This is a genomic window from Thioalkalivibrio sp., assembly GCF_041685615.1.
Classification (GTDB): Bacteria; Pseudomonadota; Gammaproteobacteria; order Ectothiorhodospirales; family Ectothiorhodospiraceae; genus Thioalkalivibrio.
The window spans coordinates 1-45,905 of the sequence record NZ_JAWLFK010000015.1 but is presented as its reverse complement, the minus strand read 5'-3'; the positions used below and the strand labels follow the sequence as shown (position 1 = coordinate 45,905).

45 protein-coding genes and 2 tRNA genes are annotated in these 45,905 nt (G+C 66.5%); 22 read left to right on the top strand and 25 right to left on the bottom strand.

Annotation, left to right across the window (positions count from 1 at the left end; genetic code table 11):
• Positions 1-611: OmpW/AlkL family protein (locus ACESLR_RS04970; RefSeq protein ID WP_373066755.1), on the top strand; the 611-nt coding region annotated here is incomplete at its 5' end.
• A gap of 27 nt (positions 612-638) precedes the next feature.
• Here ACESLR_RS04970 and ACESLR_RS04965 read toward each other — a convergent pair.
• Genes ACESLR_RS04965 through ACESLR_RS04955 form a run of 3 tightly spaced genes read right to left on the bottom strand, consistent with a single transcriptional unit; the run spans position 639 to position 4,173 of the window.
• Entirely contained in the window at positions 639-1,052 is a 414-nt protein-coding gene (locus ACESLR_RS04965; protein WP_373024421.1) for an HIT domain-containing protein, read from the bottom strand.
• Positions 1,042-3,012: a M1 family metallopeptidase gene (locus ACESLR_RS04960; protein ID WP_373066752.1), complete on the bottom strand. Its 1,971-nt coding sequence runs from the start codon at positions 3,010-3,012 to the stop codon at positions 1,042-1,044. Before ACESLR_RS04960 ends, ACESLR_RS04965 begins: the two co-directional genes overlap by 11 nt.
• Before the next feature lie 3 nt (positions 3,013-3,015).
• On the bottom strand, positions 3,016-4,173 hold the full coding sequence (locus tag ACESLR_RS04955) for a ChaN family lipoprotein (RefSeq protein WP_373066749.1): 1,158 nt from the start codon (positions 4,171-4,173) through the stop codon (positions 3,016-3,018).
• 117 nt (positions 4,174-4,290) lie between these two features.
• On the opposite strand from ACESLR_RS04955, the gene ACESLR_RS04950 reads away from it, so the two are divergent.
• Both ACESLR_RS04950 and ACESLR_RS04945 read left to right on the top strand, forming a co-directional pair.
• The gene (locus ACESLR_RS04950) at positions 4,291-5,070 is read left to right on the top strand and encodes an FkbM family methyltransferase (protein ID WP_373024418.1); all 780 of its coding nucleotides are present in this window, start codon (positions 4,291-4,293) and stop codon (positions 5,068-5,070) included.
• A 31-nt stretch (positions 5,071-5,101) separates the two neighbouring features.
• Entirely contained in the window at positions 5,102-5,905 is an 804-nt protein-coding gene (locus tag ACESLR_RS04945; RefSeq protein ID WP_373066745.1) for a creatininase family protein, read from the top strand.
• A 20-nt stretch (positions 5,906-5,925) separates the two neighbouring features.
• On the opposite strand, the gene ribA is transcribed toward ACESLR_RS04945, so the two are convergent.
• Complete coding sequence (gene ribA / locus ACESLR_RS04940) at positions 5,926-7,071, bottom strand: GTP cyclohydrolase II RibA (protein WP_373024415.1); 1,146 nt, start codon at positions 7,069-7,071, stop codon at positions 5,926-5,928.
• A gap of 140 nt (positions 7,072-7,211) precedes the next feature.
• Here ribA and ACESLR_RS04935 point away from each other — a divergent pair, with 140 nt between their 5' ends.
• Complete coding sequence (locus ACESLR_RS04935; RefSeq protein ID WP_373024414.1) at positions 7,212-7,997, top strand: RibD family protein; 786 nt, start codon at positions 7,212-7,214, stop codon at positions 7,995-7,997.
• A 52-nt stretch (positions 7,998-8,049) separates the two neighbouring features.
• On the opposite strand, the gene thrC is transcribed toward ACESLR_RS04935, so the two are convergent.
• The 3 genes from thrC to alaC all read right to left on the bottom strand — a co-directional run bounded on the left by thrC (position 8,050) and on the right by alaC (position 11,845).
• Positions 8,050-9,192: a threonine synthase gene (gene thrC / locus ACESLR_RS04930; RefSeq protein ID WP_373024413.1), complete on the bottom strand. Its 1,143-nt coding sequence runs from the start codon at positions 9,190-9,192 to the stop codon at positions 8,050-8,052.
• Positions 9,193-9,232: 40 nt separating this feature from the next.
• Entirely contained in the window at positions 9,233-10,549 is a 1,317-nt protein-coding gene (locus ACESLR_RS04925; RefSeq protein ID WP_373024412.1) for a homoserine dehydrogenase, read from the bottom strand.
• 72 nt (positions 10,550-10,621) lie between these two features.
• Positions 10,622-11,845 carry an alanine transaminase gene (gene alaC / locus ACESLR_RS04920; RefSeq protein WP_373024411.1) on the bottom strand — a complete coding sequence of 408 codons (1,224 nt, stop codon included), beginning with the start codon at positions 11,843-11,845 and terminating at the stop codon, positions 10,622-10,624.
• A gap of 237 nt (positions 11,846-12,082) precedes the next feature.
• On the opposite strand from alaC, the gene ACESLR_RS04915 reads away from it, so the two are divergent.
• Entirely contained in the window at positions 12,083-12,457 is a 375-nt protein-coding gene (locus ACESLR_RS04915) for an Mth938-like domain-containing protein (RefSeq protein ID WP_373024410.1), read from the top strand.
• Positions 12,458-12,485: 28 nt separating this feature from the next.
• Here ACESLR_RS04915 and rpoS read toward each other — a convergent pair whose 3' ends face one another.
• The 5 genes from rpoS to surE are packed head-to-tail and all read right to left on the bottom strand — an operon-like array spanning position 12,486 to position 16,424.
• Complete coding sequence (gene rpoS / locus ACESLR_RS04910; protein WP_373024408.1) at positions 12,486-13,565, bottom strand: RNA polymerase sigma factor RpoS; 1,080 nt, start codon at positions 13,563-13,565, stop codon at positions 12,486-12,488.
• A 23-nt stretch (positions 13,566-13,588) separates the two neighbouring features.
• Positions 13,589-14,353 carry a peptidoglycan DD-metalloendopeptidase family protein gene (locus tag ACESLR_RS04905; RefSeq protein WP_373024406.1) on the bottom strand — a complete coding sequence of 255 codons (765 nt, stop codon included), beginning with the start codon at positions 14,351-14,353 and terminating at the stop codon, positions 13,589-13,591.
• 1 nt (position 14,354) lies between these two features.
• Entirely contained in the window at positions 14,355-14,939 is a 585-nt protein-coding gene (locus tag ACESLR_RS04900) for a YqaA family protein (RefSeq protein ID WP_373024405.1), read from the bottom strand.
• A 59-nt stretch (positions 14,940-14,998) separates the two neighbouring features.
• Entirely contained in the window at positions 14,999-15,664 is a 666-nt protein-coding gene (locus ACESLR_RS04895; protein ID WP_373024404.1) for a protein-L-isoaspartate(D-aspartate) O-methyltransferase, read from the bottom strand.
• Positions 15,654-16,424 (bottom strand): 5'/3'-nucleotidase SurE, encoded by a 771-nt coding sequence (surE, locus tag ACESLR_RS04890; RefSeq protein ID WP_373024403.1) that lies wholly within the window; start codon positions 16,422-16,424, stop codon positions 15,654-15,656. The genes ACESLR_RS04895 and surE overlap by 11 nt, the downstream gene beginning before the upstream one ends.
• Before the next feature lie 111 nt (positions 16,425-16,535).
• On the opposite strand from surE, the gene ACESLR_RS04885 reads away from it, so the two are divergent.
• From ACESLR_RS04885 to ACESLR_RS04875, 3 genes are all read left to right on the top strand, one after another.
• On the top strand, positions 16,536-17,093 hold the full coding sequence (locus ACESLR_RS04885) for a Smr/MutS family protein (protein ID WP_373024402.1): 558 nt from the start codon (positions 16,536-16,538) through the stop codon (positions 17,091-17,093).
• 251 nt (positions 17,094-17,344) lie between these two features.
• Positions 17,345-17,953, top strand: a complete 609-nt coding sequence (locus ACESLR_RS04880) for a DUF3365 domain-containing protein (protein WP_373024400.1) — start codon at positions 17,345-17,347, stop codon at positions 17,951-17,953.
• A gap of 219 nt (positions 17,954-18,172) precedes the next feature.
• The gene (locus ACESLR_RS04875) at positions 18,173-18,604 is read left to right on the top strand and encodes a PAS domain-containing protein (RefSeq protein ID WP_373024399.1); all 432 of its coding nucleotides are present in this window, start codon (positions 18,173-18,175) and stop codon (positions 18,602-18,604) included.
• 10 nt (positions 18,605-18,614) lie between these two features.
• On the opposite strand, the gene truD is transcribed toward ACESLR_RS04875, so the two are convergent.
• The 5 genes from truD to mrcB are packed head-to-tail and all read right to left on the bottom strand — an operon-like array spanning position 18,615 to position 25,257.
• On the bottom strand, positions 18,615-19,673 hold the full coding sequence (gene truD, locus ACESLR_RS04870) for a tRNA pseudouridine(13) synthase TruD (RefSeq protein ID WP_373024434.1): 1,059 nt from the start codon (positions 19,671-19,673) through the stop codon (positions 18,615-18,617).
• A 14-nt stretch (positions 19,674-19,687) separates the two neighbouring features.
• On the bottom strand, positions 19,688-20,371 hold the full coding sequence (tsaB, locus tag ACESLR_RS04865) for a tRNA (adenosine(37)-N6)-threonylcarbamoyltransferase complex dimerization subunit type 1 TsaB (protein ID WP_373024398.1): 684 nt from the start codon (positions 20,369-20,371) through the stop codon (positions 19,688-19,690).
• On the bottom strand, positions 20,362-22,350 hold the full coding sequence (locus tag ACESLR_RS04860) for an ATP-dependent DNA helicase (protein ID WP_373024397.1): 1,989 nt from the start codon (positions 22,348-22,350) through the stop codon (positions 20,362-20,364). Before ACESLR_RS04860 ends, tsaB begins: the two co-directional genes overlap by 10 nt.
• The gene (locus ACESLR_RS04855) at positions 22,343-22,864 is read right to left on the bottom strand and encodes a tetratricopeptide repeat protein (protein WP_373024432.1); all 522 of its coding nucleotides are present in this window, start codon (positions 22,862-22,864) and stop codon (positions 22,343-22,345) included. Before ACESLR_RS04855 ends, ACESLR_RS04860 begins: the two co-directional genes overlap by 8 nt.
• A gap of 38 nt (positions 22,865-22,902) precedes the next feature.
• Entirely contained in the window at positions 22,903-25,257 is a 2,355-nt protein-coding gene (gene mrcB / locus ACESLR_RS04850; RefSeq protein ID WP_373024396.1) for a penicillin-binding protein 1B, read from the bottom strand.
• A gap of 139 nt (positions 25,258-25,396) precedes the next feature.
• Between mrcB and ACESLR_RS04845 the strand changes: the two genes are divergently transcribed.
• The 4 genes from ACESLR_RS04845 to ACESLR_RS04830 all read left to right on the top strand — a co-directional run bounded on the left by ACESLR_RS04845 (position 25,397) and on the right by ACESLR_RS04830 (position 29,045).
• Positions 25,397-26,959 (top strand): AAA family ATPase, encoded by a 1,563-nt coding sequence (locus tag ACESLR_RS04845; RefSeq protein WP_373024395.1) that lies wholly within the window; start codon positions 25,397-25,399, stop codon positions 26,957-26,959.
• Positions 26,960-27,100: 141 nt separating this feature from the next.
• Positions 27,101-27,901 carry a hypothetical protein gene (locus ACESLR_RS04840; protein ID WP_373024394.1) on the top strand — a complete coding sequence of 267 codons (801 nt, stop codon included), beginning with the start codon at positions 27,101-27,103 and terminating at the stop codon, positions 27,899-27,901.
• Complete coding sequence (locus tag ACESLR_RS04835; RefSeq protein ID WP_373024393.1) at positions 27,879-28,433, top strand: C40 family peptidase; 555 nt, start codon at positions 27,879-27,881, stop codon at positions 28,431-28,433. Before ACESLR_RS04840 ends, ACESLR_RS04835 begins: the two co-directional genes overlap by 23 nt.
• Positions 28,434-28,526: 93 nt before the next feature.
• Positions 28,527-29,045 (top strand): DUF302 domain-containing protein, encoded by a 519-nt coding sequence (locus ACESLR_RS04830; RefSeq protein ID WP_373024391.1) that lies wholly within the window; start codon positions 28,527-28,529, stop codon positions 29,043-29,045.
• Between the two features lie 109 nt (positions 29,046-29,154).
• Here the strand turns inward: ACESLR_RS04830 and secF are convergent, their stop codons facing one another.
• From secF to queA, 5 genes are all read right to left on the bottom strand, one after another.
• Positions 29,155-30,102: a protein translocase subunit SecF gene (gene secF / locus ACESLR_RS04825; protein ID WP_373024390.1), complete on the bottom strand. Its 948-nt coding sequence runs from the start codon at positions 30,100-30,102 to the stop codon at positions 29,155-29,157.
• Positions 30,103-30,117: 15 nt separating this feature from the next.
• Positions 30,118-31,986, bottom strand: a complete 1,869-nt coding sequence (gene secD / locus ACESLR_RS04820) for a protein translocase subunit SecD (protein WP_373024389.1) — start codon at positions 31,984-31,986, stop codon at positions 30,118-30,120.
• Positions 31,987-32,017: 31 nt separating this feature from the next.
• Positions 32,018-32,347 carry a preprotein translocase subunit YajC gene (yajC, locus tag ACESLR_RS04815; protein WP_373024388.1) on the bottom strand — a complete coding sequence of 110 codons (330 nt, stop codon included), beginning with the start codon at positions 32,345-32,347 and terminating at the stop codon, positions 32,018-32,020.
• A gap of 84 nt (positions 32,348-32,431) precedes the next feature.
• Positions 32,432-33,547, bottom strand: coding sequence for a tRNA guanosine(34) transglycosylase Tgt (gene tgt / locus ACESLR_RS04810; protein WP_373024387.1), 1,116 nt, complete (start codon positions 33,545-33,547; stop codon positions 32,432-32,434).
• Positions 33,537-34,613, bottom strand: a complete 1,077-nt coding sequence (queA, locus tag ACESLR_RS04805; protein WP_373024385.1) for a tRNA preQ1(34) S-adenosylmethionine ribosyltransferase-isomerase QueA — start codon at positions 34,611-34,613, stop codon at positions 33,537-33,539. Before queA ends, tgt begins: the two co-directional genes overlap by 11 nt.
• A 103-nt stretch (positions 34,614-34,716) precedes the next feature.
• Here queA and ACESLR_RS04800 point away from each other — a divergent pair.
• From ACESLR_RS04800 to ACESLR_RS04775, 6 genes are all read left to right on the top strand, one after another.
• A tRNA-Leu gene (locus tag ACESLR_RS04800) sits at positions 34,717-34,803 on the top strand.
• Between the two features lie 61 nt (positions 34,804-34,864).
• Positions 34,865-34,940 (top strand) — tRNA-Thr (locus ACESLR_RS04795).
• A gap of 210 nt (positions 34,941-35,150) precedes the next feature.
• Positions 35,151-35,354 (top strand): DUF2892 domain-containing protein, encoded by a 204-nt coding sequence (locus ACESLR_RS04790; RefSeq protein ID WP_373024383.1) that lies wholly within the window; start codon positions 35,151-35,153, stop codon positions 35,352-35,354.
• 113 nt (positions 35,355-35,467) lie between these two features.
• The gene (locus ACESLR_RS04785; RefSeq protein ID WP_373024382.1) at positions 35,468-35,671 is read left to right on the top strand and encodes a DUF2892 domain-containing protein; all 204 of its coding nucleotides are present in this window, start codon (positions 35,468-35,470) and stop codon (positions 35,669-35,671) included.
• Between the two features lie 124 nt (positions 35,672-35,795).
• On the top strand, positions 35,796-36,449 hold the full coding sequence (locus ACESLR_RS04780; RefSeq protein ID WP_373024381.1) for a phosphoribosyltransferase: 654 nt from the start codon (positions 35,796-35,798) through the stop codon (positions 36,447-36,449).
• Positions 36,436-37,092, top strand: a complete 657-nt coding sequence (locus tag ACESLR_RS04775; protein WP_373024379.1) for a dienelactone hydrolase family protein — start codon at positions 36,436-36,438, stop codon at positions 37,090-37,092. The genes ACESLR_RS04780 and ACESLR_RS04775 overlap by 14 nt, the downstream gene beginning before the upstream one ends.
• Here the strand turns inward: ACESLR_RS04775 and ACESLR_RS04770 are convergent.
• Positions 37,082-38,137 carry an NAD(P)-dependent alcohol dehydrogenase gene (locus ACESLR_RS04770; RefSeq protein ID WP_373054210.1) on the bottom strand — a complete coding sequence of 352 codons (1,056 nt, stop codon included), beginning with the start codon at positions 38,135-38,137 and terminating at the stop codon, positions 37,082-37,084. The two genes, ACESLR_RS04775 and ACESLR_RS04770, sit on opposite strands and share 11 nt — an antisense overlap.
• A 172-nt stretch (positions 38,138-38,309) precedes the next feature.
• On the opposite strand from ACESLR_RS04770, the gene ACESLR_RS04765 reads away from it, so the two are divergent.
• The gene (locus ACESLR_RS04765; RefSeq protein WP_373024376.1) at positions 38,310-39,080 is read left to right on the top strand and encodes a hypothetical protein; all 771 of its coding nucleotides are present in this window, start codon (positions 38,310-38,312) and stop codon (positions 39,078-39,080) included.
• 135 nt (positions 39,081-39,215) lie between these two features.
• Here ACESLR_RS04765 and ACESLR_RS04760 read toward each other — a convergent pair whose 3' ends face one another.
• A complete protein-coding gene (locus ACESLR_RS04760; RefSeq protein ID WP_373024375.1) occupies positions 39,216-39,848 on the bottom strand; it encodes a MarC family protein in 633 nt (210 codons plus the stop codon).
• Between the two features lie 144 nt (positions 39,849-39,992).
• Here ACESLR_RS04760 and ACESLR_RS04755 point away from each other — a divergent pair, with 144 nt between their 5' ends.
• Positions 39,993-42,113 (top strand): TonB-dependent receptor plug domain-containing protein, encoded by a 2,121-nt coding sequence (locus tag ACESLR_RS04755; protein WP_373066741.1) that lies wholly within the window; start codon positions 39,993-39,995, stop codon positions 42,111-42,113.
• A 44-nt stretch (positions 42,114-42,157) separates the two neighbouring features.
• Positions 42,158-43,237 carry a lipoate--protein ligase gene (locus tag ACESLR_RS04750; RefSeq protein ID WP_373024372.1) on the top strand — a complete coding sequence of 360 codons (1,080 nt, stop codon included), beginning with the start codon at positions 42,158-42,160 and terminating at the stop codon, positions 43,235-43,237.
• Positions 43,238-43,311: 74 nt separating this feature from the next.
• On the opposite strand, the gene ACESLR_RS04745 is transcribed toward ACESLR_RS04750, so the two are convergent.
• The gene (locus tag ACESLR_RS04745; RefSeq protein WP_373024371.1) at positions 43,312-43,674 is read right to left on the bottom strand and encodes a metalloregulator ArsR/SmtB family transcription factor; all 363 of its coding nucleotides are present in this window, start codon (positions 43,672-43,674) and stop codon (positions 43,312-43,314) included.
• Between the two features lie 354 nt (positions 43,675-44,028).
• On the opposite strand from ACESLR_RS04745, the gene ACESLR_RS04740 reads away from it, so the two are divergent.
• Positions 44,029-45,905, top strand: a 1,877-nt coding sequence (locus ACESLR_RS04740; RefSeq protein WP_373054720.1) for a DEAD/DEAH box helicase, incomplete at its 3' end; no start/stop codon positions are given.

The following is a 45,905-nucleotide window of genomic DNA, read 5'->3' as shown; positions in this document are numbered from 1 at the left end:
CCGCCCTCATCCCGGCCCACGCCACCGCCGCCAACGCCGATGTCGCCGCCGGCGACTGGCTGCTGCGCGGCGGCCTGACCCATGTGGCCCCCAAGTCCGACAACGGAAATCTGGATGCAAGTGGCCTGGGTCTGAGTTCGCGCGCTTCGGCAGACGTCGACTCCAACACCCGTCCGTCCGGCAACATCACCTACATGATGACTGACAATCTGGGCCTGGAGCTCCTTGTCGCCATCCCGTTCAAGCATGACCTGAACGTGGGTGGTGTCGACATCGGCAGCACGCGCCACCTGCCGCCGACCCTGAGCCTCCAGTACCACTTCAACACCGGAACGGCCGTTCGACCCTACATCGGCGCCGGCATCAACTACACCTATTTCTTCGACGAAGATACGGCTGATGTGACTTTGGGAGAGGACGTCGACCTGGATGATTCCTGGGGCGCCGCTGTGCAGGCCGGCATCGACTTTGCCGTCGACGAAAACTGGTTTGTCAACGCCGAGGTCCGCTGGATCGACATCGAAACCGACGTGTCGCTGGGTGGCGCCGACCTGGGCACGGTCGAAATCGACCCCTGGACCGTGGGTATGAACGTCGGCTATCGCTTCTAACGCAAGCTCCGACCAACCAACGTCGGCCTAGTCATCGACGAGGCCGAGGACCCGCGCAATGCGGTCCTCGGCCTCTTGCGTTTCCAGGCCCCGCGATGTCGACGCGCCCCAAACCGGGCCGGGCCACGCCGGGTCCCCATCGAAGCGGGCCACATGGTGCAGGTGTAACTGCCCCACGATATTGCCCAGCTTGGCCACGTTGAGCACTTCGGGTGCGAAGGCCCGGTCCATCGCCCGCGCGAGCGCCGCCGATTCTCGTCCCAGCTGGATCGCATCCTCGCCGGCCAGCTCGTGCAACTCGCGGATCCCTGCCCGCCGAGGCACCAGGAGGAACCAGGGATAGTCATGGTGATCCATCAGCCGGACACTGGAGAGTGGCCATTCGGCCACCGCCCAGGTATCGGCCGCCAGACGCCTGTCCAGCCGGAACTCATTCGTCATCGGCCAATTCCTGCCAGATGCCCGGCTGTGACCAGAGACCCGTTCGCCACGCGCCGTCCGGCCCCTGCAGCAGATAACTGTAGTGCGACCGGTGCCGCAACGCCGCCACGGCCTCGCGCCGGGCCTGCGGGTCCGCGCCACTGATCACGACCAGGCGCGTGTCCGGAACGACCCAGGCGCGCGCCCCTGTACCTGCCTCTGCATCCTCCTCCACCGCGCCCGGCTCCGCCGGAAGACCCCGTGCCTCCAGCCATTCGGCCACGCCGGAATGCGAGCCCAGCAGGATGCGCGTGCCCCCGGGCTCGTCCGCGGCCTCCGCCGCCCGGCCTAGCCAGGGCTCAACTTCGGTCACCCCCGCATCCCCCGTCGAGATAACGCGCGTATCCGGGTCCAGGGCTGCCTGACGCAGGATGCCGGGTGACTCCTCGGGTGCCAGATGACGAAACAAACGCCAGTCGGGATCGACCGCAATCGCCTGGGGACGGCTGGGAGTCTCGAGCGAGATGGCTACTTCCGCGGCATCCAGCGCCACCCAGTGCGTCTCGCGACCCTCCGCGTCTTCCACCACGATTGGGACGAACAAGCCCCACGGATCCTCATTACCGGACTGCCTCAGAAGCCCTTTGACCGCCCACCCGGCGTCCCGCTCCTCCCGGCGCACATGGGTCAGTTCCAGCGCCGGCGCACCGGCGCGCTGGGTCCACTGGGTAAAGAACGCCCGCAGGTCCTCGTCGACTGCACCGTCAAAGGCCTCTATCACCGCCTGCCAGTCCGCCTCCTGAAAGCGCCACTGGTCATACAGGCGGCGCGCACCCGTCCGAAACGCCTCGGAACCGATGCGGTCCTCCAGCATCTGCCACAGCATGGCGCCACGGTGGTACCCGGCGATGCGCGCCGCCCCGGAGTTGCCCCCGCGAAAACTCGCGTGCGCGCGATCTTCCTCGGAAGGCAGGGCCGCGTAATCACGCAGCCAGCGACCCCGCTCCTCGCGCCCCTCTCCGCGTTCCCGCTTGAACTGGTAGTCCGCCATGTAGGTCGTCAGTCCCTCCGACCAGTTCCCGCCTGCCGTATCCACGTACACGCCGGCGCCCCACCAGGCGTGCAGCACCTCGTGTCCCAGCGAGGTATGCGGGATAAACGGCAGCGGAATCACGTGCTCGCCCAGCAGGGTAAACCCCGAGAAGGCGAGCCCTACCGGGCTTGGGCTGGCGGCGATCGTAAAGGTATCGAACGGATGCGGTCCGATCGCCTCGCTGAAACGCTCCAGGTACTTTACTGCCTGGTCGCGGTAGGTTTCGCCGAACTGATCCTCCAGGCCCTGCGGGAACAGGGTACGGACCGATACCGCCCCGGTCCCGCGCTCGCCGGACACCCACGCGCCGGTGGCCACGGCCAGGGCGCGTCCAGCGGGATGCTCGAAGATCGCGCGGTATTCTTCGCCATCACCGGCCTCTTCCGCGACGCGCGCCCCGGAGGCGACCGCCAGATGCCCCCCCGTCGCCGTCACTTCGATGCGCACGGCGTGGGGCTCGGCATCCGGTCGCCGCGGATACCAGTCCGCCCCGGGTGGGAGGTAGCCGCCTCGCGGGTCCAGGAACCCACTCCCCGGCCGTGCATCCTCCAGCGCAGGAAGGGTCGTGCCATAGCGAATCACCAGGGGCCCGCCGTCGACATCCGCTACGTCTGCCAGATCCAGCCAACCATCCCCCGTGCGCTCGAACTCCACCGGCTTCTCTCCGAGTCTCACCGTATCCACGGCAATGCCCGGGTCCAGCCGGAACCGTTGCAGCGAGGCCGGATCGACCCGTCCAGGATCCACTTCGAGGCGCCCTTCCATACGCGCCTGTTCGGGATCCAGTTCAATCTGCAGCGTCACCCCGTCGAATCCCGCCGTAACGGCGACCAGACCGGTCGCCAGCCACAGGGGCACGGCGCAAACGGCGAGTGCCCATAAACGCATGCATCAGTCCTCGTACGGAAAACGGGCTACAAGATCGAGCCGTTCACCCTCGCGCTCGATCTCCAGCGGCAACCAGGTGCCGGGCGCGACCGCCTGCACCACCTGCTGCAGGTCCGCCACGGCACGGATCGGCCGTTCCCCAGCCTGCAATACATGATCCCCTGCCTGCAGGCCCGCGGCCTCTCCCACCGAGCCCGACTGGACGTTCAGGATGCGAACACCCGGCTCGTCATGGGCTTCCAGGTGCACACCCAGCATGGCCCCGGAGGCCTCGAAGCGCTCATCCCCCGGCACACCGAACAGGGCGTGAGCCAGCTCCGGATCGTTTTCCTCGCACTCGCCCGGCTCGCGCGGCAACAGGACCGCCGTATCGGTCACGCCCAGGTCGTCCAGCTGGTGGGGCACACCGTAGCCATATTCCAGGTGCCCGGACCCAATGATGGCGACCACCAGCGGAGGCCGTTCGCCCCCCGCGTCGATCCGGTCGGCGATTGCGCCGGCCATCATGCGGTCCCACGCTACCTGAGTGGCGATGAAGCGATCCGAATCCGGGCGCATGCCCGCGGGGTGCCGTTCCAGTACCGCCTCCAGATACGCCCGATACCCCTCACTGGGCTCGGCCGGCTCCGAGACGCCGTCCCGGGTTTGCGCATCCACGGCCTCCCAGCCGCCATGTCCGAGACGGCGAATGTGTTCACGCTCGAGGTTCAAGGCCAGCAGCGGGACACCATGGACCCGGGCAAAGTGCAGGATGGGCCAGTACAGATCGGGATCGAAGCCCCAGTGCGTATACCAGTCACTGTCCTCCAGGAAGGTCTCGGGATCGAGTTCACCCGCGACCCAGGCATCCAGTACGGGCTGTTTGGAGCGCGGCAACATCTCCAGACCGATCACCAGGTCCGGGCGCTGGCCATGCAGCGCAGCCAGGGTCCCCAGTTGCCAGCGATGGTCATCCATCCGTTCATGGCGCTCACCCAGCAGAACGGCGTCCCGCGTCGCAAGATCGGCATACAGCCCGGCGGCATCCAGCACTTTGCCCTCTGGTGACATCCACGTACCGGGGGTCGGACAATCGCCGGCACCCTGTGCAGTCCCTACCAGCAAAAGGGCCAGGAGACCCAGGACTCCGAATCGCTCGACCATCCGCAAACCCTTGTTCATGCATCGCTCCTTGTATCCACCGGCCGACGTGAATCACCGACTGGCCACCAACCCTTCTGAAGACCCTGTGGGGGCACGGGCGTTCCCCCAGGGCGTCCGCTCGGGTAGCCTGCGGGGATGAATGTCACTCCGCAAAGCCCGTCGCGCCTGGCCTGGCTGGAGCAGGCCATCGGCGTGCTGCGATCCCTTGTCATCTACCGCCGCCCCGGGCGCCAGCAGGGCCTGAAGCGGATGTACGCCCCGTTCATCCAGCCCGACGATCTCGTCTTCGACATTGGCGCCCATGTGGGCGACCGCACCCGCGCCTTCGCCGACCTCGGCGCGCGGGTCGTCGCCCTGGAACCCCAGCCACAGCTCATTCCCTGGCTGCGCCGGGCCGTGCGGGGCCGCACGGGGGTCTCCATCCGGCGCGAGGTGGCCGGGCCCCGTCCCGGTTCCGCACAGTTGCAGGTGAGCCGTCGCCACCCGACCGTCTCCTCGGCCTCGCGTCCCTGGGTCCAGTCCCTGCGCACCCGCAATCGCAGCTTCCAGCACGTGCGCTGGGACGAGGAAATCACGGTACCCATGGTCACGCTTGACCAGTTGATCGAAGAATACGGTATACCGGACTTCTGCAAGATCGATGTGGAAGGGCTGGAAGCCGAGGTCCTGCGCGGCCTCACCCATCCGGTGCCGGCATTGTCGTTCGAGTTCGTCGCCGGCGCGCTGGATGTCACCCGGGACTGCATCGAGCAGCTGGATGCGCTCGACACCTACGCGTACAACCTGATTCCCGGCGAGCGGCGCCAGTACCAGTTCACCGACTGGCAATCCGGCGCGAGCATCCTCGCCTGGCTGGAGAATCACGCCGCGCGGATGGGTTCGGGTGATCTCTACGCCCGCCGGCTTCCTGCTTGACGTATCCCCGGCGAACGGCAAGGCTGGACGCATGAACCCCGACCGCCTCCCCTGGTGGCAGGATCAGACAAGCGAGGCGATCACCGAGCTCGCCGCGCGCGACGCCGTCGCGATCCTGCCCCTGTCCGCCATCGAGCAGCACGGCCCCCACCTCCCGCTGGAAACCGATTACCGCATTGGCCTTGGGCTGCTGCAGGCGGCCTGCACATCGCTGCAGGACGATGTGCCGCTGACGGTACTCCCGCCGATGGCGATTGCCACCAGTACCGAGCACGCGGCCTTTGCCGGCACCCTCACCCTGCGCCCGGAAACGGCGCTGGCGGTACTGCGCGATATCGGCGATAGCGTGGCGCGCAGCGGCCTGGGACGCCTGGTGATCGTGAACAGCCACGGCGGCAATACCGCCATATGCGACCTCGCCGGACTGGAATTGCGCCGTGCCCACCGCATGCTCGTGGTGAAACACCACTATTTCGCCCAGCCACCGCCGAAGGCACTGGGCATCCCGCCCTCGGAGCTTCGCCACGGCCTGCACGGCGGGCTAATCGAGACCGCGATGATGCGGTTCCTGGCGCCGGAGAAGGTCCACCTGGAGGCCGCCACGAACGCGCCCTCACTGGGCGCGAGACTCGCGGACGAGCTGGACACCCTGGAACCCGAAGGGCGGGTGTCATTCGCCTGGATGGCGGGCGACCTGCACCCCTCGGGCGTGGTCGGGGATGCCCGTGGCGCGACCGTCGAGATGGGAGAGCGTCTGGTCGAGCACTACGCCACCCACCTGGCCGCAACGATCCATGATGCGGCCCGCTTCGATCGGGCGCACCTCGCACCCTGAGACGAGCACGCGGACACGGTTCAGCCGCGTTCCGCCTCCGAAGCCAGCAACTCCTGCAGCCAGTGGCCGCCCCGGTCCGCCTTGGTGCTGAGGTATCGCAGGTTGTGCGGGTTCAGCTTGCCGTGCACCGGTTCGCGGGCGACCACGTCGATGCCGCCGGCGCGCAGCGCGTCGATCTTGCCGGGATTGTTGGTCAACAGCCGGACAGTATCGATGCCCAGAAACTCGAGCATCTCCACGGCCGCATCGTAGCGTCGCCCGTCGGCCTCGAACCCGAGCTGGCAGTCCGAGTCGATGGTATCCAGACCGGCCGTCTGCATGGTGTAGGCGCGCAGCTTGTTGGCCAGACCGATGCCGCGCCCTTCCTGGGCCAGGTACAGCAGCACGCCCCCGCCCGACTCGTTGATGGTCTTCACGCCCAGGCGCAGTTGGTCGCCACAGTCACAGCGCAGGCTCCCGAACAGGTCCCCCGTCAGACAAGCGGAATGCATCCGAACCGGGACGGCGTCCGGCCATTCGCGGGGCTCGCCGATCAGGACCGCCACGTGCTCGAGGATACCGTTGCCCTCGCGGAACAGCATGAAGCGCGTGACCGGGGCATCCGCGAGCGGAACCGGGGCCTCGCTGACATAAGCGAGTTCGAGCCGCGGGTGCTTGGCCACCGCACGTGCCTCGTGTTCGTCCACGTCGAGGAACATGCCATCGGCGAGGGCCGAACGGATGGCCTCCGGCATCGGCTCGGGCACCGGTGCCGCCACCACCGCCGGTAACAGTCGGCCGGCCCGTACCAGCTCCAGGGCCGCGATTTCTGCCGGTAGCGCCGGGGTTACGGCCGGTTGCCCCAATACCGCCTCGGGGTGGGCGGCCTCGTTCGAGGCCTCGGGTGCACTGGCCAGCGTGAACAGGGCCTCGGGATCGGTGTCCGGCGCGAATTCCAGCGCTACTCCCTCCCAGCCTTCCTGCAGCGGCTGCGACCAACCCATTGCAGAGGCCCGGTGCGAAGTTAGAATCAGTCGAGGCGCGGACCCGGTCATGTGGGTCAGGCGATCGAGCAACACGGGGGTCAGACCCTCGACGGCCGCAACGAGTACACTCGACTGCGAACCACTTACCAGGACCGGATGGCCCCGGCGAAGATCAAAAATCCCGCGATCGGCGTTGTGCATCAGGTACTTCCATAGGGAGTTTTGTTTATGACCACCCCGCAAACCGCGAATTCCCCGAACCGGGGTCCCGGCTCATCCAGGCAGGTCGGTAGCCTACCCCAACTGGCCGGTCGCGGTCCCGTACCCCCGGAAATTGCGGCATGACGGCATATCCGGTCACCGAGGAACAGGCCTGGCGCTGGCTGCTGGCCCAGCGGGCCGATCCAGGCTGCTGCCCCCTTCCCGGGCCGCTCGCGCCGGGCGCCCACGAGCTGCTTGATCTCTACGGCCCCATCGTCGAGGCGCCCAGCATCACCGTGGCCCAGCTCGGCCAGAGTCTGGACGGGCGCATCGCCACCAGCAACGGCCATTCGCACTACATGACCGGCCCCGAAGACATCGAGCGCCTGCACCGCCTGCGGGCCCTGGTGGATGCGGTCATCGTCGGTGCCGGTACCGTGATCGCCGATGATCCCCGCCTCACGGTGCGCAAGACCGAGGGCCCCAATCCCGCGCGCGTGATCCTCGATCCCGACGGCCGCATCCCCCGCGACGCGCGCGTCTTCCACGATGCCGCCGTCCGCACGATCGTGCTGCACGCGGCCGGATACGGACCCTGCGGGCTTCCCGAACATGTCGAATGTCTGGAGATGCCCACTGCCCCTGACGGACGCTTCGGTCCCGCGCAGATTCGCGGACGGCTCGCGGAGATGGGCCTGCACCGGCTCCTGGTCGAGGGCGGCGGCCAGACGGTCTCGCGCTTTTTGGAAGCGGATACCCTGGACCGGCTGCACCTGACCGTCGCGCCCATGCTGATCGGCTCCGGGCGCCCGGGCGTCACCCTTCCCGAGATCCACTCGCTCGATCAGGCCCTGCGCCCACCCTGCCGCATCTTCCGCCTGGGCGGCGACACCCTGTTCGACCTGGACCTGCGCAGCAAGCCCTGACGGCACCGCAGTCGCCCTGCCGGCATCACGCGTGACGCGATGCTGGCAGGCCTCAGCTCAGATTGTCGCGAATCGCGCGGGAGACCGCGTCCAACTCCGCCGGGACCTTGGCCGGCTGCACCACGCTCTGGGCGATCGCGGTGTCCGGATCCTTCAGACCATTGCCGGTCAACGTGCATACGACCGTGGAGCCTTCCGGGATCTTGCCCTCGTGGATGTCGCGCAGCGCGCCCGCCAGGGATGCGGCCGAGGCCGGTTCGCAGAACACGCCCTCCTTCTCGGCCAGCAGCTTCTGCGCGGCGAGGATCTCGTCGTCCTGACACTCGTCGAACCAGCCGCCGGATTCCTCGCGAACCTTCCAGGCCATGTCCCAGGACTGCGGATGGCCAATCCGGATGGCGGTTGCGACGGTGTCCGGGCTGTCGACCATCGCGCCGCGCATGAACGGCGCCGAGCCGGCCGCCTGGTAGCCCACCATGTGCGGGCGATTGCCCACCATTCCGCCACCGGCGTACTTGCAGTGGCCCTTGCAGTACGAGCAGGCATCGGTGACGTCGTCGCTGCTCTTGGCCGCCATCTCGCTGTAGCCGATCCAGTGCGCAGTGATATTGCCCGCGTTGCCGACCGGCAGGCAGTGGAAATCCGGCGCCCGGCCCAACTCCTCGACGATCTCGAAGGCCGCGGTCTTCTGGCCCTGAAGGCGATACGGGTTGACCGAGTTCACCAGCGTGACCGGCGTGTTGGAGGCGACCTCCTTGACCAGCCGCATGCCGTCGTCGAAGTTGCCCTCGATCTGGATCACGGTGGCCCCGTGCATCATTGCCTGCGCCAGCTTGCCCAGCGCAATCTTGCCGTCCGGGATCACCACGAATGCAGTGATGCCGGCGCGCGCCGCATAGGCGGCCGCCGCGGCCGAGGTGTTGCCGGTGGAGGCGCAGACAATCGCCCGCGAGCCCTCTTCCACCGCCTTCGTCACGGCCATGGTCATGCCGCGATCCTTGAACGAGCCGGTCGGGTTCAGGCCCTCGAATTTCACGTAGATCTCGACCTCGCGCGAGAGTCCGCGCGGGATGTTGTTGAGCCGGATCAGCGGCGTATTGCCCTCGCCCAGCGAAATGATGCGGGTGTCGTCATGCACCGGCAGGCGGTCGCGGTAGCGCTCAATCAGTCCGGTATAGCGGTGTCCAAAGGCCATGATGTTCTCTGTCGTTGCGGTTGCGGTCAGCGCGCCGGGATCAGTGGTTCCCTAGCCCTTCCATGCGGATTCGGGTAATCGGGGTCAGGAGGTGGTCCAGCGCCTCCAGCGCGGTGATCGCCTCGTTCATCGCACCCTCGCACACCGTGTGCGTCAGCATGATGATCGTGGCCTCGCCCCGCTCCGGGTCCGGCTCGCGCTGCAGGATTGCCTCGATGCTGATGCCGTGCTCGCCGAGGATGCGGGTAATGTCGGCCAGCACACCCGGGCGATCCCGAGTGCGCAGGCGCAGGTAGAACGAGGTCTCCACCTCGGCGAGATCCAGCACCGGCTTGTCCGACAGGGCATCCGGCTGGAACGCCAGGTGCGGCACGCGGTTCTCCGGGTCCGTGGTCAGGGCGCGCACCACGTCGACCAGATCGGCCACCACGGCCGAGGCGGTCGCCTCGGCCCCGGCCCCGGCACCGTAGTACAGCGTCGGCCCAACGGCGTCGGCGTTGACCAGCACGGCGTTCATCACGCCGTCCACGTTCGCGATCAGCCGGCGCTCCGGGATCAGGGTCGGGTGGACGCGCAGCTCGTAGCCCTTCGCCGTGCGCCGGGCGATGCCCAGGTGCTTGATGCGATAGCCCAGCTCCGCGGCGAAGCCGACATCCTCGCGCGTGATGTTGCTGATGCCTTCCACCGCCACACGCTCGAACTGCAGCGGGATGCCGAAGGCGATGGAGGCCAGGATCGCGAGCTTGTGCGCGGCATCAATGCCCTCGACGTCGAAGGTCGGGTCGGCCTCGGCGTAACCCAGCGCCTGGGCCTCGGCCAACACGTCTTCGAAGTCGCGACCCTTGTCGCGCATCTCGGTCAGGATGAAATTGCCAGTACCGTTGATGATCCCGGCAAGCCACTCGATCTGGTTGCCCGCCAGGCCCTCGCGGATGGCCTTGATGATCGGGATGCCTCCGGCGACCGCCGCTTCGAAGGCGACCATCACGCCCTTTTGCTGGGCGCGCTCGAAGATGGTATTGCCGTGCAGCGCGATCAGGGCCTTGTTCGCGGTGACCACGTGCTTGCCCGCGTCGATCGCCGCCAGCACCAGGTTCAGGGCCGGGTCAGTGCCCCCCATCAGCTCGACGATGACCTCGACCTCGGGATCGTTGACGACCTCGGCCGGATCCGTGGTCAGGCGGATCTGCGAGCAATCGCATTCGCGTTCACGGTTGATGTCGCGCGCAGCGGCCGCCACGACCTGGATGTCGCGACCCGCGCGCCGCGCGATCTCGGTGCCATTGCGCGCCAGCACGTTGACCGTGCCGCAGCCAACGGTACCCAGTCCAAGAATTCCGATCTTTACCGGCGTCATAGCCTTGCTGTCCTTGACGTCAGGCGCTCATCGGCGCCCGGTGTTGATTACATTCGGAGTGTGTCCTGCGTGTCAGGCTTTCGAACCCGGACTCTCCACGGCCGCATCGGCGAGGATCGAGTCGGCGCGAAACATCGCCTTGATCCCCCGCAGCGCTTGGCGCGTGCGTTGTTCGTTCTCGATCAGGCTGAAACGCACGTGATCATCGCCGTAGTTGCCGAATCCGACGCCCGGCGAGACTGCGACCTTGGCATCCCGGAGCATCTTCTTGGCGAATTCCAGCGAGCCCATCTCGCGGTAGGGCTCCGGGATCGGCGCCCAGACGAACATGGTCGCCTTCGGTTTTTCCACCTGCCACCCCAGCTTGTTGAGACCGTCGCAGAGCACGTCGCGGCGCACGCGATAGAGCTCGCGGATCTCCTCCACGCAGTCCTGCGGCCCTTCCAGCGCGGCAATGGCCGCGACCTGGATGGGCGTGAAGGTGCCGTAGTCGAGATACGATTTGATACGCGCGAGCGCGGCGACCAGTGTCGGGTTGCCGCACATGAAGCCCACCCGCCAGCCGGGCATGTTGTAGGTCTTGGACAGGGTGTAGAACTCCACCGCGATGTCCTTCGCCCCCGGCACCTCGAAGATCGAGGGCGCCTTGTAGCCGTCGAAGCTGATCTCCGCGTAGGCCAGATCGTGCACGATCCAGATACCGTGCTCCTTGCAGATCGCCACCACCCGTTCGAAGAACTCCAGGTCCACGCACTGCGTGGTCGGGTTCGCCGGGAAGTTCAGGATCAGCATTTTGGGCTTCGGCCAGGAGTCCTGGATCGCCCGCTCCAACTCCGCGAAGAAGTCAACATCCGGCGTCAGCGGCACATGGCGCACGTCGGCACCGGCGATCACGCAGCCATACGGATGGATCGGGTATGCCGGGTTCGGCACCAGAACGGCGTCGCCCGGGCCCAGGGTGGCCAGCGCCAGGTGCGCCAGGCCTTCCTTGGACCCGATCGTCACAATCGCCTCGGTCTCCGGATCAAGGTCCACGTCAAAGCGCGTCTTGTACCAGCGCGTGATGGCGCGGCGCAGCCGCGGGATGCCCTTCGAGACGGAGTAGCGATGGGTATCCCCGCGCTGCGCCGCTTCGCACAGTTTGTCCACGATGTGCGGCGGCGTTGGCTGGTCCGGGTTGCCCATGCCAAAGTCGATGATGTCCTCGCCACGGGCGCGGGCCTCGGCCTTCAACTGGTTCACGATGTTGAAGACGTAGGGCGGGAGGCGCTCGATACGGGGGAAGACGTCGGTCACGGGTCTGGGTCCTGGTTGGGGCCAGGGGAACACGAATCGGTGTCTCCCTGACAGTCGCTTTGCGGGGCCGTCGGGGAAACCCGCAAGGGTGTTTCGCCGCCCCCTCCGGATGCCGTACCGGAAAGCGCGCCAAAGTATAACCCGGGCCTGGACCTGTCAACGAATCGGCAGCCCCTCACGCCCTCGGCGCAGCGCGAATTCTTGAGAGATATCCCGCCCCGGAGTAGCGTACGCGACATGCTGTTCTCCGAAGTCACCAGTGAAGAGTCCTACATCGTCACCGGCTACGAGACCGGGCGTGTCGGGATCAATCAGGTTGCCCATACGCACAGCCTGATCGTGCGACCGCACCAACTCGAAACCGACTGGCCGGTACAGAAAGTGAGTGAACTGAAGGTCGAGCACCTGCAATCCCTACTGGACAACCCGCCCGAGGTGCTGCTGATCGGTTCCGGAGAAGCCCAGCAGTTTCCCGATCGATCCGTCTGGCGCCACCTGCGCGCACAGGGCCTGGGCGTGGAGATCATGGACACCGCGGCGGCCTGCCGCACCTACAATCTGATCATGGCCGAGGGCCGCGAGGTCGCGGCGGCCCTGATCATCGAGGGGTAATCGAGTCCCGTCGGCCCGAGGGAAAGCGTCAGGAATTCGGCAGGACTTCGTCACCCTTCATCCCGCGCGATTCCAGCAACTTGCGCAGGCGCTTGAGCGCATCCATCTGGATCTGGCGGACGCGTTCCCGGGTGACCCCGATTTCCGCCCCCACCTGCTCCAGCGTCGAGCGCTCGAAACCATGCAGGCCAAAGCGGCGGACCAGCACCTCGCGCTGCTTGTGATCCAGCTCTTCCAGCCACGCATCCACCAGGTGGTGGAGATCCTGGTCCTCCAGCAACGTGGACGGCTCGGGGGCATTCACGTCCGCGAGAATGTCGGTCAGCGAGCGATCGCCCTCCGGCCCCGACGGCAAATCCATGGAGGTCGAGGGCTCGGACATCGCCCTCAGTTTCTGGATTTCCGCCACCGGCTTGCCCAGACGCTGGGCCAGTTCTTCCTCGGTAGGGTCCCGACCCAGCTCCTGCGTGAGGTTGCGGGCAATCCGCGCGTGCATGCGCAGCTCCTTGCTGACATGCACGGGAATACGGATCGTCCGCCCCTGGTTCATCAAGGCACGTTCAATGGTCTGCCGAATCCACCAGGTGGCGTAGGTGGAAAACCGGAAGCCCCGCTCGGGGTCGAACTTTTCCACCGCATGCATCAAACCAAGGTTGCCCTCCTCGATCAGGTCGAGCAGCGGCAGGCCTCGATTGAGGTAGCGTCGTGCGATCTTCACCACCAGCCGCAGGTTGCACTCGATCATGCGGCGTCGACCGCCCTCGTCCCCCTGGCGGGCCAGACGGGCGTACTTGCGTTCTTCGTCGGGAGTCAGCAGCGGCCGGTATTCGATGTCACGCAGATAGATCTGGATGGCATCCAGCTCGGCGGACCGGGCATCGCGCAGGGTCTTCGGCCGCACTGGCGCCCCTTGTTCCGGTTCCAGCCCGACCGTGACATCGGGCACGACCGCGGCCGGATCGTCATCAGCATCCAGGGATTCCTCGACACCCTCGGCCGGACGGGCCAGATCTTCGGGCACCGCATCCGCGCCAGGTTCCGGCATCGGATCCTGGGAAAGGCTGTCGTCATCCAGATCCGTCTCAACCGGTTGCCGGGTCTTGGCCATGTAGTGTCCTGCTCTTGATCGCGTCAGCGGCCCGGGAGATAGCGCGTCGGGTCAACCGGCGTCCCGTCCACCCGGATCTCGAAATGCAACATCGGGCGATCACCCCCCGATGAACCCAGACGCGCGATCGGCTCACCCGCCTGCACCTGATCACCCTCCGTGACCAGCAGCTCGTCATTGTGCCCGTAGGCACTGAGGAACCGCGCATCGTGCTTGAGGATGATTAATCGACCATACCCCACCAACCCGCCACCTGCATAGACCACCTCGCCGTCTCGCGTGGCGCGGACGTGATCTCCCAATTCACCACCGATGGCAAGCCCCCGGCGAGTGCCGCTGCCGGAGAACCCGCGCAGAACCTCGCCGTCCGCCGGCCATTGCCAGCCACCCGGGTCGGATGGCGAAGAACTCGAGCGGGAGGGCTCCGACGCGGAGTCGGATGAACCCCCGGTTCCAGAGCCAGCGCCGTTGGAGGAGGAAGAGGATTCGGAGTCCGACGTGGAGGCGGTGGGCGCGCTGGGCGGGGAGGAGCGTTCGCCCCCCCGCAGCCGCAGCCGCTGGCCGGGACGAATCAGATAAGGGGCATCGATGGCGTTGCGTCGGGCCAGTTCGCGCCATTCCAGGCCGTAGCGCCGGGCAATACGGTAGAGCGTCTCGTTCCGCTGAACTACATGGGTATCGGGCATCGAGGCTCCGCTCGGCGCTCGCGCCGCACACCCGGCCAGGATGCCTGCGACCAGGACCAGCACCAGCCCCGCCAGCAAACCCCGAACGGCCACTTCCCGCATATCAGTCCATTACCAGGTAAATCGTCATCGCCACGACCAGCAGGATAACCGCCGCCCAGCCCAGACGCTCCATATACGGTCGCAAATGCTGCTCCGCGCGCGGCCCGGCCCAGGCCATGAACAGCGCCACCAGGAAAAAGCGCAGCCCCCGGCCGACCAGGGATGCAATGAAGAACGGCAGCAAGGCCATCGACAAGGCCCCGGCCGTCACGGTGAACAGCTTGAAGGGGATGGGCGAAAAACCGGCGATCAGCACGACCCAGACACCCCAGGTCTCGAACCATGCCTCGGCCTGGTGCAATTCCTCGCCGTACCCGATCTGCTGCAGCCAGGGCCCGATCCACTCGAACGCCAGCCAGCCGATCAGGTAGCCAAGCAGCCCGCCCAGCGCCGAAAACAGCGTCGTCAGGGCCGCCAGGCGCCAGGCGGAACGTGGACGCGCCGCCGCCATCGGCGCGAGCATCACGTCCGGTGGAATCGGGAAGAACGAGGACTCGGCGAACGACAGCCCTGCCAGGTACCGCGGTGCGTGGCGATGCCGGGACCAGTTCATGATCCGGTCGTAGAGCGGCTCGAAGAGCTTCATCGGTGCCGTACCGCCGCCACCGATTCAGTCACGCGAGCACCGGGATCCGGGACACGCGCTCACTGCTCGGCCCCCGGCAGCATGGGCACGAACATCACCGCATCCAGGATGTCGCGCACATAGGCCTCCTCCGTCCGGGTATAGCGCACCAGCTGCTGGCGCCCGTCGGAGCCTTCCACCGGAGCGACCAGACGCCCGCCCAGTGCCAGCTGGGTCAGCAGGACCTCCGGGACCTCCTTCGGTGCCGCGGTCAGGATAATGCCGTCGAACGGCGCCTTCTCCGGCCAGCCCTCGCCGCCATCGCTATGGCGCAGGTTCACGTTGTTAATGCCCAGGCGACTGAGCAGCTCGCGCGCGTTGCGGCTAAGGGCCTGGATACGTTCCACCGAGTAGACCCGGTCCACGATCTGCGCCAGCACCGCGGCCTGGTATCCCGAGCCCGTACCGACCTCCAGCACCGTCCGGGGACGCTCGCCTTCCAGCAGCGCCTCGGTCATGCGCGCAACGATAAACGGCTGGGAGATGGTCTGACGATGCCCGATCGGCAACGCCGTGTTTTCGTAGGCACGATGGCCGAGGGCCTCCTCCACGAACAGGTGGCGTGGAATCGTACGAACTGCGTCCAGCACGCGCGGGTCGCGAATACCCTGCCCCTCCAGGAGCCGCACCAGGCGATCCCGGGCCCGCTGTGAGGTCAGGCCCGCGCCCGCGGCATCAGGAACCATGGACTGCCCCCGGGAGCGAGTCATCCAGCCAGCGCCCCACCGTGTCGATAGCGTCAAAGCGTGTGAGGTCTACCTGGATCGGCGTCACCGAGACGTAGCCTTCGCGAACCGCGTGGAAGTCGGTACCGGGGCCGGCGTCCTGTTCCGAACCGGCCGGACCGACCCAGTAGATCGGGCGCCCGCGAGGGTCTTCGTCCGCGATCATCGGCTCCGCCCGATGGCGATGCCCGAGGCGCGTGGCCTGCACGCCCCGGATTTCCTCGCGCGGCAGATCGGGGACATTCACGTTCAGGATAGTGGCCGCCGGCAGCGGCACGCGATTGATGCGGTCGAGCAATTCGACCACCACGTTCGCCGCGGCGTCGTAATGCTGCAGATCCGGACCCACCAGCGATACCGCAATCGCCGGGAGACCCAGAAAGCGTCCTTCCATTGCGGCAGCCACCGTGCCGGAATACAGCACGTCGTCGCCCATGTTCGCACCGGCGTTGATGCCGGAGATCACCAGGTCCGGCTCCGGCTGCAACAACCCGGTGATCGCCAGATGAACACAGTCCGTGGGGGTTCCATCGACCTGCACGTCACCCCCCTGGAGGTGGCGGGCCCGCAGCGGGCGCACCAGCGTCAGGCTGTTGCTGGCGCCACTGCGATCCCGGTCCGGCGCCACCACGTACACCTCGGCAATCCGGCGCAAATGCGTCGCCAGGCACTGGATGCCCGGGGCGTGGATTCCATCGTCGTTGCTAACCAGAATGCGCATGCAGGAACACGGCCGTTGGGAGGGCTCTTAATATACTGGAAACCGGTCCGGGGAGACGCTCGCGGTTCGACCGGATCGCGCCTGCCCCTCGAAAAGTGCGAGTATCCTGCCATGAACTCCGGGGACGATCCCAACGATTTCGAAGAATTCCTGCAGGCCATCGGAAACGTGCGGCGGCTGAACAGTGATCAGGCCGAGGTCCGCCCCCCCCGCCCGGCCCCACGAGCCCGCCAGCGTGACGCCGACGAGGCACGCGCCCACGCCGACTGGCTCAGCGATCCGCTCAACGCCGCCGACCTGCAGCCGGGCGACGAACTGCGCTTTGCCCGCCCGGGTATCAGTCAGCGCGTGTTCCGCAAGCTGCGCGGCGGGCATTACCGCATTCAGGACGAGATCGACCTCCATGGCCTGTTTGCCGACGAGGCGCGCCGGGCGATCGGCCTGTTCCTCGACGACGCCCGCCAGAATGGCGCCCTGTGCGTTCGCATCGTGCACGGCAAGGGCCTGCGTTCGCGGCAAACAGGTCCGGTACTCAAGGGGCTGACCGACCACTGGCTGCGCCAGCGCGACGATGTCCTCGCGTTCTGCTCGGCACGACCGACCGACGGAGGAACCGGCGCCGTCTACGTCCTCCTCAAGCAGCGGCGCAAGACCGCTCCCGTTCGCTGATGCGCGCATCGGGCGGGATCTCCCCGCCAACCAACGGTGGACTCACATATGGCCAATGACATATTCGCAATTTACGATATGCAGCCTTAGAATGAACCCGGATACGCGAGGCTGCCCGCGGAAACGGAGGCCACTCCGGGAGATAATTTCCGCCCATCGGTCCTTGCATCTCACCGATGACTGGTCCATGCTTTGTACAGCTATTGTATAGATACAGGACGCAACGGAATCTGCACTGCGAGGTATTTGCCATGAAGAACTGGAAGCTTGCCCCCCTGGCCCTCGGCCTGATCGCATTCACGGCCGGAAGCGGCTACGCGAGTGCCGATAATACGCCGCAGCTCAGCCAGGATGACCTGCAGGAACGCATCGCCGCCAACCGCGACGCCATTCAGAAGTTCGCCAGCACCCTGCAGGGGGAGCTGATGTCCGCCATGGAGTCTGGTGGTCCGACCGAGGCAATCCAGGTGTGCAACGAGCGGGCGCCCGCCATCGCGCGTGACATTTCGGCCGAGACCGGCATCGAGATCGGCCGTACCAGCCTGAAGCTGCGCAACCAGGACAACGCCCCCGATCGCTGGGAGCGCCTGACGCTGCAGGGCTTCGACGCGCAGCACGCGGCCGGCACTGCGGCTGCCGATCTTCCGCCGCGCTTCGGCGTGGTCGAGTCCGACGACGGCGAGCCCCAATTTCGCTTCATGGCGGCGATCCCGACCGGCGGCGCCTGCCTCACGTGCCATGGCTCCGATGTGAGCGGCGACGTGAAGAACGCTCTCGAACGCCTGTACCCGGAAGACCAGGCCACCGGCTTCAGCGAAGGCGACGTCCGCGGCGCCTTCACGGTCACTCAGGAAATGTAGGCGCCCGGATCCTCTGGCCCGCGTTTCGGGCTTGCTCCTGCCAGGCCGCCTCCGGGCGGCCTTTTTGTGGCCGCGGTACGCCGAAACGCCCCGCCTCGTGTCCATTTATTGAACACAACCCCCGAGGAACATGCTATTTTCGTGCTGTACAAGCGCGGGGCTTGCGCACGGCATCGATCCTCCGCGCGCTCGACCCCCAGACCAGACCAATACCCGTTTATGACGCGAACAATAGACGCCGAACTGCTCGCCCTCGCGGTCGATGCCTCCAACGACGGTATCGTGATTGCCGAGCGCGAAGGCGACGACAACATCCTGATTTACGTTAACCGCGCCTTCGAGGAACTGACCGGCTATCGCTCGGAAGAGATCCTCTATCGCGACTGCCGCTTCCTGCAGGGGGACGACACCGACCAGGACGTGCGCCAGGAGATCCGCGCCGCCATCGAGGACAACCGCCCCTGCCGTGTGACCCTGCGCAACTACCGCAAGGACGGCACCCTGTTCTGGAACGAACTGTCACTGACCCCGGTCTTCAACGACGAGGACCGCCTGACCTATTACATCGGCATCCAGAAAGACATCACCGACCGCGTGGAGGCCGAACGGCGTGCCGAACGCGCGGAACGCAAGCTCAAGGACTCCGCCTGATTCCTCCCGGTCAGGGCGTCGTGCCCGCCTCCCGCGGCCGACAGATCGCATCCAGAACGCCGGTCGCGTACTCTCCGGCCCCGAGTTCCAGCAAGAGCATCAGGTCATCCCCTTCCCAGTGCCAGTCCACCGCCCCCGGCACCATCCGGAGGGACCGGCGCGCCGCCTTCATGCCGGCCTTCTCAAGTCCTGCCGCCAGCTTGGAGTCACCGGCCACCACGCCCGCCTCCAGTGCCTGCACTTCGCCTCCGGTCTGCATCGCGCCCTTGCCCCACAGCGGCCCCGTCGGATGGATATCCAGACGCGCGGCACGCGCCTCCAGCTCGGCATCCACCTCCGCAACCGGAAACACGCTTCCCGACCCCTCCAGGTTCGCCACATCGCCCGGTAACAGTCGATTCCAGTCCCCGCGCCGCACGCGTTCGGCCAGCACGGCATTGAAGATCGCGGAACGCGCGGCCGACAGCAGGAGGCTGCGCTGGTTGCGGCTGCGCGGCGAACGGCCACCACCCAGCCAGGCTCGCGCCCGGGCGAGATTGTCGCGGCCGAAGCGTTGTGCCCCGAAGTAGTTGGGGATGCCGCCCTCGCGGATCACCGCCAGGATCGCCTCGGCGGCCGCGCGATCGCCCTCCACGCCGCCCAGACGAATCTCGAAGCGATTACCCGCCAGATGTCCGGTTCGCAGCTTGCGCGCATGACGCCCCACTTGCAGTATCCGCGCCCAGCCAACCCCTTCCCCTTCCGCCTGGGCCGCATTCCAGGCTTCGGCCCGGGCGATCCAGTCAGGTTCGGACTCCGGCGGGCACTGCACGCTGAACCACTGCCGCGTGACCGCCTGGCGATCCTTGCGCCCCGCGTAGCTGACCCGGCCGCGCCCTGCGCCCGATTCACGGCCCAGCCAGACGGCCACGTCCTCGCTGTTCAGCAGGCGCTTCTCGATCTCCAGCCAGACATGTTCGCCCTGGCCCTCCGGTATCGTCGCCGGCACTTCCTCGACCCGGAAATCCTCTGGGCGCCCCTTGATCGTGGCCGTCAGCGGTGGGCACCACGGATACGGGGTGGCACCCATCTCGCTTTCCAGGGTCATCGCGGCGCCGCCGGGCGGGCGACATCGTCGCGCACATACACCGGTTGCGCCTCCTCCGGGGCCACCGCCTCGCCGCGCTCCCAGGCGTCCACCGCCAGCAGTGCCACCTCGCGGGCGTCCGGGAGCGCATCCGCGTCCACGGCCGACGCCTCCAGCCCCAGCCTCGTGGCCAGGTCGGGGAACGCCGCGAAGGCGGACCCCAGGGCATACCGTTTTGCCTCCGGCCACGCCACCTCCACGGCAGCGGGTGCGCCGACCTGTTCCGGCGCTCGCTCGACCCGCTCTCCCCGCACCGGACAAAGGCTCCAGTAGATCTCGCCCATGCGCGCGTCCAGCGCCGCCAGAACCGCCGTTGGTCGGCACCCCCCCTGAAGCGCCTGCTGGGCCAGTGCCTGCAGCGTGGACACCGGGACCACGGGGCGGTCCAGCGCGAACGCCATCCCCTGTGCCACGCCCAGGCCCAGCCGCACGCCCGTGAAGGCGCCCGGCCCCCGCCCCACAGCCACCCCATCCAGGCTGGCACGCGAGATATCCGCCTCCTGCAGGAGTTGTTCGACCTGGCCCAGGATCAGTTCGCCATGCCGGCGTGCCGCGCGCACCCGAACCGCATGTATCTCGCCATCAAGATACAGGGCGGCCGAACACTGTTCGGTCGAGGTTTCCAGTGCGATCAGACGCATGTGTCAGCCTCTCGGGCCTGTTCGAGAAAACGCAGCGCAGCGGCCGGTTCCCGGGTACGATGGAACGGCGGAAGGCTGGCCAGAAAGCGCCGGCCGTAGGACTTGCCGGTCAGGCGCGGATCGCACAGTGCGAGGATACCGGCGTCATTGGCGTCACGGATCAGGCGTCCAGCCCCCTGTTTCAGGGCGAGCACGGCCTGCGGCAGGGTGAATTCCATGAATGGCGAGCGGCCCTCGGCCTCCAGGGCGGATGCCCGGGCCTGCAGCACCGGATCATTGGGCGCGGCAAACGGCAAGCGGTCAATGATCACGACGGACAACGCCTCGCCGCGAATATCCACCCCTTCCCAGAAACTGTGCGCTCCCAGCAACCACGCCTGGCCCGACTCGCGGAAACGCGCCAGCAGATCTCCCCGTGGTTGTTCCCCCTGCACGAGCAACTCGCGACCCCCCGGAAGCTCGGCGCGGAGGATCGTCGCCGCCTCCTGCAAGGCACGATGACTGGTAAACAGGAAGAATCCGCCACCCGGATTGTCCCGCAGCAATGGCCATGCCCAGGCAATACAGGCGCGTGTATACCCCGGATCATTGGGATTGGGCAACGGCGGCTGCGGATGCACCAGACAAGCCTGATTGGGGAAGTCGAAGGGGCTGTCCAGCCGCTCGCTGGCCACATCCCCGGGAAGTCCGAGGCGCCGCGCCGCGTGACCAAAGTCCTCGCCGACGGCGAGGGTGGCCGAGGTAAAGATCCAGGCCGCCGGACGCGCGGCCCGGCGCTGCGCCAGCGGGCGCGCCGCGTCCAGTGGGGTCCGGTGCAGTGTCACACTCTGGCTGAAGCGCTCCGCCCAGGCAACGGTATCGGGTGTCTCCTCGCGCCACGCACGCAGGCGCTCAAGCAGCAGGGCACTGCGCCCGCGCAACTGCTCCAGGCCCGGTGCCCGCACCGCAGCCGCCTCCAGGGTATCACCGACAAAGCCGAGACTCGCGTCCAGCCGGTCCAGCAGCGGATCCAGCCCGCCATCCGGGTTGACCGTGTCCCAGCTGGAGCGGCTTTCCCAGGTTCGGGAGGCCTCGAGCAGTTCGGCCACGCTGGCCTCCAGTTCCGCGACCCGCTGGCGGACATCCAGCATCTCCGGTGCATGTTGTTCCTGCTCGCGCCGGGTGTCTCGCGCCAGCTCCCGCAGCGCGCGTGTGCCCACCGCAATACCGAAGAACGAGCCGGCGATATCCGGCAGCTGATGCGCCTCGTCGACGATCACCGCGTCGACCTCCGGGAGGAGCTCGCCAAAGCCCTCCTCCTTCAGGGCCATGTCCGCCAGCAGAAGGTGGTGATTGACCACCACGACGTCGGCCTCCTGCGCCCGCTTGCGCGCCTGCACCACGAAGCAGTCGTTATAGCTGGGGCATTCCCCGCCCAGACAGTTGTCCACGGTAGAGGTCACCTGCGGCCACAGCATCGAGTCCTCGGCCAGGATCCCGGCCTGTCCGAGGTCGCCGGTGTCGCTGGTGCGGGCAAATCGTTGCAGGGCCTCGATAACCGGCAACTGTTCGCGGCGCACGCGGCCCCCCGTCGCGCCCCCGGCCTCGGCCGCCGCGAGTTCCAGGCGATAATGGCAAAGGTAATTGGCACGCCCCTTCAGCAGCGCTGCCCGCGGGCGGTACCCCAGGGCCTCGCAAACCACGGGCAAGTCGCGCTCGAAGAGCTGGTCCTGCAGGGTCTTCGTCCCGGTGGAGATCAGGGCGCGGCGCCGTGCCTGCAGGATTGGTACCAGGTAGGCAAAGGTCTTGCCCACCCCGGTCGCGGCTTCGACCAGAAGCGCGGTGGGGGCAGTCGCCAGCGCCTCCTCCACGGCCGCCGCCATGCGCTGCTGGGGTTCGCGCGGGCGAAATCCCTCGACCGCGGCCGCGAGGTCGCCGCCCGGGCTCAGTGCCCGTACGGCCGCCGAGCCCGCCGGGACGGTGCCGAAGCCGTCAGACAACGTCGGATTCCAGCCGGCGAATTTCCTCACGAGCCTCGGCGGCGCCCGCCGCATCACCCTGTGCCTCGCGGGCCCGCAGAATCAGGCGCCAGTTCTTCAGGGCCAGATCGCGGTCGCGGCCGGCGGACATCTGCAGGGAGCGCCCCGCCAGACGCTCCGCCTGCTCGTAATGCTCCTGTTCCAGGCGCAACGCGGCCATCTGGTGCCACAGGCCGGCATCCCGCGGCGCGATGCGCAGTGCGCGCTCGAGGCGCTGTTCGGCACGCGCCGTATCCCCGGCCTGGCGGGCGGACTCCGCTTGCCGGGCGAGGTTCAGCGCCGCGCCGGGGATGGATTCGCGTTCCCGGGTATCCGGTTCCCGCGCCCGATCACCCTCGCCGGCACGCTCGGTTTCGTCGTCCGCGGACTGTGTGCCGGCATCCCGGGGCGCGGGTGTGGCACACGCGGCCAGCAGCAAGGCGAGCACGACCGCAAGCGCCCCCGGCGCGACCGCGCGTCCCCAGCCGACGCCCATTCCCTCGGAAAAACCGGTCGTTGCCGTAGAAATTTTATTCACCGGAATAGCCTCTCGAACCAGCCCTGCCGGCCGGAATCACTGCCCAGATCACACTCGGCGCGGGTTTCAGGGCTCGAATTCTGCCAGAACGGCAACATCTTCACCGACTCGCAGGCGTGATCGTCGCCCTTCACCCGCAACCCCGAGGCGAGGTCAATCCGCTGATAATCAATCCCTGGATGGCCCTCGAGGTGTAGCGACTGGACGCCGAGTCCCTCCATGATCTCCGCCCAGACGGGCGCCGCCGAGACCCCGCCGGTCAACCCGGTCGGGCGGTTGTCATCCATGCCCAGCCACACCACCGCGACATGCCGATCATCAAAGCCGGCGAACCAGCTGTCGCGGAAATTGTTGGTCGTGCCGGTCTTTCCGGCCACGATCTGGCCATTCAGGCGGGCATCAATACGGCGGCCGGTCCCCTCGCGCGTGACATCGTGCAGGGCGTGTGTCAGCAGGCGCACTGAGCGATCCGACACCGCCCCCTGCAGCGACAGACCATAGTGCGAAAGGACGTCGTCGTCCTGGTCCAGCACCTCGCGGATGACCCGCGTGCCCGTCGCATAGCCCCCGTTCGCCAACGCCTGATAAAGCCCGGCCACCTCCAGCGGCGACAACTCGATAGCCCCCAGCGCCAGCGAGGGCAGCGGGGCCGGCGTGCGCTGCAGCCCCAGCGTCTGTAACAGGCTGATCACCTGAGTGATGCCGATATCCTCCGCCAGGCGCACGGTGGCCACGTTGTGGGACTGGACCAGGGCCTCCCACGCGGTGACCGATCCGTGGTGCTCCTGGTCGAAGTTGCGCGGCGTCCACGGCTCCCCGTGCGGCAACTGCAGGGTCAGCGAGCTGTCGTCCAGAAGGGTGGCCAGGGTGTATCGGTCGGGGTTGGTCAGGGCGGCGAGGTACACGAACGGCTTGATCACCGACCCGACCTGGCGCTGGGCCTCGACCGCGCGGTTGTATCCCGCGTAACGCGGATTGCGGTCCCCGACCACACCCAGCACCTCGCCGGCCTGCGGGTCCGTCACCACCGCGGCCGCCTGCAATCCATCGAGGTCCGTCCCCTCCCCGCGCCGCTGGACCAGATCGTCGACGCCCCGGACGAGCCGCTCCTCCAGACGCATCTGCACCACGGGATCCATGGTGGTGAAGATCCGCAAGCCGTCACTGCGCAAATCTTCGTCCGCGTAATCCGCGCGCAACTCCCGGCGTACAAGGTCGAGGAACGCCGGGAAGCGGCTGCGTCCCTCGGGCATCACGGGAGACACATCCAGCGCCGTCTCCAGCGCCCGGTTCACCCGCTCGCGGTCCGCCAGCCCGGTCTCGGCCATCGCCTTGAGGACGCGGTCTCGCCGTTGCGTCGCACGCTCCGGGAACCGCCGGGGATCGTAGTAACTGGCCCCCCGCGCCAGTCCCACCAGCACCGCCAGCTGATCCAGGCGCAGTTCATTGAGCGGCCGTTGATAGTAGAACCGGGCTGCCTGCCCGAACCCGTGAATCGCGCGCTCCCCGGTTTGGCCCAGGAACACTTCGTTCAGGTAGGCCTCGAGGATTTCGCGCTTGTCGTAGCGGTGCTCCAGCAAGAGCGCCATCACCGCCTCGTTCAGCTTCCGGGTCAACGTCTGGTCGCGAGTCAGGTAAAAGTTCTTGACCAGTTGCTGAGTCAGCGTGCTGCCGCCCTGCACGGTACGGCCCGCTTTGAGGTTCGCAAGAGCCGCGCGCGCAATGCCCACGGGATCGATCCCCCGGTGCGACATGAAGCGGCGGTCCTCGATGGCCAGCAAGGCCCCGATCAGCTCGCGCGGCACCTCGTCGATATCGACCAGGATGCGGTCCTCGCCATGGGTCGGGTAGATGCTGCCGATCAGCAGCGGCTCCACGCGCATCAGGTCCACGTCGCGCCCACTGGACTGCTCGGCAACTGACTGTACGCGCCCGTTGGCGAGTTGCACCCGAACCGAATGCGCGGGTTCCGGCCCGTCCCCGAACATGAACGGACGCGTGGTCAAGCGAACATCGTCCCCGCGGACGTGAAACTCCCCGGGCCCCGCCCCGTCTTTCGTCTCGCGATAATTCAGGGCCCGCAGCTCCGTCTCCAGCGCATCCACTGTCAACGGACTTCCTGCGTACAGTTCCAGCGGTCGCGCGTACACCCGGGCGGGCAACGCCCAGCGCTGGCCCTCGAACCGTTCGCGGATCTCGCGGTCCAGTTGATGGACGTAGACGCCTCCCACCGCCACGGCCGCAAGCAGCAGGCCGGCCAGAGTCCAGCCCCCGGCACCAAACAGGCGCCGGACACGCCCCCTGCGGGGCGCACTTTGCTTGCGTGGTCGTCGAGAAGGCTTTCGCGGCATGGCGGGTACGGAACGGGGTGACCAGAACGGCTGCAATGGTAACCTGACAGACAGAGGAAAACGGGTGCATACCCGGCGATTCCGGCAAAAAGCTGTTGTCCCCGATGCACCAGACCCCACGCCTCACCGCGGAGCCCCGATGACCGAACTGGAACAGCACCACGATCGCCTGCGCCACCTGGTCGAGGGCCTCGGGTTTCCCGAGCCCGTGCCCGAGGCGCAGACCGTGCGCAGCATCGAGACGCATATCTCCACCGTGATCCTCGCCGGCGACGACGCCTACAAATTCAAGAAGCCGTTGAACCTGGGCTTTCTCGACTTCTCGACCCTGGAGGCCCGTCGCCACTACTGCGAGACCGAGCTGGAAATCAATCGTCGCCTGGCCCCTCAGATCTACCTCGAAGTCGTCACCCTCAATGGCGACGACGCCCGCCCCGTCATCAACGGGCCGGGCCCCCTGCTCGACTACGCCGTGCACATGCGCCGGTTCGACCGGACCCGCCAGCTCGACCGGCTGCTGGAGAAGGGCCAGCTACCGCCATCCGCCATGGATGCACTGGGCCGTTACATCGCCGCCTTCCACGAACGTACCGAACGCACGGATGCACAGTCCGAGTACGGCACCGTGGAGGCCGCCACACAGCCCATGCTGGACAATTTCCCCGCCCTGGAGAAGGCGGTAACCGGTGCGGCCGATCGCGCTCGGCTCGAACGCCTGGAGGCCTGGACGCGCTCGGAAATCCATCGCTTGCGGGAGATTCTTCAGCAAAGGCATGACCAAGGTTTCGTTCGCCACGGTCATGGCGACCTGCACCTGGGAAACCTCGTGTACGTCCGTGACGACAGCGGGCAGGAAGTGCCGGTTGCCTTCGATGCCATCGAATTCGACCCCGCCCTGCGATGGATCGACGTGATCTCCGAGATCGCCTTCACCACCATGGATTTGCTGGCCCGCCAGTCCCGGGCCCACGCCTGGCGGCTGTTGAACGCCTATCTCGACGGCCGCGAGGACTTTGACGGTCTTGCCCTGCTGCCGCTTTACCAGGTCTACCGTGCACTGGTCCGCGCCAAGGTCCAGGGCATCCACAGCGCCGAGGCGCAGCTCCCCTCCGACGAGCAGGCGGCTCACAAGTCCGAAATGGGACGCTACCTCGCCCTGGCCGATCGCCTGACCGAACGCGGTTCCCCCCGTCTAATCCTCATGCATGGCGTGTCCGGCAGCGGCAAGACCGTGATCAGTTCACAGGTGATGGAAGGCCTGGGCGCCGTCCGCCTGCGTTCCGACATCGAACGCAAGCGCATGGCCACACCGGTCGACTACAGCGAATCCGGGCGCGCCCGCATTTACGACCACCTGCACCAACGCGCCGATCAGCTCCTGTCGCTGGGCCTTACCGTCGTGGTCGACGCGACCTTTCTCACGCGTGCGCAGCGGGTCCCGTTCCTGACCCTCGCGCGCCGGCATGCGGCCGGCTTCGCGGTTGTGGCCTGCCGCGCCAACGAAAACGTGCTGCGCGAGCGACTCGAGCAGCGGGCCCGTGCGGGCAGCGACGCATCGGACGCGAGCATCGAGGTCATGGAGCAGCAACAGCCCCGCCAGGAATGGCCGACCCCGGAGGAAGGTTGTATCGAGGTCGCCCCGGAAAGCCCACTGGATCGCGATGCCCTGGCTCGCCAATTGCTGCGACCCATCGCATCCTGAGCGACCGGGTACAATCGAACATGGACAGTCGCCGGAAAGCCCAGCAACATTAGCGGATACAGGCGAGCACCCGTTACTGGCCAGCCCGCCAGTCGCGGTCATCCCGCTCTCGCCGCCGCTCCACAACCCACAGGAGTTCTCATGCACGCTCGTCGCACCGGTCCGCTCGCCCGTATCCGCCAGACCCTCGCTTCCATGGCCGCATGCGGGCTGTTAACGATCGGAACCGGGGCGCAGGCCGATGCCCTTCTGCACTATGTCGATGACGAGGGGCTGGAGAGCCAGATCCTGGTGCGCGGTGACATCGTGCGCATGGAGCTCAACGAGTCCATCAGCGGCACTTCCGGCTACATGCTCTTCGACGCCACGAACGACCAGCTGACGGTCGTGGACGACACGGAACAGACGTACACCCCGCTGACTCGCGAGGTGATGGACCAGCAGATGCGCGACATGACCGACATGGTCAGCGACCTGCGCCGCCAGATGGAGCAACTCCCGCCCGAGGTGCGCCAGCAACTCGAGGAACAACTGGGCATCGGGGCCGAAGGGTTCGACGCCGAGATCGACACCCGTGCCACCGGCAAGCAGCGCGAAATTGACGATTTCGTCTGCGACGATCACGAGGTCCTGATTGACGGGAACGTGCAAAGCACCGTATGCGTCGCACAGCCCGATTCCCTGGGACTCCGGGACGATGACTTCACCACCCTCGGCGGCCTGATGGACCGGCTGTACGAGTTGTCTCTCAGCGCGCTACAGGCCGGCGGCCCCATGGCGTCACAGATGGGCGCGTCTTTGCTGCCGCGCGTCGACGGCATCCCCCTGGAGGTCAGCGAACAGGATGGCGTCACCACCCGCCTTTCTGGCATTTCCACCGATGAGTTGAGTCCGGAACTCTTCACCGTGCCCGACAGCTATGCCGAACGCGACCTTTTCTGACGCCTCACGGCCCGGTATCGCGCTGAGCCTGGCCGGCTCCGGTCTGCTGCTCCTTGCAGCCTGCAGCACTGGCCCCGAGCCTCGTGGCGGTGAAGCCGCGCCGGAGGTGGCCGCACCCCAATCGCTTCCCGACGGCCCGATGAGCCCGGTCCCGGAGGCAGGGCTGGAACGCTCCGAGGTCGTGCTCACTGCCCTCGGGCATCTCGACACCCCGTACCGATACGGCGGCACCGACGCCTCCGGACTGGACTGCTCGGCCCTGGTGCAGCGGGCCTACCGCGAAGCTGGCCACGAAGTGCCCCGCACCACCCGCGATCAGGCCCGCGCCGCCACGCGGCGCGATGGCTCGCCCACCCCGGGCGACGTGGTCTTCTTCGCCATCGACGGGAATCAAATCGATCATGTGGGGGTCTATCTGGGAGACGGCCGCTTCGTGCACGCGCCCAGCTCACGGGGAGAGGTTCGCATCGAGCAGCTGGACAACCCGTACTGGGCACCCCGAACCCGCTTTGCCGGCCATTTTTTCGATTGACCACAACGGCTTCCCGCGTGCGCCCCCCGGATCGGGTACCGGCGCCTTGTTCCACTTAACTGCCACCTTTCAACCCTTGAAGAGGAAGGAACCATGAAGACACTTACCGGTACCTCGCGCACCCTCCGCCACACGGCCCTGGCGGTCGGGCTTGGCCTCGGTCTCGTCATCGCCGGCACGGCCAGCGCCTACGAGACGGTCATGGAGACGGACGAACGCGTCATCTTCAAGACCGAAGGCGAATATGACTTCTACTTCGAAATGGTCGAGGAGGCGATCGCATCGGAAGGGCTGGTGATCAACAACGTGGGGCATATCGCCGACATGCTGGACCGTACCGCTGAGCAGGAGAGCGGAGAAGGCATCTTCCTCAACGGGCGGTCAGTCGATTTCTGCAGCGCGAGCTACTCACGCGCCACCATGGAGGCAGACCCCCACAACATGCTGTTCTGCCCCTACATCATCACCGTGTACGAGCTCGCTGACGAACCCGGCACTGTCTATATGGGGTACACGCCGGTTCCCGAAGTCGGCGACGAGGAGTCGAAGGAAAGCCTGCGGAACGTGAACGACCTGGTCGAGCGAATCATCAAGGAAGCCCTCGCCTTCTGACGCCTGCCCGGCCAATCCCGCAAACGAAAACGCCCGGCGGCCTCTCGGCCCCGGGCGTTTTTCTTGCCCCCCCTCAAGAAGGGGTGGATTCAATGATCGATGGACGAGGTCAGGGCGTCTGGTCTTCCTCGGCCCCTTCCTTCTTCACGGGCAGGAGCACCTGTCGGTCGACACCCAGCATCAGGGCGGCCGTCGCAGCGATGAAGATCGACGAGTAGGTTCCGACGATCACGCCAATAATCAGGGCAATCGAGAAGTTCTGCAGCGCAGCCCCCCCGAGGAACGCAAGCGAGAACAGCACCAGGAGGGTCGTCAAGCTGGTCACGATGGTTCGCGCCAGGGTCTTGTTCACCGCGTTGTTCATCACCTGTTCCGTACCCTGCTTGCGCAAAACCCGGAAATTCTCGCGTATGCGGTCATACACCACGATGGTGTCGTTCAGCGAATAGCCGATGACGGCCAGCACCGCCGCCAGCACACCCAGGTCGAATTCCAGCTGCAGCAACGAGAAGATGCCCAGGGTAATCAGCACATCATGCACCAGGGCCAGAACGGACCCGATGGAGAAGCGCCACTCGAAGCGCACCGCCACGTAGATCAGGATCCCGGCAAGGGCGTAGATCATGGCCAGGCCACCCTGTTCGCGCAGTTCCTCCCCCACTGCGGGGCCGACAAACTCCACCCGACGCAGGTCCGGGTCGTCCGGGCCGCCATCCTGCAGGGCATCCAACACCCGGTTCGAGAGCATTTCCGGGTCATCGTCGTCCTCGCTTGGGGGCAGACGAATCAGCACATCGCGCGAGGTCCCGAAGGTCTGCACCTGCGCCCCGGCATAGCCGCCGCCCGACAACGTCTCGCGGATCGGATCGAGTTCGACCGCTTCGGGGTAGCCAACTTCCACCAGGGTCCCCCCGGTAAAGTCGATCCCGAAATTCAGCCCACGGGTCGCGAGCAGCGCCACCGAAACGAGGATCAGGACCAGCGAGATCGCGATGGTAATCTTGCGTTTGCCCAGGAAATCGATATTCGATTCGGCGAAATTCAGATGCGGATGCATGTTTTATCTCCGCGCTCAGATGGACAGGCGCGACAGTCGACGCTGGCGTCCGTAGGTGAGATTCACGATTGCGCGGGTCACGACGATCGCGGTGAACATCGACGCGATGATCCCGATCGACAGCGTGATGGCAAAACCCTTGATCGGACCGGTGCCAAACAGGAAGAGCACCAGTGCCGCAATCAGCGTGGTCACGTTGGCATCCGCGATGGTCGTGAAGGCCCGGTCGTAGCCCGACGAGATCGCCGCCTGCGGTGACAGGCCATTGCGAATCTCCTCGCGTATGCGCTCGAAGATCAGAACGTTCGCGTCCACCGCCATGCCGACCGTCAGCACAATCCCGGCGATACCCGGCAAGGTCAGGGTTGCCTGCAACATCGACAATACCGACACGATGAAGATCAGGTTCAGTGCCAGCGCCACGTTCGCGATCAGACCAAACACACGGTAGTACAGGACCATGAAGACCATCACCGCGATGAAGCCGATGACCACCGACTGCATGCCGCGATCGATGTTCTCCTGCCCCAGGCTCGGCCCGACCGTGCGCTCTTCGACGATCGACATCGGCGCCGCCAGCGCACCGGCTCGAAGCAGCAGGGCGAGGTTCCGCGCCTCGCGGGTACTATCCAGTCCGGAGATCTGGAAGCGCCGTCCCAGCGGCTCGTTGATGCGCGCGACGTTGATGACCTCTTCGCTGCGCGACGTGCGCAGGACCTGCTCGCCGTCTTCCTCCACCGATTCGGTGGTCGTCTCGATGAACACCGAGGCCATCAGCCGACCCACGTTGTCCGAAGTCACGCGCGAGAAGATCCGGGCGCCCTGCCCGTCGAGGTTGATGAACACCGCGGCGCCGCCAGTGTCCTGGGCAATACCGGAGGATGCATCGGTGATGTAGTCGCCGGTCAGCATGACCTGGCGCTGCAGCAGGACCGGCGTCCCGTCACGCTCGTGGTACAGGCGTGTCCCGGAGGGAGCACTACCGGTCTGGTCGGCCTCCATCGGGTCGCCAGACTCCGACACCAGACGGAATTCCAGCGTCGCGGTGGCACCCAGCACTTCCTTCGCCCGGGCGGTATCCTGAACGCCCGGCAGCTGCACCACGATGCGGCTCTCGCCCTGCTGCGCGATGATCGGCTCGGCCACACCCAGCTCATCCACACGCGAGCGCAGGGTGGAGATATTCTGCTGCAGTGCCTGACGCCGCAGTTCGGTCAGGTGGTCCTCGTCCAGGGTAGCGACCATGCGGCTGGTGTCGCCGGAGCCGCGCATTTCCCACTCCAGCTCGTCGCGGTATTCACGGGTCAGCCAGTCCTCCGCCGCCTCGCGGTTTTCTTCGTCGGCAAACATCACCGTCAAGTCGCTGGAACTGCGCTCGATCGTATCGAACGTCAGGCGCTCGTCGCGCATGCGCCCGCGCAGCTCGTTGGCATAGCGCTCCATGGCGGTATCGATCACCGCATCCAGGTCCACCTCCATCAGGAAGTGCACCCCGCCACGAAGATCCAGACCCAGCGCCATCGGCTGACCGTTGATGGCACGCAGCCAGTTCGGCGTGGCCGGCGCCAGGTTCAGGGCGACCGTGTGGTTGTCATCCAGGGCATCACGCAGGATCCCGGCCGCCCGGGCCTGTTCGTCGGTCGTTTCGAACCGCAGCAGCAGCTGCCCATCATCCTGTTCCTCGACCTGACTCGGCGTCACATCCTGGGCGCCCAGGATCGTGCCCACCAGGTCACGGATGTTTCCGTCGATCTCGCCGGTCACAGGATTGCCGATCTGGACCGACGGATCCTCAGGAAACAGGTTGGGCGCGGCGTACAGCCCCGCACCCAGGACGACCACGACGATCAGGGCGTACAGCCACGCCGGATAGGAATTGCGCATATGGAGGACCTTGGAGGCGCTAACGGGACGTTCAGAGATCTTTGAGCGTGCCCTTGGGCATCACGGAGGCGACCGACTGCTTCTGCACGGCCACGTTCACACCATCGGCAATTTCCACCTTGATGAAGTCATCGCTGACCTCGGTGATCTTGCCGGCCACGCCGCCATTGGTAACGATCTCGTCACCCTTGGACAGGGCCTCGACCATGTTGCGATGTTCCTTCGCGCGCTTGCTCTGCGGGCGAATGATCAGGAAATACATGATCGCGAAGAAGATGGCGATCATGATCAGAAACTCGATCATGCCGCCGCCGGCGGCTCCACCTTCCTGGGCATGCGCTGCGGAAATCAGAAAGTCCATCGAAACACTCCGTCTCTCGGTTCAGGTGCGTGCCCCGGCCGGCCGCAGGTTGGCAGCCCGCCGGCGCGAAAAATAACGCGCGGATTATGGCACAGGCGTGACCTCCATGCCGCGTCGCCCATAGAAATCGGCGACGAACTCGCCCAGCGTCCCCACGGCGATCGCTTCGCGCAATCCACGCATCAGATCCTGGTAGTAATGCAGGTTGTGTGTGGTCGCCAGGCGTGAGCCGAGAATCTCGTTGCACTTGTCCAGATGTTTGAGATAGGCACGCGAATAGTGACGGCATGTGTAGCACCCGCATTCCGGATCGACCGGGCCGGTGTCGTCGCGGAAGCGGGCATTGCGGATTCGCAGCACACCCTCGCGCGTATAGAGGAAGCCGTTGCGCGCATTGCGGGTCGGCATCACGCAATCAAACATGTCCACACCGCGGCGCACCGCCTCGACGATGTCCTCCGGGCGCCCCACGCCCATCAGGTAGCGCGGGCGATCCGTCGGCAACTCCGGCAGGGTCACATCCAGGGTCTGCAGGCGTTCCTCCTCCGGCTCGCCCACCGACAACCCACCCATCGCATACCCGTCAAAGCCGATTGTCCGAAGGCCTTCCGCGGATTCCCGCCGCAGCGCCGGATACATGCCGCCCTGCACGATCCCGAACAACGCTGCTGGACTGTCGCCATGGGCAGCGCGCGAACGCGCGGCCCAGCGCAGCGACAGCTCCATCGACCGGCGCGCCTCGTCTTCCGTGGCCGGGTACGGAGTGCACTCGTCGAAGATCATCACGATGTCCGAGCCCAGCTCGCGCTGCACCTGCATCGAGGACTCCGGGGTCATCAGCACCTTCGAACCATCCACCGGTGACTGGAAGCGGACGCCCTCCTCGCTGATCTTGCGCATCTCGGCCAGCGAAAAGACCTGGAAGCCCCCGGAGTCGGTCAGGATCGGGCCCTCCCAGTGCATGAAATCATGGAGGTCGCCGTGGGCCCGGATCACCGCGGTGCCCGGCCGCAGCATCAGGTGGAAGGTATTGCCGAGGATAATCTCCGCGCCCAGGTCGAGCAGTTCCTCCGGCGTCATGGCCTTGACCGTTCCGTAGGTCCCCACCGGCATGAAGGCCGGGGTCTCCACCGTCCCGCGCGGGAAATGCAGCCGACCACGTCGGGCCGGGCCGTCGCTGGCCAGGTTCTCAAACTCCATCCGAGACCCCCGTATCCGTTCTAACGCTGGGCGGCAGGTCATCGGACCGGCCCGGCGCCAGCCACATCGCATCGCCATAGCTGAAGAACCGATAGCGCTGCGCGACCGCATGCGCGTAGGCATCGAGGATGCGGTGATAGCCGGCAAAGGCCGCCACGAGCATCAGCAGCGTACTTTGCGGCAGGTGAAAATTGGTCACCATCCGGTCCACCACGCGGAAGCGGTAACCCGGTTGGATAAACAGTCGGGTCTCGCCCTGGAAGGGAGCGAGTTCACCACCCGCGGCGGCGGTCTCGAGCGAACGTACACAGGTGGTACCCACCGCGACCACGCGCCCACCACGGGCCTTGCAGGTCGCCACGGCAGCGCAGGCCTCGGCCGACACCTCCAGCCACTCCGCGTGCATCTCGTGGGCGGCGGTATCCTCGACCTTCACCGGCTGAAAGGTACCGGCCCCCACGTGCAGGGTCACGGTCGCCGTCTCCACTCCGGCATCCCGCAGACGCCCCAGCAGGGTGTCATCGAAATGCAGGCCGGCCGTGGGCGCGGCCACCGCCCCCTCGCGCCGGGCGAACACGGTCTGGTAGCGATCGGCATCGTGCGCCTCGTCGGCCCGCTCGATATACGGCGGCAGCGGGATATGCCCGTGTTCGCGCAGCAACCCCAGCATATCGTCGGCGTCGATCAGCGCCAGGCGGAAGAACGGTCCCTCGCGTCCGGTTACTTCCACGGTGAATGCATCCGCCAGTCGCAACCGCGTCCCGACCTTCGGCGCGCGGCTCGCCCGCACCATGGCCAGGACCTGCATGGGGGACTCGATCCGTTCGACCAGCACCTCGACCTGGCCCCCGCTTTCCTTGTGGCCGAATACCCGCGCGGGGATCACCCGGGTATCGTTCAGAACGAGCAGATCCCCCGGACGCAACAGGCCCTCGATCTCCGCAAACCCGGCATCTCGCGGACGCTCATCCTCCAGAACCAGTAGGCGCGAACCCGCGCGATCCGGCAGCGGATACTGGGCAATCAGCTCCGGCGGGAGCTCGTAATCGAAATCGGCAACACGCATGGCGCGCGATCCTACCACGCAGCGCGCCGACCCGGTTCCCCGCATCCGCGATGGCCGCCCCGTTTGTGTAGGGGGGAACCTGCGCTACACTAGCGCCCCACAAGCCGGGATGGCGGAACTGGTAGACGCGCCGGACTCAAAATCCGGTTCTGGCAACAGAGTGCGAGTTCGATTCTCGCTCCCGGCACCATCCTTTTGTATCGGGCCCTCCGAAAGGCCCATCCCCGGGAAACGACGTTCCCCGACACCCAGCCGGTGTAGCTCAGCTGGTAGAGCATCTGATTTGTAATCAGAGGGTCGCAGGTTCGACTCCTGTCACCGGCTCCATTTTTTCCGCCCGCTCCCTCCGCTCCGGAGCCGGTCACCGCCGTCCACGCGTCGCCACCTTGACGGGCGTAGTGCGCGGTGTACTCTCTCATTAGAAGGGTGTTCAGAGGGCCACCCCGAGGAACGCCGGGTCCATGGACTTCGGCCCCCCAGGGGCCACACCCCGTGGACAGGACCGCTTGGGCTCCACACGTACAGGAGGGAGTCGCCATGTCAACCGACCGCTTCTTCATGATGTTCGCCGGAATCGTCGTACTGGTCAGCGCATTGCTCACCTGGCTCGTCAGCGCCTGGTGGCTGCTCCTCGCGGCCTTTATCGGCGTTCACCTGATTCAGGCCTCTTTCACTGGCTTCTGCCCCCTGGTCATGATCCTGAAATCCATGGGTCTCAAGCCGGGCGAGATCTTTCCCTGAACCCAGGCTCCGGCTTCGGATCCCAGAAGGCAACACGCCCGCACACCCCTTGTTTTCCCGGGTGCCAGGCCTCATATTAGCTCTAGCTAATACTTAACCAGGAGATATGTTCCATGAGCATTGACCGAATCGTTCTTGCCTTCGCCGGCACCGTCGTGATCATCAGCGCGATCCTCGCGTGGGTGTTCACCCCGATGTGGCTGATCCTGACCCTGTTCGTCGGCGCCAACCTGCTGCAGTCGGCCTTCACCGGCTTCTGCCCGCTGGCGATGATCCTGAAGGCCATGGGCGTGAAGCCCGGAGAAGCCTTCAACTAGACCGAAAGAACGCGTCAAAAGGCCCGGGCACCGATGGTCCCGGGCCTTTTTCATTGTGGCGCTCCGGTTCATGCCGCGCTGTCCTACACTTCAGGAAATGCCAGCCAACCTGGAGCGATGCCCCATGCGTTTTCGTGATCGCAACGAAGCCGGCGCGCAACTCGCACAGGCCCTGGAGCGTTACCGTGGCCAGCCTGGCGTCGTGTACGCGTTACCGCGCGGCGGTGTCCCGCTGGGGGTCGCGGTCGCTCGCCACCTGGGCTTGCCTCTGGACCTCCTGATCCCACGCAAGATCGGCCACCCGTTCCACCCCGAGTTCGCCATTTGCGCCGTCCCCGAGCGGGGCGACCGGGTCTGCAATGCGCGGGAAGCGGAGCGCGTGGATCCGGACTGGCTGGAGCAGGCAGAGGCACACGAACGTGCCGAGGCCCGTCGGCGCCGCCAACTCTACTGCACCACACCCGCCCCGGACGTGAGCGACAAACTCGCCATCATCGTCGATGACGGGATCGCCACCGGACTGACCATGCGCGCCGCCATCCGCGATGCGCGCCAGCGCAAACCCCGGCACCTGGTCGTGGCGATCCCGGTCGCGCCGGCGGACACCGCCGCCGTACTGGAAACCGAGGTGGACGAACTCGTCACTCTGGACATCCCCGAGTACTACCGCGGCTCGGTGGGCGCGTATTACGAGGACTTCGAACAAACATCCGACGACGAGGTCATCACCCTGCTCGCGTCGGTCCACCAGTCACAAAGACCCGATGTCTCCCGCTGAGGCACAGACGGTCTCCCTGCTCCTGGACGGGCACGCCCATCAGGGCATTCTCGGCCTGCCCGGAGTTCCCACCGGCCTGGTCATTTTCGCGCATGGCAGCGGCAGCAGCCGCCTGAGCCCCCGAAACCGGCAAGTCGCCGGCACCCTCCAGGCCAGCGGAATAGCCACCCTGATGTTCGACCTCCTGACGGAAGAGGAGGACCGGACCCAAGCCAACCGCTTCGACATCGACCTGCTCGGTCGGCGACTGGTGCAGGCCTGCCACTGGGCGACCGCACAGCCATCGCTGGCGCCGCTGCCGCTGGGCCTTTTTGGCGCCAGCACCGGGGCGGCAGCCGCATTGCAGGCCGCCGCAGACGCCCCCCAGAGCATCCGGGCCGTCGTCTCGCGCGGAGGGCGCCCGGACCTTGCGGGGGAGGCCCTGGAACGGGTGCAAAGCCCCACCTTGTTGATCGTCGGCGGCGACGACACCACCGTGATCCAGCTGAATCGCCAGGCACAGGCGCTCATGCACGCCCGCTGCGAACTGGAGGTCATCCCGGGTGCCAGCCACCTGTTCGAGGAACCGGGCACCCTGGAACAGGCGGCCGACCGTGCCACCGCCTGGTTCGGCAAATGGTTTCGCGCCGCGTCTATGGCGTAATCGCCACCTTCAGTACACCGTCACGCTGATGCGAGAACAGGTCGTACGCGGACTCGATGTCACCGAGCTTGTAGCGGTGCGTCACCATCGGCGTCAGATCCACGCGCCCCGAGGCGACGACCTCCATCAACCGCCGCATGCGTTCCTTCCCGCCGGGGCACAGGGTCGTCACAATGGTGTGATCCCCCAGGCCGGCCGCGATCGCATCGAGCGGCATGGAGACCTTGCCGGAATAAACCCCGAGACTGGACAGCGTGCCCCCCGGCTTCAGGACACGCAGACAGGCCTCGAAGGTCTGCTGCTGCCCCAGGGCCTCGATGGACACGTCCACGCCACGGCCGCCCGTCAGTTCCATGATCGTCCCGACCGGATCCTGCTCGTGGAAGTTGATGGCCACATCCGCACCCAGCTTGCGCGCCGTCTCCAGGCGCTCCGGCACCCCATCCACCACGATAATCCGCGTCGCCCCCATGAGCTTCGCACCCGCCGTGGCACACAGGCCGATCGGACCCTGGGCGAACACCGCCACCGTATCGCCGATATGGATGTGCCCGCTTTCCGCGCCGCCAAACCCCGTGCTCATGATGTCGGGACACATCAGCACCTGCTCGTCGCTCAACCCGGCCGGCACCGGGGTCAGATTGGCCTGCGCGTTGGGGATGCGCACGTATTCCGCCTGGCAGCCATCGATCGTGTTGCCGAGCTGCCAGCCGCCCATCGCCTTGCTACCGCATTGGCTGGAGATCCCTTCCTGGCAGGAATGGCACTGTCCACAGGGCGTGATCGCGCCCGCGATGACGCGCTGCCCCATCGCGTAGCCGGTCACCGCGCTACCCAGCTTTTCGATCACACCCACCGGTTCGTGTCCGACGATCCGGCCCGACTCCACGGGATATTCACCCTTGAGGATATGGATATCGGTCCCGCAAATGGTCGTGGTCGTGACCCGCAGAAGGGCATCCGTCGGACCGATCTCCGGGACCGGCCGCTCCTGGATCTCGATCCGGCCCGGTTCAACGAATACGGCCGCCTTCATCGTGCTCATGCCTGCCTCCTAGCATTTCTACCCGCTGGTGGGGCACATCCCAGCATGTTCGCCCGTTTCCCGAACATAGCAGGCCCGCGCGTCCCGGATCGTTCGCATGCCCTGCTGACGATCGCGACAGCCTGCTTGCCTCCCATACAATGGACGCTACACCCATCGCCCAGGATCGCATGTGACCTCGCTCATCCACCGCCTGTTCCAGCGCGCTCCCGCCCTCGACCCGGAAAGTCGCGCCTGGATCCATGCCATCTTCGACTGGGCCCATGACGAGCCCCATCTCGGGGGCATGCTGCGCAATGCGCACCTGGTGCTGCCTACAGCCGAACACTTTCCCGGGAAAGCCGACAACCGCAAGGCCATGGCCCAGCTGGTATTCAATCGTGTGCTGGACCATGCGGGGCTTGCGGACAGCCCATTCCGGCTCTCGCACCCAGGCACCCTGATGGACGACCCGATCCCGTGGGACACGATGAACACGGCCCGGGCCACCCAGAACGCCACGACCACCGGATCGGGTGGCGTGGGTATCCCCTACGACCCCGAACTGGTGGCCCATTCCCAGGCGCTGATTGCCCATTTCGCGCGCGAGATCGCCCTGCGTCTGCTGGCCTCCGCTCGCCAGGCACCGCCGGCGCTCGAGGGCAACGAGGCCCACATCGCCGAGCTACTGGCCACCCAAATGGGTTTCGGCATCATGCTGGCCAATACCGCTTTCCAGGTCCGCGTGAACCAGTGCGGTGCCTGCAAGGGGCCGGCCGCGGAGCGAGACGCGGCTCTGTCACGCGACGACCTCGCCTACGCCTTGGGCCTGTTCCTCCGCCGTCAGGGCATCCCGCCGGGCCGGGCAAGGGCCCATCTGAAGACCCCACTACGGCCCGCCCTGCGCCACGCCCTGCGTGATCTGGCCCGCCGCGAGCGGGAAACGGCCAGCCACGTCGCCTGAAACACCCCTCGCGTGAAAACGCCCGCGCGGCACTCTTTTCGTGGCGACACATCGGAACTGCGCGACACGAAGAGCCCGGCGCGGCCGGCCATGGAAACCAGCGGCTGCCCTCGGCCCGCCCCCGCTCCGTGCCATTCAGGCGCCGAGCAGCCCGCTGCGCTGTAAGCCGTCAAAGATGAATTGCATGGCAAGGGCGCTCAGCAGTACGCCCAGAATGCGCGTGAGCACGTGCGCCCCGGTCACACCCAGCCAGTGCTGCAGGCGCGACGCGACCAGCAGACACACCAGCGCCAGCCCCATCACCGCAACCAGCGCACCCAGCACCACGGCCTGACCCGCCGGGTCGCCCTCGGCCCGGCTCATCATCAGGATCGCCGCGCCCATCGCACCGGGCCCGGCCAGCAACGGGGTCGCCAGCGGAAAGATGGAGAGGTCCTTGCGGGTGCGGGCCTCCTGGGTCTCCGCCGCCGTAGCCGACACCCCGCCGGAGCTGCGCGCAAACACCATGTCGATGCCGATCAGCAGCAGCAGGATCCCGCCGGCCGTGTACAGGGCGGCCAGCGAAATACCCAGAAGCGACAGCAGCGCCTCCCCCGCCAGCGCGAACAGCAACAAAATGAGGCCCGCGACCACCGCTCCCCGGATCGCCATGGCGCGGCGCCGGGCCGGATTAATGCCCTGACTGAGCACACCGAACACCACCGCCACGTCCACGGGACCGATGGTCACGAAAAACGTGGTCAGCGCGACGATTCCCAGTTCCAGCATGGCCGATCCCTCCTCGCCCAAGGTCCTTCGATGTTCGTGTACCGGGCCCGAATGGGCCCGACGGTTCGAGGTGTAAATTGCCCTTCGCGATCGACGAACCTACTTTAGCGCGTTCTTGAATGCTTATTGGGGAGCCATCCAGCCATGAAACGTCGTGTTGTCGGTCACCTGACGCTGGCCAGCCTGCTTGCGTCACCCGCCCTCGCCCTCGCCCAGGAGGCCGCGCAGACACTCGACACCGTCTCGGTCACGGCCACGGGCTACGAGACGCTGGTCGACGAGACCCCCTCCTCCGTCACCGTGATCGAGGCCAGCGAAATCCGCAACCGCGAGGCCCGCACCCTGGGCGACCTGCTGCGCGGCCAGCCGGGTATCGCCACGGCCGTGGACGGATCGGTGGGCTCCGATCCCATCATCCGCGGCCTGAAGCGCGACCAGGTGCTGGTCCTGGTGGACGGTGTGCGGATCAACGCCATGCAGCCCCCGGCACGGGGATCGCTGGCCTCCTACGTCAACATCGACCTGATCGAACGCATCGAGATCGTGCGCGGCCCCGGCTCCGTGCTCTACGGCGCCGGCGCCATGGGCGGAGTAATCAACATCATCACCCGCGGTGGCGACTTCACCGACGAACCCGAGACCCGAGGCTTCTCGCGCCTCGGCGTCACGTCCGTGGATGACGGCATCCGCGGCGCGGTCGGCGTCACCGTCTCCAACGACCGCAACGTGCTGGACCTCTCCACCGCCTACCTGAACACCGACGACTACAAGAACGGCGACGGCGACCGCCTGCGCGACTCCGGCACTGAGCAGAACGCCTACCACCTGCGCTACCGCGGCAAGCTCGCACCGGGCCACGAGGTCCAGTTCCGCGCCCAGCGCGACGAACGCAAGGATGTCTGGTACCTCACCTCGCGCAACTTCAATGAAACCCCACCCAGCGCCTCACCGAGTCCCATTGCTCCGCCTTTGGGGCTTAATACCCACTACACCCCGAGTCAGACACGCGATCTCTTCGAACTTCGTTACGAAGGCGAACTATCCGGCGACTGGGCACCACGCGTCGAAGCCTCGGTGTACCGACACGAACTCTCGCGTGGCAACTACGATTGGAACGCGGAACTCGACCGCGATTACCGCACTTCGGATACCGACTTCACTACGGACGGGCTTCGCGTGCAGACGGAACTGGGCCCCGCCGACAACCAGATCCTGCTGGTCGGAGCCGAAGCCTGGCGCCTTCGTGCAAGTCCCGTTTCGTTCATCGGCACCGAGGCCAACGGGTTCCGACCCGAAAATGCAGCGCCTACCCCATTGGTTGAGAATGGGCGAATTGAATCCGCAGGGGTCTTTGTCCAGCACGAGACCTACCTTGACTGGGCCACCGTCAACCTCGGCGCCCGATATGACGAAGTACGCGGCAGCGCCGACGCCGCAGCCAACGTGTCCGGACCTCTGGACAAGACCGACCGCAACCTCAGCTGGTCGGCCGGACTCACCTGGCACATGGACGAGGCCTTCAACCCCTACTTCAGCCTGTCCGAGGGCTACCGCTCCGCGAGCCTGCTGGAGCGCTACCTCACCTACCCCTATAGCGACGGGTTCACCTGGCAGAGCAATCCGCAACTGGACCCGGAGCGCAACCGCACCTTCGAGGTGGGCGCCCGAGGCCGGATTGGCGCGACCTCCTACACCATCTCGGCCTACGAAAGCCGGATCCGCGACTACATTGGCGGTCAGGTGATCGCCCAGGGCTTAAAGGAAACGATCAACCTCGATGAAGCCCGCATCCACGGCGTCGAGGCCCAGGTTGAACACGCCTTCACCGACGCGATCACCGGCTACGCGAGCGCCACGTGGATCCGTGGCGAGAACCGCGACAGCCGCTTCGACGAGCCGCTGACCCAGATGCCACCGCCGGAGGCCAGCATCGGGCTCAGCCATTCCGGCGCGCAGGGCTGGCAGTGGGATGCGCGCATTCGCGCGGTGGCGAGCCAGAGCCGCACGGCCGACACGTTCACCGCCGGGAACGAACGCGACACCTCCGGGTTCGCCACCGCCGACCTCGCCGTGGGCTACCGCTTCGGACCGAGCGCGGGCTTCCGCTCCAACGAGCTCACCTTTAGCGTGACCAACATCGCGAACAAGACCTACCGCGAGCACGTCAACGAGATGACCGAGGCACGCCTGGACCCGGCCAACGGCGTCCAGGACATCTGGGCGCCCGGCCGCAGCTTCGGGCTGACCTGGAACGCCGAGTTCTAGACCGGCGTAAGTATTCGCCCCAAGGACCAGACAAGGACAACGCCATGCGTCTACGCGTAATCGACTTCGGCCAGCAGCCGGCCGTCCGCTCCCAGGCGGTCTACCACGGCATCGCCGAGGCCATGGGCAAGGACGACGATCCGGTGCTCACCCTGGTCAATCCCGACGACCCGTATGTCTGCGTCGGGCTGCACCAGGAGATCGCCCTGGAGGCCGACGAGGACTTCTGCAAGGAACAGAACCTGCCGATCATCCGCCGTCACGTCGGTGGCGGTGCGGTGTACCTGGACCACAACCAGATGTTCTTTCACTTCATCTACCCGTCGTCGAAGGCGCCCCGCATCGTCTCGGATATCTACAAGACGTTCATCGACCCGGTGATCAACACCTACCAGGCCTTGGGCGTCAACGCGACCTTCCGCCCGGTGAACGACATCCACGTGGACGGACGCAAGATCGGTGGCACGGGTGCCGCCAGCATCGGCAATGCCACCGTGATGGTCGGCAGCTTCATGTTCGACTTCGACACCGCCACCATGGCCCGCTGCCTCAAGGTCCCGTCGGAGAAGTTCCGCGACAAGCTGCGCGCCGGCATGGAGGACTACATCACCACGCTGTCACGCGAACTCGGCGAAATGCCTGCCCGCGAGACCGTGCGCGATGCCTTCCTGAAACGCGTGGCCAGTGACCTCGACGTCGAGGTCGAGATGAGCGAACCCACCGCCGAGGAAACCGCCGCCATCGAGGAACAGATGGCCGAACTGACCGACCCCGAATGGACCTACCGCAAGGGCCGCAAATTCGTGGAGATGGGCGTCAAGATCGCCGCCGGCACCCACCTGACCGAGGGCGCCCACAAGGCTGCCGGTGGCCTGATCCGCGCCCAGCTAATGGAGAAGGACGACCATATCGCCGACCTCCTGCTTTCCGGCGATTTCACGGTCTTCCCGGAAGACGGCATGGACCGCATCGCCGGCGCCCTGCACGGCCAGCCACTGGAAACCGAGGCTCTGCGAAGCGCCGCGGCCGCCTGCATGCAGGAGATCGGCCTGGATGCCCCGGGCATCGAGCCCGCCGACATCGCCACCGCGATCCTCGCCTGCGTGCACCGCGAGCCTGATTAAAACGCAACGGCCGGATCACTCTTCCCGGCGATCCGGCCGTTTCTGGTACTGCGGCGATTGACGGAGCGGCAGTGTTAGGCGGAGTCCGCCGACTCCACACACTCCAAACGGCCGGGCGCGGTATTGAGCCGCTCGCGGTCGTTTCGGTATGGCTCCGTCGTGGCTACGGCGCGATCTGCCGTCTGAAGGATCTCCGCGGCCCATCCCGGGAGCTCCGGCGAGAGCTGATAATAGATCCAGTTGCTCGCGCGTCTGGTACTGACCACCTTGTAATGTCGAAGCGCCGCCAGGTGACGCGACACCTTCGGCTGGGACATTTCGAGCGCGTGCGTCAGCTCGCAAACGCACATCTCCCCTTCCGCCTGCATCAGCAAGAGCGCCCGCAACCGGGTTTCGTCGGCCAGCAGGTTAAACAGGTCCGTGGGGTTAAGCGACATAATGCATCCAGAAAAAGCCGTTCACGAACTATATCCCGACAGCTCTGGTGGGACAACGCGAAGCAAGGCGTTTGCGACCACTCATTATCGTACAGACGGATCAACCCGTCGCATAATTTCCAGCCCAGCCAATTGCATGACGGTGCGGGCCATCCCCGCCTCCCTGTACAGTGATGCAATGCGGCCGGGACCTCCACATGGCGATGGCCGCCCCCTGCAGCGCGCACGCGAACCCCTCGATAATTTCTCCAGGTTTTGGCTTTTTAGGGGTCCGATTCGTGTATGATGCCGGGTTGGCAGTTGCCATCCGATTTTCGCCGGGCCTTCGTTTCCGGCCTGTGTGAGTACCCCCCAATGTCTGATTCCCCCTCCTTCTCCCAGCTCGGGCTTTCCGAGTCGCTGGTCCGTTCCCTGTCGAACATGGGCTTCTCTACCCCGACCCCGGTCCAGGCCGCCTGCATTCCGGCACTACTGGAAGGCCGTGACGTCCTGGGCGAGGCCCAGACCGGCACCGGCAAGACCGGCGCCTTTGGCCTGCCGCTGATCGACCTGATCGACGCGGCCCAGCGAGTGCCCCAGGCGCTTGTCCTGGCCCCGACCCGCGAGCTGGCCAACCAGGTGGCCGGCGCGTTGACCGAGTTCGCCGCGGGTTTCGCCGGCATCGATGTGCTGCCCGTCTACGGCGGCCAGCCGATGGGCGAACAGCTACGCGCCCTGCGCAAGGGCCCGCAGATCGTCGTCGGCACGCCCGGCCGCGTGGTGGACCACATCAAGCGCGGCACGCTGAACCTGGACGCCCTGCGCGTCGTGGTGCTGGACGAGGCCGACGAGATGCTGCGCATGGGCTTTGTCGAAGAGATCGAGTGGATCCTGGAACAGACCCCCGACACCCGCCAGACCACCCTGTTCTCGGCCACCATGCCCGCGCCCATCCGCCGCATCGCGCACCGCCACATGCGCGAGCCGGACGAGATCAGGATCGGCGCCGGCAACGAGGCGGGCACCGACATCGACCAGAGCTACTGCCTGGTCGACGCCCGGCACAAGCTGGAGGCCCTGACCCGGCTGATGGAAACCGAGGACGGGCTGGACGGCGCGGTGGTCTTCGCCCGCACCAAGGCCTCCACGGTCGAGATTGCCGATGCCCTGGGCCAGGCCGGCATTGCCGCCTCCGCCCTGAATGGCGACATGGAACAGGGCGAGCGCGAGCGCGTCGTGAGTGACCTGCGCGACGGTCGCCTGGACGTGATCGTGGCGACGGACGTCGCCGCCCGCGGGATCGATGTTCCGCGCATCAGCCACGTATTCAACTTCGATGCCCCGGGCGATGCCGAGGTCTACGTGCACCGCATCGGCCGAACGGGCCGGGCCGGGCGCAAGGGCCGCGCCATCCTGTTCCTGGAGCCGCGCAAACGCCGCATGCTGAAGGACATCGAACGCCTCACCGGCAAGCCGGTACGCGAACAGCCGCTACCCGACCGCCAGGCCGTCCAGGCCCGCCGCGAGGGCCGCTTCGCGGAGCGCGTACAAGCCCTCCTGGGCGGCGAACAGGCCAGCGCGCACGAGGCCCTGGTCGAGCGCCTGCTGGCCGAGAGCGAGGTTTCCGAACGCGAGCTCGCCACTGCCCTGGTCGCCCTGGCGACCGCCGGCAGTCCGCTGGATGCCAACGCCCACAAGGGCAACGATCCACTGCTGGCCGCCGCCCGTGCACCCTATTCCGAACGCGGCCACAACCGCCGCGATGCGATGCCGCGCGGCGAACGTCCATCACGCGGCAAGGATCGCGAGCCGGAAGCCGACATGGTGCGCTACTACATGCCCGTGGGGCGCAATAACGGCGTGGCGCCGGGCGCCATCGTCGGCGCCCTGGCGAACGAGGGCGGCCTGAACGGCCGCGATATTGGCCGCATCGGCCTGCGCGACGATCACAGCCACGTGGATCTTCCGGCTTCGCTGGACGAAGCCTCGATTCGCCGCCTGGGCAACATTCATGTGGCGAATCGCAAGCTGGAACTGACCCTCCAGGCGCCCCGCCCGGGTCAGGCGGCCAGCCAGGAAGACACCCCCAGGCCGACGCCGCGCAAGCCGGCCGGTACGCGCAGCGAAAAGCCCGCGACCGGCGGCAAGCCGAAATCCTTCAGCAAGCCGGGCGGTAACAAGCGCGGCCCGGCGCCGGCCAACCGCAAGCGTCCGGCCTATGCCGCCGCTGGCAAACGCCCCGCAGGCAAGGG

Coding starts and splice junctions, on each gene's coding strand:
- ACESLR_RS04965 (WP_373024421.1), bottom strand. CDS start 1,052: ATGACGAATGAGTTCCGGCTGGACAGGCGTCTGGCGGCCGATACCTGG.
- ACESLR_RS04960 (WP_373066752.1), bottom strand. CDS start 3,012: ATGCGTTTATGGGCACTCGCCGTTTGCGCCGTGCCCCTGTGGCTGGCG.
- ACESLR_RS04955 (WP_373066749.1), bottom strand. CDS start 4,173: ATGAACAAGGGTTTGCGGATGGTCGAGCGATTCGGAGTCCTGGGTCTC.
- ACESLR_RS04950 (WP_373024418.1), top strand. CDS start 4,291: ATGAATGTCACTCCGCAAAGCCCGTCGCGCCTGGCCTGGCTGGAGCAG.
- ACESLR_RS04945 (WP_373066745.1), top strand. CDS start 5,102: ATGAACCCCGACCGCCTCCCCTGGTGGCAGGATCAGACAAGCGAGGCG.
- ribA (WP_373024415.1), bottom strand. CDS start 7,071: ATGCACAACGCCGATCGCGGGATTTTTGATCTTCGCCGGGGCCATCCG.
- ACESLR_RS04935 (WP_373024414.1), top strand. CDS start 7,212: ATGACGGCATATCCGGTCACCGAGGAACAGGCCTGGCGCTGGCTGCTG.
- thrC (WP_373024413.1), bottom strand. CDS start 9,192: ATGGCCTTTGGACACCGCTATACCGGACTGATTGAGCGCTACCGCGAC.
- ACESLR_RS04925 (WP_373024412.1), bottom strand. CDS start 10,549: ATGACGCCGGTAAAGATCGGAATTCTTGGACTGGGTACCGTTGGCTGC.
- ACESLR_RS04915 (WP_373024410.1), top strand. CDS start 12,083: ATGCTGTTCTCCGAAGTCACCAGTGAAGAGTCCTACATCGTCACCGGC.
- rpoS (WP_373024408.1), bottom strand. CDS start 13,565: ATGGCCAAGACCCGGCAACCGGTTGAGACGGATCTGGATGACGACAGC.
- ACESLR_RS04905 (WP_373024406.1), bottom strand. CDS start 14,353: ATGCGGGAAGTGGCCGTTCGGGGTTTGCTGGCGGGGCTGGTGCTGGTC.
- ACESLR_RS04900 (WP_373024405.1), bottom strand. CDS start 14,939: ATGAAGCTCTTCGAGCCGCTCTACGACCGGATCATGAACTGGTCCCGG.
- ACESLR_RS04895 (WP_373024404.1), bottom strand. CDS start 15,664: ATGGTTCCTGATGCCGCGGGCGCGGGCCTGACCTCACAGCGGGCCCGG.
- surE (WP_373024403.1), bottom strand. CDS start 16,424: ATGCGCATTCTGGTTAGCAACGACGATGGAATCCACGCCCCGGGCATC.
- ACESLR_RS04885 (WP_373024402.1), top strand. CDS start 16,536: ATGAACTCCGGGGACGATCCCAACGATTTCGAAGAATTCCTGCAGGCC.
- ACESLR_RS04880 (WP_373024400.1), top strand. CDS start 17,345: ATGAAGAACTGGAAGCTTGCCCCCCTGGCCCTCGGCCTGATCGCATTC.
- ACESLR_RS04875 (WP_373024399.1), top strand. CDS start 18,173: ATGACGCGAACAATAGACGCCGAACTGCTCGCCCTCGCGGTCGATGCC.
- truD (WP_373024434.1), bottom strand. CDS start 19,673: ATGGGTGCCACCCCGTATCCGTGGTGCCCACCGCTGACGGCCACGATC.
- tsaB (WP_373024398.1), bottom strand. CDS start 20,371: ATGCGTCTGATCGCACTGGAAACCTCGACCGAACAGTGTTCGGCCGCC.
- ACESLR_RS04855 (WP_373024432.1), bottom strand. CDS start 22,864: ATGGGCGTCGGCTGGGGACGCGCGGTCGCGCCGGGGGCGCTTGCGGTC.
- mrcB (WP_373024396.1), bottom strand. CDS start 25,257: ATGCCGCGAAAGCCTTCTCGACGACCACGCAAGCAAAGTGCGCCCCGC.
- ACESLR_RS04845 (WP_373024395.1), top strand. CDS start 25,397: ATGACCGAACTGGAACAGCACCACGATCGCCTGCGCCACCTGGTCGAG.
- ACESLR_RS04840 (WP_373024394.1), top strand. CDS start 27,101: ATGCACGCTCGTCGCACCGGTCCGCTCGCCCGTATCCGCCAGACCCTC.
- ACESLR_RS04835 (WP_373024393.1), top strand. CDS start 27,879: ATGCCGAACGCGACCTTTTCTGACGCCTCACGGCCCGGTATCGCGCTG.
- ACESLR_RS04830 (WP_373024391.1), top strand. CDS start 28,527: ATGAAGACACTTACCGGTACCTCGCGCACCCTCCGCCACACGGCCCTG.
- secF (WP_373024390.1), bottom strand. CDS start 30,102: ATGCATCCGCATCTGAATTTCGCCGAATCGAATATCGATTTCCTGGGC.
- secD (WP_373024389.1), bottom strand. CDS start 31,986: ATGCGCAATTCCTATCCGGCGTGGCTGTACGCCCTGATCGTCGTGGTC.
- yajC (WP_373024388.1), bottom strand. CDS start 32,347: ATGGACTTTCTGATTTCCGCAGCGCATGCCCAGGAAGGTGGAGCCGCC.
- tgt (WP_373024387.1), bottom strand. CDS start 33,547: ATGGAGTTTGAGAACCTGGCCAGCGACGGCCCGGCCCGACGTGGTCGG.
- queA (WP_373024385.1), bottom strand. CDS start 34,613: ATGCGTGTTGCCGATTTCGATTACGAGCTCCCGCCGGAGCTGATTGCC.
- ACESLR_RS04790 (WP_373024383.1), top strand. CDS start 35,151: ATGTCAACCGACCGCTTCTTCATGATGTTCGCCGGAATCGTCGTACTG.
- ACESLR_RS04785 (WP_373024382.1), top strand. CDS start 35,468: ATGAGCATTGACCGAATCGTTCTTGCCTTCGCCGGCACCGTCGTGATC.
- ACESLR_RS04780 (WP_373024381.1), top strand. CDS start 35,796: ATGCGTTTTCGTGATCGCAACGAAGCCGGCGCGCAACTCGCACAGGCC.
- ACESLR_RS04775 (WP_373024379.1), top strand. CDS start 36,436: ATGTCTCCCGCTGAGGCACAGACGGTCTCCCTGCTCCTGGACGGGCAC.
- ACESLR_RS04770 (WP_373054210.1), bottom strand. CDS start 38,137: ATGAGCACGATGAAGGCGGCCGTATTCGTTGAACCGGGCCGGATCGAG.
- ACESLR_RS04760 (WP_373024375.1), bottom strand. CDS start 39,848: ATGCTGGAACTGGGAATCGTCGCGCTGACCACGTTTTTCGTGACCATC.
- ACESLR_RS04755 (WP_373066741.1), top strand. CDS start 39,993: ATGAAACGTCGTGTTGTCGGTCACCTGACGCTGGCCAGCCTGCTTGCG.
- ACESLR_RS04750 (WP_373024372.1), top strand. CDS start 42,158: ATGCGTCTACGCGTAATCGACTTCGGCCAGCAGCCGGCCGTCCGCTCC.
- ACESLR_RS04745 (WP_373024371.1), bottom strand. CDS start 43,674: ATGTCGCTTAACCCCACGGACCTGTTTAACCTGCTGGCCGACGAAACC.